Origin of the sequence: Aureimonas sp. Leaf454 (assembly GCF_001424685.1) — a bacterium.
Taxonomy (GTDB): domain Bacteria; phylum Pseudomonadota; class Alphaproteobacteria; order Rhizobiales; family Rhizobiaceae; genus Plantimonas.
In genome coordinates this window covers 167174-222659 of the sequence record NZ_LMQT01000023.1, presented here as the reverse complement: position 1 = coordinate 222659, position 55486 = coordinate 167174, and the positions used below count along the sequence as shown (strand labels likewise).

Below are 55486 nucleotides of genomic sequence, written 5' to 3'. Positions count from 1 at the left end.
GCTCGCACACCTTCTCGCTGTGGAACGACGCCGGCGAGCGCTACTGGGTGAAGTTCCACTTCAAGACCCAGCAGGGCCACAAGTTCCACACGAACGAGGAAGCCGACAAGGTCATCGGCAAGACCCGCGAGAGCTATCAGGAAGCCCTCTACGGCGCGATCGACAAGGGCGAGTTCCCGCGCTGGACCATGCAGGTCCAGATCATGCCGGAAGAGGACGCGCTGAAGACGAGCTACAATCCGTTCGACCTCACCAAGGTGTGGCCGCATTCGGAATATCCGCCGATCGACGTCGGCGTGCTCGAGCTGAACCGCAATCCCGAGAACTACTTCGCCGAGATCGAGAACGCGGCCTATTCGCCGTCCAACATCGTCCCCGGCATCGGCTTCTCCCCGGACAAGATGCTCCAGGCGCGCGTGTTCTCCTATGCGGACGCCCATCGCCACCGCCTCGGAACGCATTACGAGAACATCCCGGTCAACCGGCCGAAGCACGAGATTCATCACTATCATCGCGATGGCCAGATGAACACGTATGGCGGCATCCGCACGGGCAACCCGGACGTCTACTACGAGCCGAACTCCTTCAACGGCCCGGTCGAGCAGCCGAGCGCCAAGGAGCCGCCGCTCCGCATCCACGGCGATGCCGACCGCTACAATCACCGCATCGGCAACGACGATTACGGGCAGGTGACGGCGCTCTTCAACCTCTTCGATGCCGGCGAGAAGCAACGCCTCTTCGCCAACATCGCCGCCGCGATGTCGGGCATTCCCGAGGAGATCGCGGAGCGCCAGCTGATGCATTTCGGCCGCGTCCATCCGGACTACGAGGCCGGCGTCCGCGCCGCGCGCAAGACGATGGAGGGCCGCGAGCCCGCCATCTCGGTAACGCCCGAGACCCCGCAGCAGGCCGCCGAGTAAGCGCGGAGGCCGACGCGGCAAGAACGGAAGGCCGGGAGCGATCCCGGCCTTTTTCGTTTGAGGCCATGCACCTTGTTCCTCGATGCGGCGCAGCCTATTCTTCCAAGCGCGGACCTGGAGGCCGCCTTCATGGGTTCGAATTGGACGCTCAAGGACGCCGAAACGCAGTTTGTCTCGGTTGCTGAGGCTTCACTGCACGGCGAACCGCAGCGCGTGACGATCGACGGTCTGGGCGAGGTCGTCATCTCGGCGGCCGACAAGTTCGATCTGATGTCCAAGCGTCAGAAGACGTTCATCGAGCACATCATGGATTTTCCGAAACTGCCGGAAAACGCGCAGGATCTGTTCGACGATCGCCATCAGTATCCGTCGCAATTCCGTGACATCGATCTCGACTGATGTATCTGATCGATACGATGGTCTTGTCAGAGCTTGGAAAGTCCAGGCCTCAACGCTCAGTCGCAGATGGGATGGAGGCATCGCGCTATCTCGCTGTGTTCATCAGCGTTGTGACGATCGGGGAGATCGAGCGCGGCATCTATGCGTTGGAACGGCTTGAAGGAGGGCCTGCGCGCAGGCATCGCGACTGGCTTCAGCAGTCACTCATCTCCTATGAAGAGCGATGGCTGCCTGTCACGAGCGAGATCGCCCGCCGGTGGGCGCGCCTGACACACGATCTGCGCAACACCAATCCCGGACCTCCTGATCGCCGCCACCGCCCTCGAACACGACCTCACCGTCGTCACCCGCAACGTCAGACATTTCGAGCCGACCGGCGCGAAGCTCCTCGATCCCGACGACCCCTGAACCTTTTCGACCCCCTGAACCCCTGTGACCTGAACCCTTTCGAATCGTGAGACCTTGACCTTACTCCCGTGCCAGCCCTCGTCCTCCCGCAACCGCGCGCCGGGAGCTTTCCCATGCGCCTAGGCGGACGGATCGCCGCCGCCGTCGAGATTCTCGAGGACACGTCCAAGCGCCGCCGCCCCGTTGCGGACGCCCTGAAGGACTGGGGCCTCGCCCACCGCTTCGCGGGCTCGGGCGATCGCGCGGCCATCGGCAACATCGTCTACGACGTCCTGCGCGCCAAGCGCTCGCTCGGCTGGCGCATGGGCGACGACAGCCCGCGCGCGCTGGTGCTCGCCGCCATCATGGACAATCGGAGCCTCGACGGCGCGGGGTTGGCCGCCGCGCTGGAAGGCGACCGCTTCGCGCCGACCTTCCCGAACGAGGCGACGCTGAAGCGCTTCGCGGAAGCGGACCTCTCTTCCGCTCCCGACGCGGTGCGCGCCGACCTGCCGGACTGGCTCGCCGCCGAATTCGCGGAGGCGCTCGGCGAGGACTGGATCGCCGAGGCCGCCGCTCTTTCGGCCCGTCCTCCCCTCGACATCCGCGCGAACGCGCTGGTCGCGACACCCGGCGCGGTCCTCTGCGAGCTGTCGCCCTTCGGCGCCGAGCCCGCCGGGATCGCGCCGGATGGCATCCGCATCCCGCCGATCGCCGGCGACGGCCGCCATCCGAACGTGCAGGTCGAGCCCGGCTTCCTCAAGGGTGCCTTCGAGATCCAGGACGAGGGTTCGCAGATCGCCGCCCGTCTCGTCGAAGCCGCGCCCGGCGAAACCATTCTCGACATCTGCGCCGGCGCCGGCGGCAAGACCCTGGCCCTGGCGGCGGCCATGCGAGGCGAGGGCCGCGTCCACGCCTTCGACAGCGACCGCCAGCGCCTCGCCCCGATCTACGACCGCCTGAAGCGCGCGGAAGCGACCCATGTCGAGGTCCACGGGCCGCGCGACGATCTCTCCGCGCTGAGCGACGCGATGGACCGCGTCGTCGTCGATGCGCCCTGCACCGGCACGGGAACCTTCCGTCGCCGGCCCGATGCCAAATGGCGTCTCGCGCAGAGCGCGGTCGAGAAGCGCATGGGCGAGCAGGACCAGGTGCTCGATAGCGCCGCCCGCTACGTGAAGCGCGGCGGCGTGCTCGCCTACATCACCTGCTCGCTGCTGGCGCGCGAAAACCGCGCGCGGATCGCCGCCTTCCTCGAGCGTCACCCCGACTTCAAGCTCGGCGATGCCGAGGGCGCCTGGGCGCGCGTCCTGCCCGGCGCCGGGCCGCGCTACCGCGCCGAGGCGATGGCAGGCGGATCGGTCCTGACCCTGACGCCCCGCCTGACCGGCACGGACGGCTTCTTCTTCGCGCGGCTTGAGCGCCGATGACCGCGTCTCCCGCCCGGCATTGGGGACTCCTGGTCCTCTTCCTCGTCGGCGTCGTCGGCGCGGGCATGCTGATCGGCGTCAACAACCCGCCGGGCGACTGGTATGCCGGCTTGGAGAAGCCGTGGTTCACGCCGCCCGGCATCCTCTTTCCCATCGCCTGGACGATCCTCTACATCCTGATCGCCATCGCCGGCTGGCGCGTCTTCACGCGCGGCCTCGGTCGCCCGAAGGCACGGTGGGTCGTGCAGATGGCGCTGAACCTCTCGTGGTCGCCGGTCTTCTTCGGCGCCCATCTCATCGGCGCCGGCCTTGCCATCATCCTGGCCCTGCTCGTTGCGATCCTTCTCTTCATCGCGGAGACGTGGCGGGTCGATCGGCCGGCGGCGCTCTGCTTCCTTCCCTATGCCGTCTGGGTCGCCTTCGCCGCGCTTCTCAACGGTTCGATCTTCCTGTCCAACTGATCGGCGAGGCTCGACCGCCGGAGAGATGTCATGCGCAACAGCCGAGAGCCGAGATGAATGTGACGGTGGACGTTCTCGCCGGCCGGCGCGTGCTGTTCGTCATGGCCGCCGAGCCCGAATACGGCCCGCATCTCAGGGCCCGCATCCGACCGCTGATGACGGGCGTCGGCCCGATCGAAGCCGCGCTCAGCCTCGGTGTCGCGCTTCAGGCCCTGACTCAGGCCGGCCCTCTCCCAGACCTCGTCGTCTCGCTCGGCTCGGCCGGGTCGCGCCTCTTGGAGCAGGGGGCGATCTATCAGGCGTCCTCGGTGTCCTGGCGCGACATCGACGCCTCGCCGCTGGGTTTCACCAAGGGCGTGACGCCCTATCTCGACCATCCCGTCCACACGCCTCTGCCGACGCCGATCCCGGGTCTTCCGACGGCGCGTCTGTCCTCGGGTGCCGACATCGTGTCCGGCTCCGCCTATGATGCGATCGACGCCGAGATGGTCGAAATGGAAACCTTCGCGCTGCTTCGCGCCTGCCAGCGTTTCGACCTGCCGCTGATCGGCCTTCGCGGCATTTCCGACGGCGCCGCCGATCTTCATCACTACGACGACTGGACCGCGCTCCTGCCCGTCATCGACGAACGCCTCGCCGACGCGGTCGACCGGCTCGGCGTCGCCATGGAGGCCGGCCTGATCTAGGCCTTGCCTTATTCCCGCCACTTGCCTAAAGCCCCGCGATGACACACCACCCCGACACCGTCCTCATCATCGATTTCGGCTCCCAGGTGACGCAGCTGATCGCGCGTCGCGTGCGCGAGGCCGGGGTCTATTCCGAGATCGTGCCCTTTCAGCTCGCCGAGGAGCAGTTCCACCGGCTGAAGCCCAAAGCGGTGATCCTGTCGGGCTCGCCGGCCTCCACGGGCGATATCGGCAGCCCCCGCGCGCCGCAGGTCGTCTTCGACGCCGGCATTCCCGTGCTCGGCATCTGCTACGGGCAGATGACCATGTGCGTGCAGCTCGGCGGCCGCGCGGAACCCTCGACCCACCGGGAATATGGGCGCGCCTTCCTCGAGGTGCAGAAGAGCTGCGCGCTCTTCTCCGGTCTCTGGCCGGAGGGCACGCGCCATCAGGTCTGGATGAGCCACGGCGACCGCGTCATCGACATGCCGCCCGGCTTCGAGATCTTTGCCAAGTCTCCCGGCGCGCCCTACGCGGTCTTCGGCGACGAGAGCCGGAAGATGTACGGCTTGATGTTCCATCCCGAGGTCGTCCACACGACCGATGGCGCCAAGCTGATCGCGAACTTCGTGCACAAGGTGGCCGGCCTCACCGGCGACTGGACCATGGCCGCCTTCCGCGCGCAGGCGATCGAGGAGATCCGCGCCAAGGTCGGCTCCGGCCGCGTCATCTGCGGCCTGTCCGGCGGCGTCGACAGTTCCGTCGCAGCCGTCCTCATTCACGAGGCGATCGGCGACCAGCTGACCTGCATTTTCGTCGACCACGGCCTGATGCGTCAGAACGAGGCCGAGGAGGTGGTCACGATGTTCCGCGACCACTACAACATCCCGCTCGTCCATGTGGAGGCGCAGGACCTCTTCATCTCCGCGCTGGAAGGCGAGGTCGATCCGGAAACCAAGCGCAAGACGATCGGCCGCCTCTTCATCGAGACCTTCGAGGCCGAGGCCGCCAAGATCGGTGGCGCGGACTTCCTCGCCCAGGGAACGCTCTATCCCGACGTGATCGAGAGCGTTTCATTTTCCGGTGGGCCATCGGTGACGATCAAGTCCCACCACAATGTGGGCGGCCTTCCCGAGCGCATGAACATGAAGCTCGTGGAGCCGCTGCGCGAGCTCTTCAAGGACGAGGTCCGCGTTCTCGGGCGCGAACTCGGCCTGCCCGAGCAATTCGTCGGCCGCCATCCGTTCCCCGGCCCCGGCCTCGCCATCCGCTGTCCCGGCGGCATCACGCGCGAGAAGCTCGAGATCCTGCGCCAGGCCGACGCGATCTATCTCGACGAGATCCGCAAGGCCGGCCTCTACGACGCGATCTGGCAGGCCTTCGCTGTTCTACTGCCGGTCCAGACGGTCGGCGTCATGGGCGACGGGCGCACCTACGAGTTCGTCTGCGCGCTTCGCGCCGTGACCTCCGTGGACGGCATGACGGCCGACTTCTACGCCTACGACATGGAATTCCTCGGCAACACCGCGACCCGCATCATCAACGAGGTCAAGGGCATCAACCGCGTCGTCTACGACATCACGTCGAAACCACCCGGCACGATCGAGTGGGAGTGAGCTCGGCCATCGTCTGAACGGCTGGATCCCCTTTTCGGGAGCGATCGGGCCGGGGCGCTTCGCGCGGGCTGCATGGGGGCCGGAAGGCGTGATCGAGGCCTCATCGAGCCGCGCGCCGCGCGCTGCGCGTTCGATCAACGACGGCGGGGGCGGGGCGGCGTTCGGCGTGCCGCAGGCGGGCCCTGCCTGTCGCTGCGAAGTCGGGCTCGGCTCCCATGCGCGAGCCCGCCTCAGTCCGGCAGGAATTCTCCGGCCGGCGTCGTCGCCGAGACGCCGGCCGGAGCGGTGTCGTCGGGATAGCCTCGGCCGACATCGACATAGGTGAAGCCGCGCGCGCGCACGTCCGCGGCGCGGTAGACGTTGCGAAGATCGATGAGGACCGGCGCCTTCATGACGCGCTTCACCCGGTCGAGGTCGAGCGCGCGGAAGACGTTCCATTCCGTGACGATCACGGCGGCGTCTGCTCCTTCGAGGCAGGCATAGGCACTCGCCGCGTAGTCGACGTCGCGCAGCATGTCCTGCGCCTGCCGTGTGCCTTCGGGATCGTAGGCGCGGATCGCGGCCCCGCCATCCTGGAGCGCCGCGATGATGGACAGGGACGGGGCGTCGCGCATGTCGTCGGTGTTCGGCTTGAAGGTGAGGCCGAGGACCGCGATCGTCTTCCCGCGAACCGAGCCGCCGCAGGCGGCGACGACCCGCCGCGCCATGGAGCGCTTGCGCTGGTCGTTGACCGAGGCGACCGTTTCCACGATCCGCATCGGCGTCGCGTGGTCCTGCGCCGTCTTGATGAGAGCGAGCGTGTCCTTCGGGAAGCAGGAGCCGCCGTAGCCGGGGCCGGCATGCAGGAATTTCGTCCCGATCCGGTTGTCGAGCCCCATGCCGCGGGCGACGTCCTGCACGTTGGCCCCGACCGCCTCGCAGAGATCGGCCATCTCGTTGATGAAGGTGATCTTGGTCGCAAGGAAGGCGTTGGCGGCGTATTTCGTGAGCTCGGCGGTCCGGCGGCTCGTGTAGAGAACGGGCGCGGAGTTCAGATAAAGCGGCCGGTAGACGTCGGCCATGACCTTTCGCCCGCGATCGTCCTCGGCCCCGACGACGATCCGGTCCGGCCGCTTGAAGTCGTCGATCGCCGCGCCTTCGCGCAGGAATTCGGGGTTCGACACCACGGAGACCTCGGCCTCCGGCCGGGTCTCGCGGATGATGCGCTCCACCTCGTCGCCCGTGCCCACCGGCACCGTCGACTTCGTCACGATGACGGTGAAGCCGTCGAGCGCCGCGGCGATCTCGCGCGCGGCCGCATAGACGTAGGAAAGATCGGCAAATCCATCGCCGCGCCGCGAGGGCGTGCCGACCGCGATGAAGACCGCGTCCGCTCCCCGCACGGCGGCGGCGAGATCGCCGGTGAAGAACAGGTGCTCCGCCTTGACGTTGGCCGCCACGAGAGCGTCGAGACCGGGTTCGAAGATCGGGATGCGACCCGACAGGAGCGCTTCGATCTTCGCCGGATCCTTGTCGACGCAGGTCACTTCATGGCCGAAGTCGGCGAGGCAGGCTCCCGATACGAGCCCGACATAGCCGGCTCCGACGACTGCGATCTTCATGGGGTTCTCCGGGCAGGACGCGCGCCGGCGATCCGCGGGGAGGAGGGCGGATGGCGCTTGGGGTCGAAGGCGCCGGCCTTGCCGATGAAGGATCGGACAAGGCCGGCGGGTGTGTCGAGAGCAGCGTGCGAGAGGTCAAACGCCATGAGGCTGGCGGGCTTTCGGTTCAAGGTCGAAGGAACCGGTCTGACAGAACCCGGCAGAATGCGTCTCGTGTCACGCACGATGCTCTAGCAGTCTTCGGCGACGGGGTGGCGACGTTTCCGTTAGTCGAACCGACATGGCCATGCCGACGGAGTGACGAGCCCGGCGGGCAGCTTGGTGTCGCCATCGCCGCAAGCGAGATCGACCTGGGTCTGGACGAGACCGGTGGCCATGGAGAGATCGGCCCCCTCGATGCGGGTCAGGAACAGGTAGGCACCGCGAAAGTCGAGCGGGCCCGACGTCGACACGCCCTTCAGCTTGGCGCGTGCGAGATTGGCATAGGCGAAGACGTTGCCGCCGAGCGTCGCCCCCGTGAAGTCGACGCGTCCGAGTTCGGCCTTCTCGAAGCTCGCGCCGGCCAGTGCGGCCTTGGTGAAGTTCGAGCGCTGGAGTTCGGCGCCGCGAAACGAGGCGCCGTTGGCGAGCACGCCGGAAAAATTCGTTCGGTAGCCTTCGGCCTGGGTGAAGTTGGCGCCGTCCGCGACCGCGCCGGCCAGCGAGGTGCGTCCGAGCTTCGCGCCTTCGAGATTGGCGCCCTTGAGGACCGCTGCGTCGAGATTGCTCAGTCCGAGATCGGTCCCGCGCAGATCGGCCTGTTCGAGATTGGCTCCGTTGATCATGATGTTGCTACGGTTGCAGCCGCTCCAGTCGCGTTGCGGCTCCGGCGTGTCGCGGCAGTCCGCCGCCTGCGCCATGCCGCCGGACGCGGCCAGGGCGAGGCCGGCCAACATCATGCCGAAAGACCTCGGCGCTCTCTTCGGCATCGTTCCGCGATCCGATCGCTGTTGCGCTGTCATCGTGATGCTCCCATCCCTCGCTTCCCGGGCAGGGTCCCGCCTCGTGTCCGCGACGCGGCCGTTCGTCGCCCGTCGAGGTCCTTCCTCGGCCCTGCCTCAAGGGGAGTCTTGCAGACTCGTTGCCTTGTCAAAGCTGGGATATGGCTATGCAACGCTTGAAGCAAAGGACGACCTTTCCAACCTAGCTGGACGTTAGACCGATCCGGCGCATCCAGAGAGGCCGGTGCGGTTCGCAGAAACGCGCCAGCCCGCTCGGCTCGCGGAGATGCAACCGGTGCGTCGCGAACGAAGGAGATCGCGAAGCGCCGGCGTGAACAATGTCGAACCGGGATGTCGCAGGTCGCCATGAATCCGCTCGTTGCCAAGCTGCGCACCTTCGTCGATCTGCCCCCGGAGGACGAGGCCTTTCTCGAAACCGTCTGCCGGACGCGGCGCGCGGTCGCCGCCGGCGAGACCATCATCCGCCAGACCGACGATCCCGACCGCGTCACGCTCGGCTTCAATGGATTCCTCGCGCGCTACAAGACCCTCCCCGACGGCCGGACCCAGATCGTCGGCTACATGGTGCCCGGCGACTTCTCCGACCTGCACGCCTTCACGCCGAAATCGCTCGACGACGATGTGAAGGCGATCGACGACGGCGTCGTCGTCGACCTCGACCGGCGTCGTCTGGCCTCCCTGTTCGAGAGGCCGGCCGTGGCCGAAGGACTCTTTTTCAGCAGCCAGATCGACGAGGCGACGGCACGGGAGTGGATCCTGAATGTCGGGCGCCGCTCTCCCCACGAGCGCGTCGCCCATCTCCTGTGCGAACTGTTCCTGCGCCTGCGCATCGCCGGACGGGCCGAGGAGGACGCCTGTCCCCTACCGATGACCCCCGCCGATCTCGCGGAGACGACGGGCCTTTCCGTCGTTCAGGTCGTGCGCGCGCTCAGCGAGTTCGAGACGGATCGGATCATCCGCCTCGAAGCCGGGCGCCTCACCATCTTCGATCCGGTGCGGCTGCGCTCCACGGCCGGCTTTTCGGCACGCTACCTCCAGATCGACGACGATTGGGGTCGCCGTCACCCCGGTCCGTCCGACAACCCGGATGCGTCGCTCGGTCGCTAGCGCGCGTAACCTTGTCGATCGTCGAACCCCATCTCGTTGCGGGCGGCAGTCTCATCGGTCAAGGCAGCGATCCCGTCAGGTCGCGCTCGCCCGGTCGCGAGGATGGCCGCCGGATCCGGGCCCTCGGAAAAGCCGGGTCAGCCGAAGACCTTCCGTTTCAGTTTCTTGGCGATCCAGTCCTGAGCGTGATCGAGGTCGTCGAAAACCTTGTCCGGCGGATAGGGCAGATGATCGAAGGTCGCCTCCAGATTCCATTTGCCGGCATATCGTTCGCCATGGACCCGCGGCTCCAGACGAACGACGATGGCCACCAGATGCTGCCCGCTGAAGATCAGCATGCCGTCCTCGTCGGTGCTGGTTGTCGCGACTTTGATGGGCTGCAGCCTGAGCATTCCCTGATCCTGAGACTCGAAAGCGATTCGCCTACCTTAAGATAGGCTCCCGCGCCGCGGGAGGAGGGCCGTCCTGCCGAATCTTCAGAACGTCCGGTTCCGTGCGTCGCGCCTGTCGCCCCTTGCCGCATCGGATCTTCGATCCACGTTGACCGCATTGAAACCGGGAGATCGATCCATGCGCTCGTTCGAGCTCGTGACGCGGGCTGCGTTCGGCATTGCCAGTCTCGTCCTCATGCTGCTCGCCTGCGGACTGATCGTCTACGGCGTCTCGGATGTGTGGCGCAGCTACCGCGCTCCGGATCTCGATGTCGGCGTCGCGCTTCTCGGCGCCGTCGGCTACACGGTCATCGCGATCGCGGTCTTCGACGTCGGGAAGTACCTCCTGGAGGAGGAAGCGATCCGCGGCCGCGAGATGCGCCATGCCGGCGAGGCGAGGCGCAGCCTCACGAAATTCGTCTCCACCATCGTCATCGCCGTCCTTCTCGAGGCGGTCGTCACCGTCTTCCAGGCGGGGAAGATGGAGATTCCCCTCATGCTCTACCCGACCTTCCTGCTCCTGGTCGGCGTTCTCCTTCTCGTCGGCCTCGGCGTCTACCAGCGCCTCAGCGTCAGCGCCGAAGGCGATGTGGATCCGAAGGAGGAGACCGAGAGCAATGGTTGAGCGAACGGTTGCCTAGCGCCGTCGGCGTTCCGAGCAACGGACGACGGCGGCCCATCCGCCAAGGACCTGGGGCCGGCTCCCCTGGTCGAGCCGTGCCCCGCGGGGCCGTCCGCCGGGGTGGGGAGGGCGACGCCCGCCGCTCCGGGATGGACGGCTGATGGCCGGAAAGGCGAAGGACCACCGACCGGCCTTCGACCGAACCACCGGATCGAAATCGGCGAAGGCCCGCGCCCTGTCGCGGTGAACGTGAAACGCGTCCCGGTCGGCGGTGGCGCGTTCGGCGCACGAGGGTCGGACGTCCTGCCCGTCCTCGTCCCGCGTCGAAGACATCATCGCCGCGCCGGCGGTTCCGGTTGTTTCATGTGCGCGACGGGCGTGGGACGCCTTGGCGAAGAAGGTGGTCCGGCAGAAAGTCTCCGTCACGGCATTCGGCTGGCGATGGGTGCGTTTCTTTGCAGCAAAGAGTCCTCGCGGCGACCGCGTGAGGCACGTTTCGATCGCTCACCACGGCAGGTTGGATGCGGGCGGCGCTGTCGAACTGCGAGCGTCCCTTCGCTCTCCGGGACCCGCATTGCGCATTACAGGAGGCCGAGCATGGCTCGGCCTCCTGCTTCATCAGGTCATCGTCTTCCTCGAGGCCACGTTGCGGGTTCGTCGGACGCCCTTAGAACTGGTCCCAACCGTCCGGGCTTGCCGCAGCCGGAACGGCGGCTCCGCCGTTTCCGGTGTGCTTCATCTGCGCGACAGGGGTGGCGCCTCGAGAGGCAGCGCGTTTCGGCGGCACCGCGGTCTGAGAACGTGATGCCGGTCGGGCCGATGCGGCGCGCGCTGACGAAGAGCCGACGGTGGTCGTCCTGAAGCGTTCCATCATGTCGGCGAGTTGATCCGTCTCGGTCACAAGGCTCTGCGCGGCGGCCGTGGTTTCTTCCACCATCGCCGCGTTCTGCTGGGTGACCTTGTCCATCTGGTCGGCCGCGACGGCGACCTCCTTCAGGCTGATGGCCTGTTCCTGTGCAGAACTCGCGATCTCAATGATGGTGCAAGACATCTCACCCACCTTGGACACGATCTCCTCCAAGGCCCGGCCCGAGGCGGTCACCAGTTCGACGCCCCGTTCGACCTGGGTCGAGGACGTCGATATGAGGCTCTTGATCTCCTTGGCCGCTTCCGCCGACCGCTGAGCGAGGCCTCGCACCTCCTGCGCGACGACGGCAAACCCGCGTCCGGCCTCGCCCGCACGGGCGGCCTCCACGCCGGCGTTGAGCGCGAGGAGATTGGTCTGGAAGGCGATCTCGTCGATCACCCCGATGATCTTGCCGATCGCATCGGAGGACGTCTCGATCTGGTTCATCGCCTCCACGGCTTGGCCCACGATGGCGCCGCCTTTCTCGGCCGTCGAAAGCGCCGCGGTGGCGGAGCCTCGGGCTACGCCAGCCTTGTCGGCCGTGCCGCCGACGGCGCGCAGGACTTCGCTGAGAGCCGCAACCGTTTCTTCCAGACTGGCGGCCTGCTGTTCCGTCCGCTGGGACAGGTCGCCGGCCGCGACGGTGATCTGGTTGAGGCCGATGCGCATCGAGCCGACGGCGCTGACGACGGAGCCGATGGTTCCTTCGAGGGCGGCCACGCTATCGTTGAACTTCGACCGGATCGGCTCGAATTCGGGTGCTACCTTCTGGTTCATGCGTACCGTCAGATCGCCCGCCGAAAGGCCATCGAAGCCTGCTTCGACGGCGTGGGCGAAGATTTTGAGGTCTTCGGCCTTGGCATTGTCGATCGCCGACTGCCGGTCGCGCTGCGCGGCGGTGGCCGTACGGGCTGCCTCGGCTTCTTGCTCCAGGCGGTTGTTTTCCTTTGCCGCGTTCTTGAACACCTGCACGGTCTTGGCCATCTGCCCGACCTCGTCACTCCGCTCCTGCCCGTCCACCTCGATGTCGAGCCGTCCGCCGGCCAGTTGCTCCATGGCGCCGCGCAGACGATTCAACGGACCCGTGATCGTCCGGCCGGAGATCAGGATCGCCCCGATGAGGGCGAGAAGCCCGGCCACGGCCGTGCCTGCGAGGATCGCGGTCGAAAAGGTCATGGCGGTTGCCGTGAGCGCATGAGTCCGGGCCGCTACTCTTGCGATGATCCCGTCGTTCAGTTTTGCAATGGTTTTCGCGAACGCAAGAATCATCGGGTCGGCCTGCGCCATCAGCGATTTCGCGCGTTCGTTATCGTTCGCAATGCCAGCCGCAGTGGCCTGTTCGGCGATCACGCCGATAGCGGTCAAATCCTTCGATAGGTCATCGATCGCCGGCGCATCGCCGGGAAGCAGATCCTTGGCGGACTTGATGAGGTCCAGCCCGCCGCTAAGAGCGGAGGCGGCAACCTCCTTGCCGTCGCGAGCCTCTTGCGATGCGCCATCATAGGCGATGGTGCGATAGGCCGCATAGCCAAGCTGGTTCGCGTTGCGCCCGGCCCGGGCCAAGAAAAGCGTCGCCTGACTCTCGTGATCGATCAGGTCCGAGTACTCCGTGTCCGAACTCATGATGATGCGGGAGGAGAGGAATGCGACAGCCATGCCGACCATGCTGACTGCAACAACGAGGAAGGCAATCTTTCCTCCGATTTTCAGGTTGGCGAATGACGGCATGGGCGTTCTCCCTCGTAAGTCTAAATGAAATTGATTTTACGAGGAAAAACTTATCGAAATAACGTGTAAAATAACCTAACGACATCAGCCAAACGATGTGTCGAGAAACTGAGAAAATACTGCTTACCCCATTATCATGGGATCGGGCTTTCCTTTATTTCAGAAGGTTTGCTGATCAATCGACGTATGGGGCTGCGCGGATCATCTAGAGGCTACAGGAACGGCGAGCACGGCGATGGCTTGGCCGACGACGCGTGAGCCTCGGGTGCGGCGCGCAGGGCTCTCCGCGAACAGTCTCAACCTGCGATGACGTCGATGATACGCCATCCCCATTGGTCCGGAACACCGAGAGCTTCCATCGCGGCGGCGAGGGCCGACGGGCTGCGCAGTGCAGTGTCGCGGGCGGCCATAACCCTGTCCCGGGGCGTAACGGTGCCCGCGAGCCGGATTGCCCGACATGGGGCTTCCGCTGCCGTCAGGCGGCCGATCGAAATCCAGATCGGAGAGCCCGAAGGTTTCGCGGTGGATGTTCGGGACCCGCAGTTGCAACCGATCGCCGAAGGGGCGCCGGGAACGGTGCGGAGAAGATCCATCTTTGCTGCAGGGCGGGGTACGTCAGCCGTCTGGGCGGTCCGTTCGTCAACGATCCCAACGGGTCAATCTGGCGGAGAGAGCGGGATTCGAACCCGCGTTACGCTTTCACGTAAACACACTTTCCAGGCGTGCGCCTTCAACCACTCGGCCACCTCTCCGTCGCAACGCTCCGGCAGGCCGGAGGATGCACAACCGGTGCGCCGCAGGAGGGCGCTTCGATTGGGTTGGCGTGACCTATCACCGGAGGGCCGTCGACTTCAACCCCGAAACCGCCGGTGCGGCGCGATCCTGTCGAGAGGGCGCAAGTTCGCCCGCGGGCTGCGTCCGGGCGGCGCGTCGCGATGGGTGCGGATCTCGTCGCTGCGGTCTCGATGGGACGACAGCCTCGATGGGCCGATCGCTCCGACGGAGTGGTGTTCGGGACGGGAGGGGGGCGGGACGACGGAAGGGTGGAGAGGTCGGCGGGCGACGTCGCTTCGGCGTCCACCGAACAAATCCGTTGCGGCATTGCATCGAGCCCGGCGCCGTTCCATCTAGGACGGGCGCAAGGGGGCGGGCGCAGGTGATTGTTCAGGCAGGGAAGGAGCCGCGGGTGATCCGGTTTTTCGTGAATGCGATCGGCATCCTGCTCCTGGCTCTCGCGCTCGTCTTCGCCGTCGGCGACATCGCGCGCTCGCTCGCGCAGGATGCGGTGCGGATCACGGAGCTCGGCGATGCCATGGGCTCGATCGGCGTGTCCCTCGCGCCGGCGGGAGAGGTTTCGACGCCGACGGCCGATCTCCTGTCGCTGGTCTCGTCCTGGCCGGCCGCCCCCGTTCTGGGAGCGGCGGCCTTCCTGGTTTTCCTCGTCGGCCAACCGCGCGAAGGCCGCCGCGACCGCGCTCTGCGCTGACGCCGCTCGTCGGGCCAACAAGGCAGGATCGATGTTTCTCCTCGACATGTTTTCCAAGAAGATGAAGCTTCCCGCGCCGGAGGAGGCGCTGCCCGGCCGGGCCGAGCCGCTGAAGACCGCGAACATCCACTTCGTCAGCGGCCATCCCATCCACCCGCCCTTTCCCGAGGGTCTGGAGACGGCGCTCTTCGGGCTCGGCTGCTTCTGGGGCGCCGAGCGCATCTTCTGGAGGACGGACGGCGTCTACGCCACGGCGGTGGGTTTTGCCGGGGGCATCACGCCGAACCCGACCTATCACGAGGTCTGCACGGGTCAGACGGGTCACAACGAGGTCGTGCGCGTCGTCTTCGATCCGCTCGTCGTCTCCTATGGGGCGCTGCTGAAGGCGTTCTTCGAAGGGCACAACCCGACCCAGGGCATGCGCCAGGGCAACGACATGGGCACCCAGTATCGATCGGGCATCTACGTCACTTCCGCCCGGCAGCGCGCGGAGGCCGAGGCCGCCAGGGCCGCCTATCAGGCCGCGCTGGCGAAGGCGGGCCATCGCGGCGAGATCACGACCGAGATCCTGGACGCGCCGATCTTCTACGCCGCCGAGGAATCGCACCAGCAATATCTCGCCAAGAATCCGAGAGGCTACTGCGGCCTCGGCGGCACGGGCATCGCTTGTCCGGTCGGGATCGAACCGGTCGTCTGATCCTGCTCCGCGCCGTCGAGCCGTGCGCCGAATTTTGATGCAAGGTCTGCCGGGCCGTGCCAGTCTCCCGATGGATGCGGCCAGGCTTTCCGACGAGAGGGCCGGCCGACGGGCGCGGCCTTTTCGCCGCACGATTTAAATACGGAGCCGACCTTCATGCGAGCAATCTGGACCGGACTTCTCGGCGCGACGGCGCTGTGCGCGACGGGACTTCTCGGCACGGCGGGAGCCGCCGAGATCAGCCCGGCCGTCGTCTACGACGTCGGCGGCAAGTTCGACAAATCCTTCAACCAGGCCGCCTACGACGGCGCGGAGGCCTACAAGGCCAAGACCGGCACCGCCTACCGCGATTTCGAGGTGCAGCAGGACGCCCAGCGAGAGCAGGCGCTCCGCCGCTTCGCGCGTGACGGCGCCTCGCCGATCGTCGCCATCGGCTTCAGCCAGGCGGCCGCGCTCGAAACGGTCGCCAAGGAGTTTCCGGACACGAAGTTCGCCATCGTCGATTCGGTGGTGGACCTGCCGAACGTGCGCTCGATCCTCTTCTCGGAGGAGCAGGGCTCCTATCTCGTCGGCGTTCTCGCCGCGATGAAGTCCGGGAGCGGCAAGGTTGGCTTCGTCGGCGGCATGGACATTCCGCTGATCCGCAATTTCGCCTGCGGCTACAAGGGGGGCGTCAAGTCGGTGAAGGCGGACGCCACCGTCATCGAGAACATGACGGGCACCACGGGCGCGGCCTGGAACGATCCGGTGCGCGGCGGCGAACTCGCCAAGTCCCAGCTCGACCAGGGCGCGGACGTCGTCTTCCATGCCGCCGGGGGCACCGGCATCGGGGTGCTCCAGGCGGTGGCGGACGCCGGCAAGTTCGGCATCGGCGTCGATTCCAATCAGAACGGCCTCCATCCCGGCCACGTCCTGACCTCGATGGTGAAGCGCGTCGACACGGCCGTGGCGACGGCCTTCGACGATGCCGCGACCGACAAGTGGACCGCCGGCACCCAGGTGCTCGGTCTGGCCGAAGACGGCGTCGGCTATGCCATGGACGACGCCAATGCGAGCCTCGTCACGGCCGAGATGAAGGCGGCGGCCGAAAAGGCCAAGGCCGACATCATCGCGGGGACGGTGAAGGTCCACAACTACAATTCCGACAGCGCCTGCCCCTATTGATCCAGGCTTTCCCGATCGGGTTCCCGGCGCCGCGTCCCGAACGCGATGCCGGGATGTCCGGATCGGGGCGCCGGGTGACGGGTGCGTGGGGCGCCGATCAATAATGCGGCGGTCGGGTGACTTCGGGCCGCGGCTCCATCGTCTCGACACGCTCCTCCATGCCGCGCACGGCCGCCTGCAGCCGGTCGATCGCCAGGCCCTGGCGGCGGATCTCGTCGGAGAGGTCCTCGATCACGCGCCCCTGGTGAGCGAGCAGCATCTGAAGTTCGGCGATCTCGGCTTCGGCGTTCATGATCCTGTCCTCGTGCGCAAGGATCCGCGGCGCAGGGGTCGTCGCGGATCGTCGATGCCGGGCGAAGACCACGAAAGACCGGACCTGTCGAGGCCCCGGCACTGTTCGAGACGGTCTCCGCTGCCCTCTTTGCCGCCAGGCCCGCCGGCTTCCCTTCTCGCGTTCAACTTCTTAAAGTCCCGGGCAGGAACGGCAGGGTGGAGCGTTGATGGCGGCGATCGAGCTGATCGGGATTTCGAAGAGCTTCGGCAGCGTGGCCGCCAACCGCGATATTCATCTGCGCGTGGAAAAGGGCACGATCCACGGCATCGTCGGCGAGAACGGCGCGGGGAAGTCGACCCTCATGTCGATCATCTACGGCTTCTATCAGGCCGATGAAGGCGAGATCCGCGTCGACGAACGGCCGGTCGCCATTCGCGGCACGGGCGAGGCGATCGCCGCCGGGATCGGCATGGTCCACCAGCACTTCATGTTGATCGACAACTTCACGGTCGTCGAGAACGTCATGCTCGGGGCCGAAAAGTCCGCCTTCCTGTCGTCCGGCATCGCACGCGTGCGCGGCGAACTGAAGCGCCTGTCGCGCGAGCACGGGCTCGACGTCGATCCCGACGCGATCGTCGGCGAGCTTCCCGTCGGTCTGCAGCAGCGCGTCGAGATCTTGAAGAGCCTCTACCGCGGCGCCGACATCCTGATCCTCGACGAGCCGACGGGTGTCCTCACGCCCGCCGAGGCCGACCATCTCTTCGCCGTGCTCCGGCAACTCCGGGCGGAAGGCAAGACGATCATCCTCATCACCCACAAGCTGCGCGAGATCCTCGCCGTCACCGACAGCGTCTCCGTCATGCGGCGCGGGGAGATGGTGGCGACGCGGGAGACGGCCAAGACGAACTCCGCCGAACTTGCCGAACTGATGGTCGGCCGGCGCGTGCTTCTCTCCGTCGACAAGACACCGGCCGTCCCGGCCGAAACACGCTTGTCCGTCCGCGGCCTCACCGTTCGCGACGGACGCGGCGTCGCCATGGCGAAGGACGTCTCGCTCGACATCCGCGCCGGGGAGATCGTCGGCATCGCGGGCGTCGCGGGCAACGGACAGTCCGAGCTTCTCGAAGCGATCGCGGGCCTCAGACCCGCCGAGCGCGGCACGATCGAACTCTGCGGCGAACGGCTCGATCCCAGCCGGGAGGGCGATCCCGCAGCGCTTCGCGCGCGAGGTCTCGCCCATGTGCCCGAGGACCGCCATTCCATGGGTCTCGTCCTCTCCTTCGAGGAGAACGAGAACGCCGTCCTCGGCTATCATCGCGAAAAGGGGTTCGCGAAGGGACTGTTTCTCGACCGCGACGCCATGCGGCGCGACGCCCGGGAGAAGATCGAGGCCTACGACATCCGCCCGCCGGACTGCCGGCTGAAGACCGCGAACTTCTCCGGCGGCAACCAGCAGAAGATCGTGCTCGCGCGGGAGATGGAGCGCAGGCCGAAGGTGCTTCTGATCGGCCAGCCAACGCGCGGCGTCGATGTCGGCGCGATCGAGTTCATCCACCGCCGCATCGTGGACATGCGCGATGCCGGCTGCGCCATCCTTCTCGTCTCCGTCGAACTCGACGAGATCCGCGCCCTGTCCGACCGGATCCTCGTCATGTTCGACGGCGAGATCGTCGGGGAGCGCGCCGCCGGAGCCGACGAAGGCGATCTCGGCCTGCTCATGGCGGGCGCCGGCGAAGCGCAGGCCGCGGCATGAAGGACGCGCGCATCAGCCTCGTGACCCTCGGCGTCGCCGATCTCGAACGGTCCGCCGCCTTCTACGAGGCGCTCGGCTGGGAGCGAACGTCGGCCGGCAACGAGAGCGTGGTCTTCCTGCAAGGGGCGGGGCTGGTGCTCTCGCTCTTCGGTCTGGCCGATCTCGCGGCGGATGCGGGCCTCGCGCCGGAGCCGCTGCCGCGGTTCCGCGGCCTGTCGCTCGCGGTCAACCTCGGCGACGATGCCGCGATCGATCGGCTCTTCGAGGCCGCCGTCGCGGCGGGCGCCCATCCGGTGAAGCCGCCGCAGAGGGCTTTCTGGGGCGGCTATTCCGGCTATTTCGCCGATCCCGACGGCCATCTCTGGGAACTCGCCCACAATCCCTTCTTCCCGATGGACGAGCGCGGCCATCTCGATCTCGTCTCGCCCGGATCCACGGGCCCGGAGGCTGCCGTTTGAGCCGTCCCTACGCCAAGCTCCCCGCGATCGTAGACTACGGTCTGATCCCGATCCTCAACGTCGCGGTCGCCTTCCTCGTCGCCGGGCTCGTCGTCCTCATCGTCGGCGAAAGCCCGCTGGAGGCGGCGCGGCTGATGCTGCGCGGCGCCTTCGGCTACGGCGAGGGCATCGGCTTCACGCTCTACTACACGACGAACTTCATCCTGACGGGCCTCGCCGTCGCCGTCGCTTTCCATGCCGGCCTCTTCAACATCGGCGGGGAGGGACAGGCCTATATCGGCGGCCTCGGCGTCGCCCTGGTCTGCCTCGGCCTCGGAAGCCTCTTGCCCTGGTGGCTGACGCTTCCCATCGCCGCGCTCGGCGGGTTCGTCTTCGGCGCGACCTTTGCCTTCGTGCCCGCGATCCTCCAGGCCAGGCGCGGCAGCCACATCGTGATCACCACGATCATGTTCAACTTCATCGCCGCCAGCATCATGGTCTATCTCCTGGTCGGCCCCCTGAAGCCGATGGGATCGATGCAGCCGGAAACGCGGACCTTCGAGGCCGGCGCGCAACTGCCCAAGCTGAAGGGCCTGTTCGAGAGCTTCGGCGCCAATCTCGGCGGCGCGCCGCTGAACGTCACCTTCTTCGTCGCGCTCGCGGCGGCCTTCGCGGTCTGGGTCCTCATCTGGCGCACGCGCCTCGGCTACGAGATCCGCACGCTCGGGGCCTCGCCGAAAGCCGCGCTCTACGCCGGCATGAACCGCACCCGCCTCGTCGTGATCGCCATGTCGATCTCCGGCGGCCTCGCCGGCCTGATGGCGCTGAACCCGGTCATGGGCGACCAGTACCGGCTGCAGATCGACTTTCCCGCGGGCGCCGGCTTCGTCGGCATCGCGGTCGCGCTCATGGGGCGCGGCCATCCCGCCGGCATCCTGCCGGCCGCGCTGCTCTTCGGCGTCCTCTACCAGGGCGGCGCGGAACTCGCCTTCGACATGCCCGCCATCTCGCGCGACATGATCGTCATCATCCAGGGCCTCGTGATCCTCTTCGCCGGCGCGTTGGAGAACATGCTGCGCCCGATGATCGGTGCGGGCTGGCGGCGGATCGCCCTTAGGTCCACGCGCTCGACGCCCGTCGCGGAGATCCGCTGATGGACGCGGCCTTTCTCGTCAACACGCTGGACTCCACGCTCCGCCTGTCGACGCCCCTGATCCTTGCAGCGCTGGCCGGGCTCTATTCCGAGCGCGCCGGGGTCTTCGACATCTCGCTGGAAGGCAAGATGCTGATGGCGGCCTTCTTCTCGGCCGTCCTCGCCTCGCTGTCGGGTTCGGCGCTCGTCGGCCTTCTCGGCGGCATCCTTGCGGCGGTGGTCTTTTCGCTGATCCACGGCCTCGCCTCGATCACCTATCGCGGCAACCAGATCGTCTCCGGCGTCGCGCTGAACTTCGTGGCGGCCGGACTCACCGTTCTCCTCGGTCAGAGCTGGTATGGTCAGGGCGGGCGCACGCCGGCCCTCGTCGGCCCCGAGCGTTTCGGCGAGGTCACGCTACCTTTCGCGACCGAGCTTCGGGGCGTGCCGGTGCTCGGACCCCTCTATTCCGGCATCCTGTCCGGGCAGAACGTCCTCGTCTACGTCGCCTTCGCTCTGGTGCCGATCACCTGGTGGGTGCTCTTTCGCACGCGCTTCGGCCTGCGCCTGCGGGCCGTCGGCGAGAACCCTGCCGCGGTCGACACCGCGGGCATCTCCGTCGCCTGGCTGCGCTATAGCGCCGTGATCGTCTGCGGCGTCCTCACCGGAATCGCCGGCACCTATCTGGCGCTCGCGCAAGGGGCCGGCTTCAACCGCGACATGACGGCGGGCAAGGGCTACATCGCACTCGCAGCCCTCATCTTCGCCAAGTGGAAGCCGCTGCCGGTGCTGGGCGCCTGCCTCCTCTTCGGCCTGCTCGACGCGGTCGCGATCCGCATCCAGGGCGTCAGCCTTCCCCTTGTCGGGGAGGTCTCCGTCCAGTTCGTGCAGGCGCTGCCCTATGTCCTGACGGTGGTGCTTCTTGCCGGCTTCGTCGGCAAGGCGATCCCGCCGAAAGCCGGCGGCGTCCCCTACGTGAAAGAAAGATGAGAATGGCCGACGATCTCTTCGCGCTCGCCCGATCCGCGATGCGCAAGGCCCATGCGCCCTATTCGCAGTTTCCCGTCGGCGCCGCGATCCGCACGATGGACGGGCGGCTCTTCGCCGGCTGCAATGTCGAGGTGGTAAGCTTTCCCGAGGGCTGGTGCGCGGAGGCGACCGCGATCGGCCACATGGTGATGGACGGCGGCGGGCGGATTGCCGAGATCGCCGTCGTCGCGCCGAAGAAGGCGCGCTGCACGCCCTGCGGCGGTTGCCGGCAGCGCATCGCCGAGTTCGCGAGCGCCGATGCCCGCGTCCACCTCTGCGACGAGACCGGCGTCGTCGAGACGCTGCGGCTCGACGCGCTCTTCCCGCGCGGCTTCGAATCCGAAGAGGTTGGCGGAGCCGCGGCATGACCGCCGGCGCCCCGTCCGGCCCCGCCCCGGAGCCCGTCGACGTCGAGGCGCTGCGTGCCCGCCTCGGCGGCCGTTCGCCCCGCATCGCGCTCGTTCTCGGCTCCGGCCTCGGCGCGCTCGCCGCCTCGATCGAGGACGCGATCCGAATTCCCTATGCCGAGATCCCGAACTTCCCGCAAAGCGCCGTCACCGGTCATTCCGGCGAGCTCGTCGCCGGGCGGCTTTCCGGCGTCGAGGTGATCGCCCTGTCCGGCCGCGTCCACTATTACGAGACCGGCGATTCCGCCGCGATGCGCCCGGCGCTGGAGGCGCTGAAGGGGCTCGGCATCCGCGTCCTCGTGCTGACCAACGCCGCGGGTTCGCTGAAGCCGGAGCTTCGTCCCGGCGACGTCATGCTGATCGAGGACCACATCGCCTTTTCCGGCCGCAATCCCCTGATCGGCGAGCCTTCCGACGCACGGTTCACCGGCATGACGGCCGCCTATGACGAGGACCTTCGCGCCGCCATGCTGGCGGCGGCGGAGACGGAGGACGTGAAGCTCCGGTCCGGGGTCTACATGTGGTTCTCGGGACCCTCCTTCGAAACGCCGGCGGAGGTCCGCGTGGCGCGGCTCCTCGGCGCCGACGCCGTCGGCATGTCGACCGTTCCCGAGACGATCCTCGCGAGGTTCCTCGGGCTGAAGGTCGTCGCCGCCTCCGTCGTCACCAATTACGGGGCCGGCATGACCGGCGCCGAACTCAGCCACGAAGAGACCAAGGCCGTCGCCCCCACCGGCGGCGCGACGCTCGCCCGGATCCTGAAGAGCGCCCTTCCGGCGTTCCGCGCCTGATGCGGCTGCCGCAGGAGATCATTCGCGCCAAGCGCGACGGGAACGCGCTCGCGCCCGGGGAAATCGCCGCCTTCGTCGCGGGCGTGACCGATGGGCGCGTTTCCGAGGGCCAGATCGCCGCGCTCGCCATGGCGGTCTTCTTCCAGGGCATGGCGCCTGAGGAAACCGTGGCGCTGACGCTCGCGATGCGCGATTCCGGTGACGTGCTCGACTGGTCGGGTTTCGATCGCCCGATCCTCGACAAGCATTCCACCGGCGGCATCGGCGACAACGTCTCCCTGATGCTCGCACCCATCGTGGCGGCCTGCGGCGGCGCCGTGCCGATGATCTCCGGTCGGGGCCTCGGCCATACCGGGGGCACGCTCGACAAGCTCGAAGCCATTCCCGGCTACCGCGTCGCGCCGGACATCGCAGCGTTTCGAAGGGTGATCGCGGAGGTCGGTTGCGCCATCATCGGGCCGACCGGTCGTCTGGCCCCCGCCGACGGGCGCTTCTACGCCGTCCGGGACGTCACAGCGACGGTGGAATCGATCCCCCTCATCACGGCGTCCATTCTCTCCAAGAAGCTCGCCTCCGGCCTCGACGGCCTCGTTCTCGACGTGAAGACGGGCTCGGGCGCCTTCATGGCGAAGCGCGGGGACGCCGAGGCGCTGGCGCGGAGCATGGTGGAGGTCGCCAAGGGAGCGGGCCTTCCCGCCGTCGCCCTTCTCACCGACATGGACGAGGCGCTGGCGAGCGCGGCCGGCAACGCCGTCGAGGTGGCGAACGCGATCCGGTTCCTGCGCGGCGACCAGCGCGATCTTCGTCTCCTCGATGTGACGCTGGCCCTGGCGGCGGACATGCTGGTTCAGGGAGCGCTCGCCGACGATCCGGCGAGCGGCCGGGCCATGGCCGAAAGCGTGCTGCGGGATGGCTCGGCCGCCGAGACCTTCGGGCGGATGGTGGCGAGCCTCGGTGGTCCCCGCGATATGATCGAGCGGTGGGAGGGCCATCTTCCCAAGGCCGGCATCACGCTGCCCGCCGTCCCGGCATCGGCCGGCTTCGTTCGAACCGTCGATGCCCGGCGGCTCGGCCTTGCCGTCCTGTCTCTCGGCGGTGGCCGGACACGCCCGGAGGATGCCGTCGATTCCGCCGTCGGTCTGACCGGTCTGAAGGCGATCGGCGATCGCGTAGAGCCGGGTGAACCGCTCTGTCTTGTCCATGCCCGCACGGCGGATGACGCGAGAGCGGCCGCCGCCGCGGTCGCCGCGGCCTACACGATCGGCGACGCGCCTCCGATGCCGCGGACGACGATCCTGTCGCGGATCGCGTGAGGCCTACTGGACGAGGTTCAACCTGTCGCCCTCGACGCCGAAGCGTTTGAGCTTCTTGAGAAAGCTCATGCCGAGCAGGGTCACCGGCAGAACGTCGCCGCGCGAGACGAGAACCTCGACGTCGCGCACCTCGACGCGGCCGATCTGGACGCGGTCGAGCATCGCCACCGCGACGCTCGTCTCGCCATTGGCGGTCTGTGCCTTGAAGCGGAAATCCGCCGGCTTCAGCGCGATGCCGAGGCGGCGGGCGATGTCTTCGCTGATCGAGACATAGGTCGCGCCGGTGTCCACGAGCACCGGGATCGCCCGGCCGTTCAGCTTGGCATCCGTCCGGAAGTGCCCGTCCGACTGCGCCGCCAACTGGGTGACGCGCCCGGAATAGTTGACCGTCGGAGCCGTCGTCGCGGCCTGGGTGACGGTCGCGGGCGAAACGATCTCTTCGCGTCCCGCCTCCGCCGCCATCTCCGCCTGATAGCGCTGGAAGACGGACGGGAAGGCGTAGCCGAGAATGGCGACGGCTCCGACGACCGCGAAGAGACCCTTCGACATTCCGCACGTCCTTTGATCGGGGCGCCGTCCGGTCTCGCCGGAGCAGCCTGCCGGACGAAGGTCCGGCGATCGAGGGAGCCTTGCAGGCGCGGGCTTGAAAAAGCCTGAACGGCGGCCGCCCATCGCCGCCCTTGGTGAACGTCCGCTTGCGGGACGCGCGGATGCGAACGAGCCCGCGAATGGACCCGTGCCGCCGGTCTTACTTGGTTCCGTACATCCGGTCGCCCGCGTCGCCGAGGCCGGGCACGATGTAGCCCTTGTCGTTGAGGTGGCTGTCGATCGAAGCGGTGAAGACGGGGATGTCGGGATGGGCGCCGCGAAAGCGTTCGAGGCCTTCCGGCGAGGCGAGCAGGCAGAGGAAGCGGATGTTCCGCGCGCCTCTCGCCTTCAGCATGTCCATGGCCGAGATCACGGAATTGCCGGTGGCCAGCATCGGATCGACCACGATCACGAGGCGGTTCTCCAGATCCTCCGGCGCCTTGAAATAATACTCGACCGCCTGCAGCGTCTCGTGGTCCCGGTAGAGGCCGATATGGGCGACGCGGGCCGCCGGCACGAGATCGAGCATGCCCTCCAGGAGACCGTTCCCGGCCCGCAGGATCGAGGCGAAGACGAGCTTCTTGCCCTCCAGGATCGGGGCGTCCATAGCGGTGATCGGGGTTTCGATCCGCATGGTGGTGAGGTCGAGATTGCGCGTGACCTCGTAGCAGAGCAGCGTGGAGATCTCGCGCAGCAGCCGGCGAAAGCTCGCCGTGGAGGTCTCCTTGTTGCGCATCAGCGTGAGCTTGTGCTGAACGAGGGGATGATTGACGACGGTTACTCCGTCCATTCAGAAGCCTTTCGGTTCGCGTCTGACCGCAACTCTAGCGGGGCCTGTCGCGAGCGCCAAGCAAGCCTGAGCAAGTTCCGTCGAAATCCCCGCCGATCCGAACGGCCCGGGACGGGCTGCGGTCAAAGGAAGCTTCGGCCGTGGCGGCCGGCGGCGAGGCCGAGATGGGCCGCGACGCTTTCTCCGATATCTGCGAAGGTCGGCCTCTGCCCGATGTCGCGCGGCGCGATACCGGGTCCGAAGCCGAGAACGGGGACGATTTCGCGCGTGTGATCGGTGCCGGGATAGCTCGGGTCGCAGCCGTGATCGGCGGTGACGACCGCAAAATCCCCCGGCCGGAGCGCGGCTTCGAGCTCCGGCAGTCGCCGGTCGAAGGCTTCGAGCGCCGCCGCGTAGCCCGCGACATCCCGGCGATGGCCGTAGAGACTGTCGAAATCGATGAAGTTCGCGAAGACGAGATCGCCGTCCCCGGTGTCGCGGAGGGCGCCCAGCATGGCGTCGAAGAGCGCCATGTTGCCGTCGCCCTTGCGAACCTCCGAGACGCCGCGATGGGCGAAGATGTCGCCGATCTTGCCGATGGCGACGACCCGTCGTCCGGCGTCGAGGGCACGATCGAGCAAGGTGTCTTCGGGCGGCGGGACCGCGTAGTCCCGGCGGTTCGCCGTCCGCCGGAAACTGGTAGCATCCGTGCCGGTGAAGGGTCGCGCGATCACGCGCCCGATGTTCAGCGGATCGACATGGCGGCGGGCGGCGAGGCAGAGGGCCTCGAGCCGTTCGAGCCCGAAGGCCTCTTCGTGGGCGGCGATCTGAAGGACGCTGTCGACGGAGGTGTAGAAGATCGGCCGTCCCGACGCGACGCTCTCTTCGCCGAGTTCGGCGATGATCTCGGTGCCGGAGGCATGGCGGTCTCCGAGAATGCCGGGAATGCCGGTCTCGTCGACGATCTGTGCGATCAGCTCGGGCGGAAAGGCGGGCACCGTCTTGGGAAAGTAGCCCCAGTCGAAGAGAACGGGAACACCGGCGATCTCCCAGTGTCCGGACGGGGTGTCCTTGCCGCGCGAGATCTCGCGGGCCGAGCCGTGGAGCCCGGCCGGCTCCGGCGATGTCAGGCCCGCGGCGCGGTGAAGGCCCAGCCTCTCCAGGTTCGGCAGGAGGAGGGGGCCTTGGCGCAGGCCCGGCCGGTCAGCCTCGCCGCGATCGGCTGCCATGCGGATGTGGCCGAACGTATCGGAACCGAGATCGCCGAAATCCGCCGCGTCGGGAGAAGCCCCGATGCCGAAGGAATCCATGACGATGAGGACGGCGCGACCCAAGCTCTGGCTCCGATGGACTTCGACGAACCGCTGATAGCCCTCGCTCGCATCGAGTGCAAACGGTGCCGCTCTTCCAAAGGGCGAGCTGGGGTCTTCCCGCTCCGGTGACCGCGTGGTGGTCCCTAGGTCGCCGCCGTCAGCAGCTCGGGCACTTCACTTCGGATCCGACGCGCGGATTGAGATAGCTGACGCTCCCGATGTCGCGCGGGGCCATGATGGCCGTGCCGGCGATCGGGACGTAACTGTAGCGGGTCCGCACGACGAGAATCTTCCGGCTGCGTTCCTTTGCGAAAGCTGCCGGAAGAAGATAGGTCGAGCCCTTCGCGAGGGCCTGGCTGTTGGCGCTCGCATAGGACCAGTCGACCTTCTGCTTGCCGTTTTCATCGATCGCCACCGACGTCGCCGTGATCCCCAAAGGCCCCACGTCGTAGGGCGTGACGATCGCCCGTGCGACGTTGAAGATCCCCTCGAAATCGGCTTTCTCGAGCTGCGACGACTGGGTCACGAGATCGTTGATCGTGCTGGACGCGTGCTCGACCTTGCGGCTGAGGGTCAGGAACATCGAAAGCTCCGATCCCCCGAGATAGAGGAGGATCAGGAGGGGTGCGACCAGCGCGAACTCGACGGCGCCGACCCCGTCCTGGTCCCGCGCGAAGAGGCGCAGACGGCGTCGAGCGGCCGACGCAGGGCGCATCAGAACGGCTCCGTGCGGAAGGCGGCGACGGAGTAGAGAAGCTGGGTGCCGTCGCCGGACGTCGCGAGGTATTTGCGCATCAGATCCGTATAGATCGGCCAGTTGTAATAGACGCGGAGCGCCGAAATCGTCTCGCCGCCGGCCATGTGCACCCCGAAACCGCTGGAATCGACCGAACCGCTCGGGGAGGGGGCGGGGATCGAGGCGAAATTGGCATAGACGGAGAGATCGATCTTCAGCTTCGGGCAGCTGAGCAGGAAGCTGACCTTGTCGCAGATCGCCTGTTTGAACTGCGCTTCCGTCATCCCCGCCTTCTGCGCCTCGCCCGTTCGAACCGTTCGTGCGACCTGATCGACCGCCTGATCGAGGGTCAGTTCGGCGAGGAAGACCAGCCCCGTCTCCAGGATGGCGAAGATGATCGTGAAGAAGGGGAGGGCAAGCAGCGCGAACTCGATCGCCGCCACACCCTGGCGATCACGGCGGAACCGCGGAAAGAGGCGGAAGCGCTTCTGCCGCGAAGGGGTCGGCGAAGCTCCCTCGCCGGGAACCGGGGCGGCAAGCTCGCGATGGGCCTCGGGATCGAAATGGGTCATGATCGCGATCATAAGGCGAAATGACTTCGGCGATGTTGACGGTCTCGGTTAACGAAGGGTTCGTTGCGCGCTATTGCGCGGCGCCGATGGCCATGGACTGACGCGCCTTGAACTGTTCGGCCGACGCCGTGAAATTCTGGCCGTCGTCGCCGATCGTCACCGTCGGCTCGCATTCCGGCGAGCAGGCATAGGTCACGCGCTGCGCCTGCCGGAACACGCGGACCGTACCGGCCTCGTTGCTGGTGACGATGACCTGCTCGTCGATGATCGGCTTGCCGTCTCCATCCAGCACGACGAGGTTGGTGACGCCGTAGGAGCGTCCGGTGAGAACCAGCGTCTCGGCGTCGTGCACGGTCACGTCCACGATCGCGGGATTGCCGATGATGACGGTTTCCGCGGCGCGGTCGATCTTCACGACTCGCGCCTGATCGGTCGCGACCTTCAGCATGGTGTCGATGTCGGCGGCGTTCGCGAGCGCCGTCGCGGCGAGGGCGAAGCCGAGCGCCAGTCCGGCGATGCGCTGCGAGCCGAGCATGAGCAATCCGATGGAAGGAGGAACATCTGCCAGCACAGGTTAGGAGGGCTTGGTGAACGAACGCTTAAGGCTCGGCTCCGCAGCGACGGCGGATCGGTTCGCCCGTCGTCTCCCGCCCCGCCACCGGCCTCGATCGGTCCTTAACGCGGCGCTGACTCTCCCGGCGCTGTTTCGACGTTAAGGTTGAATTGATGGTGTTTCTTAAACCCGCGGAAATACGGAGGGCCTAGGGTTCTCCCATCCGATCGGTGGGAACAAGCCGACGGCAGCTCTCAACGCGGATCCTAAGGGAAACTGACCATGATCAAGCTCATCAACCGCTTCGCCAAGGATGAGTCCGGCGCCACCGCGATCGAATACGGCCTCATCGCCGGTCTCGTTTCCGTTGCGCTCATCACCGTCCTCGGCACGCTCAAGACCAACCTGGTCGGCACATTCACCAAGATTTCCGGCGCGCTTCCCCAGTAAGAGGCGTTCGGAGTGGAAGATGGCGACATCTTCCACTCCGCCTTGCCGAGGACGGAGTCGATGGACCGGACGTGTCGGGGCAGTCGCGATCGACCGTGAATGAGCCCGCGGCATCGCGGAACTCGCTGCAACGATGTCGGCACTGCTACGCCGGCGCAAAGGACGGGAACCATGCTCCACCTCCTCTCGCGTTTTGCCGATGATTCCAGTGGCGCGACCGCGATCGAATACGGTCTCATCGCCAGCATCGTGTCCGTCGCGCTCGTGTCGATCCTCGGAGCCTTGGGCGGCAATCTCGCAACCCTCTTCACCAAGATTTCGGACGCGCTGGCGACGGTTCAGTGACGGAACGCTGCGACGGGACGATGTGGCCCCGACGCAGGATTCCGGCGTTTTCCACCGCTGAGGCGGCCCTCGCGCATCCAGTCGGCCGGGGCCGGTTCGCGGATCGACAGCCCGGGAGAGCCGAAGCGCTCTTGCGACATCGCCTTGCCGAACGGAGCTCGACGTGACCCTTGCCCTCGTCCTGGTGATCTTCCCCATCTGCATGGCCTATGCGGCCTTCTCCGATCTCGTCTCGATGACGATCGAGAACCGCGTCTCCCTGCTCCTCGTCGCAGGCTATGTCTGCATCGGTGTCCTCGCCGGTTTCCCGATCGAGACGATGGCCGCTCACGCCGGCGTCGGGCTCGCCTGCCTCGTCCTGACCTTCGGCATGTTCGCGGCGGGATGGATGGGCGGGGGCGACGCCAAGCTGATGGCCGCGTCCGCGCTCTGGTTCGGTCCCACGCCGGACCTGATGGCCTATGCGGTGAATGCCTCGCTGCTCGGTGGCGGCCTGACGCTCGGCCTTCTGGCCGCCCGCAGCCAGATCCTGCCGGTGACCGGCATCGACTTCATCGACCATCTGCTCGACCACGAGACCGGCATTCCCTATGGAATCGCGCTCGGTGCGGCCGGCCTCGTGACGTTCAGCAGCGGAGGCTGGATGCGCATGGCGCTGGACCTGGCATCCTGAAGCTTGGCAAGCGGTAAAGACCCCGGGGATCGCGTAGGGTTTCGTTAACTATAAATTGAGGGTTCCTGCCCGATAAGCGTTTCGACGGCCAGCATGGTGTGGGTCCGCGAAGCCGAGGGTGAGGAAATGAAGATCGCGCGGATAGCGGTTCTTTGCGTCGCGCTGCTGGCCGCAGGCGGCGCCGGCCTCGTCGCCCTGACCTTGTCCGCTCCCGAACCGGTCGAGCCCATCATCATCACCGCCGAGCCCGCGGAGCCGCCGATCAAGCTGACGGAGGTCCTCGTCGCAGGCCGCGACATTCCCATGGGCGAGTCGGTCAACGACGCCCTCGCATGGCAGAAATGGCCCGAGGACGGCGTCAGTTCGACCTTCATCCAGAAGAATCACCGCGCCTCGGCCGTCGACGACCTCAAGGGGTCGATCGCGCGTCAGGCGTTCTTCGCCGGTGAGCCGATCCGCGAAGCCAAGCTCATCAAGACGGATCGCGGCTTCATGTCGGCGATCCTGCCGGCCGGCAAGCGGGCGGTCGCCGTCCAGATCTCGGCGGACACCTCGGCCGGCGGCTTCATCCTCCCGAACGACCATGTCGACGTCATCATGACGCGGCGCCGCGTCGCCACGACGAGCGGCGGCGAGGCCAGCACGGATTTCGACACGGAAACGGTCCTGACGAATCTGCGCGTTCTCGCCATCGATCAGACGATCGAGGAACAGAACGGCGCCAAGGTCGTCGTCGGCTCGACGGCGACGCTCGAAGTGGACGGCGCACAGGCCGAAGCCCTGACGGCGGCCCAGCAGATGGCCGAGCGCCTCGTTCTCTCGCTCCGTTCCCTCGCCGACAGCGTCCCCGGCTCCGACGGCTATGCCCAGTTCCTGCTCGAAGGCGACCGCCGTCCGGGCAAGATCCGCATCGTCCGCTATGGCCAGACGACCGACATCACTCCGAAGAAATGACGATGACGATGGTTGAGATCTCCGCCACGCCCCGCCGTTCCCACCGCCTGCGGTTTCATTCGTCCGGCCTGTCCGGCGCATCTGTGCTGTCCTGCCTCATCAGCGCCGCAGTCGCCGTCTCGCCGCTCGCGGCGGCGAAGGCCGAACCCGCCTTCGGCTCCGACATCGTCGCCGTCAGCCAGCCGCGCCAGGAGATCGCGCTCGGCCTCAACAAGTCGAAGGTGATCGACCTCCCGCGCGACGCGCACGACATCCTCGTCTCCAATCCGCGGGTCGCCGATGCCGTGACGCGGACGGCGCGCCGGATCTACATCTTCGGCAAGCAGGTCGGTCAGACCAACATCTTCGTCTTCGACTCCGCCGGCCGCGAGATCGCCGTTCTCGACCTGCGCATCGAGCGCGACGTCGCCGGTCTCGAATCGACCATCCGCAAATACGTGCCGGACGCCGAGGTCCGGGTCGAGATCCTCAACGACAACATCGTCCTCACCGGCTCGGTCCAGACCCCGCAGGACGCCTCGAAGGCCGTCCGCCTCGCCGAGATCTACCTCAAGGGCGGCGAGGCGACGACCGGCCAGTTCCTCCAGGTCGCCTCGGGCGCCGCCGGCGCGGGCGGCGGTGGCGACGTCGCCTTCGGCCAGGAGAACCGCCAGACGAGCCAGATCGTCAATCTTCTTCAGATCCAGGGCGAGGATCAGGTGACGCTGAAGGTCACCGTTGCCGAGGTCCAGCGTTCGGTCATCAAGCAACTGGGCTTCAACGGCGTGGGGTCGACATCGATCGACGGGATCGACATCGCGTCGGTGGGCGACAATCCCTTCGCCCTCGGCAAGGCGGCCAGTTCCTCAATGCTCTCGGCCGTGGGTGGCATCGGTTCGGGTTCGATCGCGGCACAGCTGAACGCGATGGAGCAGGCCGGCGTGATGAAGACGCTCGCCGAACCCAGTCTCACCGCGATCTCCGGCGAGCAGGCCAGTTTCCGGGTCGGCGGTGAGTTCACGCTGCCGACGGGGCAGGAATATGAAAGAGGGGAGGACGCGAAGTCGGAGTTCAAGGGCTTCGACGCGCAAGGCAATCCCGTTTTCGATACGACGCCGGCCAAACCGGCGACGCGCAAGATCGAGCGCGAGCGGATGGATTACGGCATCGGGCTCGATTTTACCCCCGTCGTCCTGTCGCCCGGTCGCATCAGCCTGAAACTTCGCACGGCGGTCTCCGAGCCGACCTTCGAATCGCCGTTCCACATCGCCGGCGGCGGCGATGGCGGCGTCGGCTCCGTGCAGATCCGCAAGCGTCTCGCCGACACCACCGTCGAGCTTCCCTCCGGCGGCTCCCTCGTCATCGCGGGACTCGTGCGCGACGAGACGCGCCAGGTCATGTCCGGCTATCCCGGTCTGTCGAAGATCCCCGTTCTCGGCACCCTGTTCCGCTCGCGCGACTTCCAGCACTACGAGACCGAACTCGTCATCATCGTGACGCCCTACCTCGTGCGCCCGGTCGCCCGTCAGGCTCTCGCGCGACCGGACGACGGCCTCAACTTCTCGTCCGACGGCGCGTCCAACTTCCTCGGTCGCATCAACCGCGTCTACGGCACGATGGAGACCAAACTTCCCCCCGGCCGCTACCACGGCATTGTCGGCTACATCTACAAATGACCGTGGCCCGAGGAGAGACTGACATGGTCCCGGCACCGATCGCGGCCCGCGCGCCGTTCACCCTCGCCCTTCTCGTCGGCGCCGCGCTGCTCGTCGGCTGCGCCGACCGCCATTCGATCGAGGTCGGCTCCATCCCGGACGACTACCGTTCCCGCCATCCGATCGTCGTGGCCGAATCCGAGAAGACGCTCGACATTCCGATCGTCTCCTCCGAAGTCCGCCTGCCGATCGCCTCCCGCGACCGCGTGGCCGACTTCGCGCGGCGCTTCAAGCGCTCGGGCTCGGCCGCCATCCGCGTGCTCCTGCCGAGCGGATCGGCCAATGCGCCCGCCGCCGAAAGCGCGTCCCAGGGAGTCCTCACCGCGTTGAAGCGCGAAGGGGTCGGATCCTCGCGCGTGCTCGTCCAGTCCTATGACGCGACGGGGCTGCAGGGACCCGCGCCGATCCGCCTCTCCTACGCCACGCTGACCGCCCAGACCGAACCCTGCGGCCGCTGGCCGGAGGATCTCGGTTCGACGCACGAGAACAAGAACTACTTCAACTTCGGCTGCGCCTCCCAGCAGAACCTCGCCGCGCAGATCGCTGATCCGCGCGACCTTCTGGGGCCGCGCGGCGAAGGCGAGATCGACGCGGAGCGTCGCACCGTCGTTCTCGACGACTACCGCCAGGGCCGTGTCACCGCCTCCGACCGGCCGCCCTCCGAAATCACTTACGATCCATGAAGGTCTCGGCGATGATCGACAGACATGCCGCCGCCTCGGGCAGCGACCATCCGGGCGAGGAGCTCGGAGAAAGCAGCGCGGCCATGGAGGCCGTGCGGCCCATCCCGCGCATCTCCATCCAGGCCTTCTGCGAAAGCGAGGCGGTCGCCCGCCAGATCGAGCGCGCTTCCGAGGATCGACGCATGGCCAAGGCCCATGTGCGCGTCCACATGGGCGGCATCCGCGCCGCCGTCGACCATTATTCCGGCGCGCCGACGCCCAACCTCGTCGTCCTCGAATCCCGCTTTCCCGCGCGCGAACTCCTCGCCGAGCTGGAAAGCCTCGCCGATGTCTGCGATCCCGGCTCCAAGGTCGTCATCATCGGTCATCACAACGACATCACCCTCTATCGCGAACTGATCCAGAGCGGCATTTCCGAGTATCTCGTCGCACCCATCGGCATGGCCGATCTCATGGCCGTCATCGGCCGGCTCTTCATGGCGCCGGATGCGGCGCCGCTGGGGCGCAGCCTCGCCTTCGTCGGCGCCAAGGGCGGCGTCGGCTCCTCGACCATCGCGCACAACGTCGCCTGGTCGATTTCCAAGCTGTTCGCCTCCGACGTCCTTCTCGCCGATCTCGATCTGCCCTTCGGAACGGCGAACATCAACTTCGATCAGGATCCCGCGCAAGGTATCGCGGAAGCCGTGTTCTCAGCCGACCGGCTGGACGACGTCTTCCTCGATCGTCTCCTGTCGAAATGCGCCGACCATCTCTCCTTGCTCGCCGCGCCCTCGATCCTCGACCGCACCTACGACTTCGCGGCCGATGCCTTCAGCGCGGTCATCGAGACCGCGCAGCGTTCGACGCCGATCGTCGCCCTCGACGTTCCCCATGTGTGGAACGACTGGACGCGCACGGTCCTTTCGCGGGCCGACGACATCGTCGTCACCGCGACGCCCGACCTCGCCAATCTGCGCAACGCCAAGAACCTCATCGACACCTTGAAGCGCGCGCGGCCGAACGACCGGCCGCCCCGCTTGGTCCTGAACCAGCTCGGCATGCCCAAGCGTCCCGAGATCAGCGCCGAGGAATTCGCCGATCCCCTGGAGATCCAGCCGATCGCCCTGATCGCCTTCGATCCCGGCACCTTCGGCGCGGCCGCCAACAACGGGCGGATGATCGCCGAGACCGACGCCAAGCACGCGAGCATCGAGGCCTTCCACCAGATCGCCTACACCCTGACGGGACGCGGCGAGCCTCGACGCCCCAAGAAGGCGACCTCGAGCCTCTTCGGCAAGTTCCGCCGCAAGTAACGCCCGGCGCCTGTAGTCGGCGGTGTCCGACGACGTGAATGTGAGAAAGCGAGCGAGCGATGTTCGGAAAACGAGGCAGTGGCGGAGCCGGGGAGGGCGGCGCGAAGGTCATGGAGCGTGCGGCGCCCGCGCCCGCGCCCGTCCAGGCATCCGCACCGGCGCCCGCGCCGACGACGCCCAGCACGGCGAGCGCCGCTTCCGCGCCCGCCGAGACGTCGCGCAAGTTCTCCACGGCGCCCACGCCGACGCCCGTCGTCGAGGTTCGCGGCACGCGCGAGCGCGGCGCGACCTATTACGAGACCAAGACGCAGGTCTTCGCCGCGCTGATCGACACGATCGACCTCTCCCAGCTCGCCCGTCTCGACAACGAGAGCGCGCGGGAGGAGATCCGCGACATCGTCAACGACATCATCGCGATCAAGAACTTCGCGATGACCATCGCCGAGCAGGAGGATCTGCTCGCCGACATCTGCAACGACGTCCTCGGCTACGGTCCGCTCGAGCCGCTGCTCGCCCGCGACGACATCGCCGACATCATGGTGAACGGCTCCAAGCAAACCTTCATCGAGGTCGACGGCAAGGTCCTGGAAACCAACATCCGGTTCCGCGACAACCAGCAGCTTCTCAACATCTGCCAGCGCATCGTCAGCCAGGTCGGCCGGCGCGTCGACGAGACCTCGCCCATCTGCGACGCGCGCCTGCCCGACGGCAGCCGCGTCAACGTCATCGCGCCGCCGCTCGCCATCGACGGCGCCGTCCTGACCATCCGCAAGTTCAAGAAAGACAAGCTGACCCTCGATCAGCTGGTCAAGTTCGGCGCGATCTCGCCGGAAGGCGCGACGATCCTCCAGATCATCGGGCGCGTGCGCTGCAACATCGTCATTTCCGGCGGCACGGGTTCCGGCAAGACGACGCTGCTCAACTGCCTGACCCATTACATCGACCGCGACGAGCGCATCATCACCTGCGAGGACTCCGCCGAGCTCCAGCTCCAGCAGCCTCATGTGGTGCGTCTCGAGACGCGCCCGCCCAACATCGAGGGCGAGGGCGAAATCACGATGCGCGATCTCGTCAAGAACTGCCTGCGCATGCGGCCTGAACGCATCATCGTCGGCGAAGTGCGCGGCCCCGAAGTGTTCGACCTCCTCCAGGCGATGAACACCGGCCATGACGGCTCGATGGGCACGATCCACTCGAACTCGCCGCGTGAATGCCTGAACCGCATCGAGTCGATGATCGCCATGGGCGGCTTCACCCTGCCGGCGCGAACGGTCAAGGAGATCATCGTCGGCTCCGTCGACGTCATCATCCAGGCCGCGCGCCTGCGTGACGGCTCGCGTCGCATCACGCACATCACCGAGGTGATCGGCCTCGAAGGCGACGTCATCACGACGCAGGATCTCTTCGTCTACGACATTCTGGGCGAGGATGCTGCGGGCAAGCTCGTGGGCAAGCATCGCTCGACCGGTGTCGGCCGTCCCGCCTTCTGGGACCGCGCTCGCTACTTCAACGAGGAGCAGCGCCTCGCACAGGCCATCGACGCGGCGTCCGACGGGCGAACGGGGCTGTAGCGGCGATGTCCGGCGCGCAACTCCTCATCTTCGTCGTGCTGTGCACGCTCGCGGCGGGCGCGCTCGCCTACGTCTTCCTGCAGCCGCGCATCGCGGCCGAACGCAATGCCGAGGCACGCCTCAACCAGTTCAAGAAGGCCGAGACCGACGGCGCGTCGAAGCGCGTCGCGCGCGATCGCCTGCAGGAGGCCGCCAAGCGCCGCAAGACGATCCAGTCGTCGCTGAAGGAGATCGAGGAGAAGCAGAAGGAGCGCTCCAAGCACACGCTGAAGCCGTCCCTGCGACGCCGCATGGAACAGGCCGGCCTGAAGGTCTCCGGTCGGCAGTTCGTCCTGGGCAGCGCCGGCCTCGGTCTGTTCGGTTTCCTCGGAGCCATCTTCTTCGACCAGGGCCTTCTGGTGGCGCTCGGCATCGCGGTCGTCCTCGCCCTCGCCGTGCCGCGCATCGCCGTCAATATCCTGCGCAAGAAGCGCCAGACGCGGTTCATCGACGAATTGCCGAACGCCATCGATCTCATCGTGCGCGGCGTGAAATCCGGTCTTCCCATCAACGACACGATGCGCATGATCGCGTCCGAAGCCGCGGAACCGGTCCGGTCCGAATTCCAGAAGGTGGTGGAGGCCCAGCAGGTGGGTCTGTCCATGTCCGAAGCCGTCGAACGCCTCTATCAGGACGTTCCGCTGCCGGAGGTGAACTTCTTCGCCATCGTGGTCAGCATCCAGGCGCAAGCCGGCGGCAATCTGTCCGAAGCGCTCGGCAATCTCAGCCGCGTCCTGCGCGAGCGCAAGAAGATGAAAGCCAAGATCCAGGCGATGTCCATGGAGGCGAAGGCGTCCGGAACCATCATCGGCTCGCTGCCGATCGTCGTCGGCACCCTCGTCTACCTCACGACGCCGGACTACATCGGCCTCCTCTTCACCGACCCGACCGGCAACTTCCTTCTCGTGGGCTCCGCCTTCTGGATGATGACGGGCGTTTTCGTCATGCGCCAGATGATCAACTTCGACTTCTAAGGCCGGGTCCGGCGCACAGGCTTGCGCGGCCTGCGCGGCCGCCTCCGACCGGACCGCTCGCGAAAGGCTTCGACATGGAACAGGTTCTGGTCTCCTACGGCCTTTCCGGCCACCTCCTCCTCAGCGGGCTGGTCATGATCGCGGTCTTCACCACCGTGATCACCTTCGCGATGCCGCTTCTGTCGGGCGGCGATCTGAAGAATCGCATGAAGGCGGTGGCGCTGGAGCGCGACGAGATGCGGGCGCGCGAGCGCGCTCGCCTGTCGATCGAAAAGGAGCGCTCGCGCCGCGGCCAGGTCCGCCAGGTCGAGTCGAAGGGACTGGCCAGCGCGGTCGTGGACCGCCTGAACCTAAAGACCGCTCTCGTCGACGAGAAGACGATCGCCAAGCTTCGTGTCGCCGGCTTTCGCGGCCAGCGCCCGCTGACCCTTTTCCTGTTCGCGCGCGTCACCGCGCCGCTCGCCTTCTTCTCGCTGGCCTTGATCTGGATCTTCAGCTTCGGCATCCTGCCCGATGCCGGCACCATGCCGCGCATCTTCATCTGCCTCTGCGCGGCCTATCTCGGCTTCTATGCACCGAACATCTACGTGTCCAACAAGGCCAAGACGCGCAAGCTGTCGATCCAGCGGGCCTGGCCGGATGCGCTCGACCTTCTCCTGATCTGCGTGGAATCGGGCAATTCGATCGAGGGCGCCTTTCGCCGCGTGTCGGACGAGATCGGCATCCAGTCCATTCCCCTGGCTGAAGAACTCGTGCTCCTCTGCGCGGAACTCGCCTATCTCACCGAACGCAAGACCGCCTACGACAATCTCAGCGCCCGGACCGACATGGATGGCGTGCGTGCCGTCTGCACCGCGCTGATTCAGGCCGAGCGATACGGAACGCCGCTCGGCACCGCCTTGCGCGTGCTCTCGCAGGAAAGCCGCGACACGCGCATGAACCTGGCGGAAAAGAAGGCCGCGGCCCTGCCGCCGAAGCTGACCGTGCCGATGATCATCTTCTTCCTGCCCGTCCTCTTCGCCGTCATCATCGGTCCCGCCATCATCCAGGTCATGTCGAGATGAGCGCCCGACGAAGAGCATGACAAAACGGGGAGGACCCTTTCGGAGCCTCCCCGTTCTGTCATGCCAGACGGTCGTGGAATGTCGGGTCCCGATCAGGATCTCGGGGCGGCGCCGTGCTTCGGCGTGTCCTTCTCCTTCAGCATCGACCAGGTGTTCTGCTGGGCGAGCATCTTGCGGAGATAGGCGATGTTGGCGGAGGCGTCCTCCGGGCTGAGTTCGGCCGAGGCGATCGTCGCGGCCTCGTCGAAGCGCCCCTGGAGCCCGACGACGAGCGCGAGGTTCTGTCGGACGCGGCTGTCGGCGTCCGGCGCGGCCGCCGCCCGCTTCAGATAGGTCTCGGCCGAGGCGAGGTCGTTGCCCAAAACGTAGGACATGCCGAGATTGGACAGGATGCTCGGCTCGTTCGGCGCGATGTCGAGCGCCTTTCGATAGAGGGCTCGCGCCGGCTCCTGCCGGCCGAGCTGGTCGAGGATCGCTCCTTCCGCCGACAGAAGCCGCCAATCCGGATTGTCCGGCGTCTGCGCCCGCTGCACGGTTTCCAGGGCCTTCTCCAACTCGCCCGCAGCCGCGAGCGCCTTGCCGTAGGAGGACAGGACGTCCCGATCCCGGGGATGGGCGATGGCCACCTGCTGCATCACGGCCAGCGACTGGTCGTTGCGCCCGGTCATCTGCAGGGCGGAGGCGAAGGCGAGCCCGGTCGCCTTGTCCTTGGGGTCGCGATCGTAGGCCGCGCCGTAGGTGCGCACGGCACCGGCGAGCTCGCTCGTCGTCATCCGGTCGAGCGAGCGCGTCGCCGCGGGCCGGGCGATCGAGCCCGTCGTCATCTTCGACGTCTGCGCGCAGCCGGACAGGCCGAGGACCGCGCCGGCGGCGGCGAAGAGGAATCCGGCTCGCAACCCTACCGAGACTCCGCGGACCGTGATGGACATGCCGGTTCCTTCCCAGGACGCTGGTCGCGCGAACAAAGGGGACCGCGCGGTGTCTTGACCGAGGCCGACAATATTTCGTTAACCCTAACGAGCGGTTAATGACCGCCCGTCCGCCACCTGCCGAAAGCCGCGACCCATGAGCTCTGCTTCCATCGACGCCACCGACACCGCGATCCGCCCGATCTGGGCGACGGGCCGGGATGGACTGGACGCGCTGCCCGAGCCCGCGCGGAGCTGGGCAGCCGCGACCCGGTTCAAGGCGGCGGCGGGCGAGGTCCTGCTTGTGCCGGGCAACGGCGGAGCACTGGCCGGCGCCGTCCTTGGCCTCGGCGCGGAGGCCGACACGCCGGCGCGCGCGCTTCTGTCCGGCGCCCTCGGCCGAACGCTTCCCGACGGTGACTGGCGTTTCGAGGGGCCGGTGACGCTCGATCCCGAACTGTCCGCGCTCGCCGTCCGTCTCGGCGCCTATCGCTTCGACCGCTATCGATCGAAGCCGGACGCCGCCGCGATGCTTCGCGTCCTCACCGACGCTGCCGCAGATGCGCGTGCCGAGCGTCTCGCCGCCGCCGTGTTCCTGACGCGCGATCTCATCAACACGCCCGCCAACGACATGGGCCCCGACGCGATCGAGGAGGCGGTCCGCCGCCTCGGCGCCGAATTCGCCGCGACCGTCACGTCCGTCGTCGGCGACGATCTTCTCTCCGGGAATTTCCCGATGATCCATGCGGTCGGCCGTGCCAGCGCCGTGGCGCCGCGCCTCGTCGAGCTGATCTGGGGCCGCGAGGACGCGCCGCGCGTGACGCTGGTCGGCAAGGGCGTCGCCTTCGACACGGGCGGCCTCGACATCAAGCCCTCGTCCGGCATGCTCCTCATGAAGAAGGACATGGGCGGTGCGGCGAACGTTCTCGGCCTCGCCCGCGCCATCATGGCCTCGGGCCTCCACCTGCGCCTTCGCGTCCTTGTGCCGGCGGTGGAGAACGCCATCTCCGGCAATGCCTTCCGCCCGAGCGACATCCTGAGGAGCCGGAGCGGCAGGACGGTGGAGATCGGCAACACCGACGCGGAGGGGCGCCTGATCCTCGCCGATGCCCTGACGCTGGCCGACGAGGAAGCCCCCGAACTCCTCATCGACATGGCGACGCTGACGGGCGCGGCGCGCGTGGCGCTCGGTCCGGAGCTTCCCCCCTTCTTCACCGACGACGAGCGCTTCGCGCAGGATCTCGCGGAGGCCGCCGTTCGGACGGCCGATCCGCTCTGGCGCCTCCCGCTCCACAAGCCCTACGCGCGCGGTCTCGCCTCCAAGATCGCCGACGTCAACAACGTCACGCCGGACGGCTTCGCCGGCGCGGTGACGGCGGCGCTCTTCCTCCAGGGCTTCGTGGAGAAGGCGGCGAGCTGGACCCATCTCGACGTCTATGGCTGGCGCCCGCAGCCCGCGCCGATCGGTCCCGTCGGCGGGGAGGCGCAAGGCATCCGCGCGCTCTTCTCCGTCATCGAGGCGCGCTATGCGCCGATGGGGTGAAACTTCTCCGTCGCTCGGCTATGGATGGAAACGGGTCCGTAATGACGGCGGTTTCACATGGGTATCGAGCTCCGGCCCGCGCAGGCGCTCCGGCTACTTCACCAGACGGCGCTGCTGCAGGCGCGGGACGACGAGCATGATCTCACCGTGCGCCAGACGGCGATCCTCCTCACCATCTATCTCGAGGCGCCGCCCCACACCGTGCGCGGTCTCGCCGCGCGTCTCAACGTGACCAAGCCCGTGATCACCCGCGCGCTGGACACGATGGGCGGGCTCGAACTCCTGGAGCGCCGCCGCGATCCCGCCGACAAGCGCAACGTCCTCGTGCGCCGCACCGTGAAGGGCAGCCTGCACGTCTCGCGAATGGCCGACCGCTTGGTCGAGCAGGCCGGAGCCCTACAGCCATGACCGTGCCACTCGACAAGCGCCTGAACGCATTTCGCCCCGATCTCGCCGATGCGCGGCTGAAGGGTCAGGTCGAGGCCGATCGCTTCGTGGAGGGGCGACTGGAAGCCGTGGTCGAGCCGATCGCTCCCCTGCGTCGCCAGCCGCGCCCCGATGCGCCGCTCGAGACCGAGGCGCTGTTCGGCGAGACGGTGCGGGTCTTCGAGACGGACGAGGAGGGCTGGTCCTACGTCCAGCTCCAGTCGGACCGCTATGTCGGCTACATGCCGACGACGGCGCTCGGACCCCTGCCGGGAGCGCCGACGCACCGGGTCCGCGTGCCGCGAACGCTTCTCTTTCCGGGCCCCGACATCAAGCTGCCGCCGCTCGCGGGACTGCCCATGGGCGCGCGGATCGTGGCCTTCGGGACGGCGGCGGATCGCAATGCCCGCTATGTCGTGACGCATCCGGCCGGCGCGATCGTCGAGCAGCATCTGGCCGGTCTCGGCGAGACCGAAGCGGACTTCGTCGCGGTCGCCGAACGCTTTCTCGGCACGCCCTATCTCTGGGGCGGCAAGTCGACGCTCGGCGTGGACTGCTCCGGCCTCGTCCAGGTCGCCCTCGCCATGGCCGGCATCGCCGCGCCCCGCGACACCGACCTTCAGGAGCAGGGTCTCGGCACGCGGCTGGCCGACATCGAGCCCCTGGCGCGCGGCGACCTCGTCTTCTGGAAGGGCCATGTCGGCATCATGCGGGACGGCGCGACCCTTCTCCATGCCAACGCCCACCACATGATGACGGCGGTGGAGCCTCTGGCCGACGCCGTCGCGCGGGCAGAGGCGAAAGGCTCGGCGGTGACGAGCGTCCGACGGCTGAAGCGCTGATCGACGTCGCCGTCGCCGGTCCATAGATCGCTGCCGGAGCCGCAGGAGCATATCTCCGGCGCCTTCGCCCTCGTCGTCCGCGATGTCGGCTGCTCCGGCGCGGCCATCCGGTTCGGGTGCTCGTCCGGATCAGGCCGGCTCTGTCTCGATCCCGGCCGCCGACAGATCCTTGAACCCGCCGATATTGTAGACCGAGTCGTAGCCGAGGGCCTTCAGCGTCTGGCCCGCACTGGCGGCTCGTGCGCCGGCGGCGCAATGGACGAGGATCGTCTTCGCCGGGGAGAAGACGGGATCATGCTCGGCGCTCCGGGGGTCCGCGCGGTCGGCCAGCCTCGATTTCGGGATGTTCAACGCGGCCTTCAGCTTGCCGGTCTGCAGGAGTTCGGCCGGTTCGCGCACGTCCAGCACGAGGACGTCGCCTTCGGCGATGCGGGCGCGGGCTTCGCTCGGCGAAAGCTTCGGCACTACGATCTCTGCGGTCATGACGATCCTCTCGACACAGGTTTCAGCGGCTCGGCTCGGCGCTTCGGCGCGCCGTGGGGGATATCGGACGCGGGGGCTGCCGGGGCCTCGGGTTCGAGGTCGCAGGCATCGGACCGAACGGATCCGGCAGGACGCATCCGATACCCCGGCACGACGCTTCAGTATCCCGCCCGACGGTCCACCAGATGTTGCAGCGGCTCTCCCCGCTCGCAAGCCTCGATCTGACGCGCGATGAGCGGAACGAGCGCATCCGGGTCGGAACTCGCGGCGGCATGGGGCGTGACGAAGACGCGGGGATGACGCCAGAGGGGGCTCGATGCCGGGAGGGGCTCCGTCTCGAAGACGTCCAGCGAAGCCTCCAGCAGCGTGCCGCTTTCCAGCGCGGCGAGAATGTCCGCCTCCACCTGCAGCGCGCCGCGCCCGGCATTGATGAGGACGGGGCCCCCGAGCGGCGACGTGCGCTTCAGCCGGGCGAGGAGACCGGCATCGAGAATGCCGGTCGTTGCCGGCGTGTTCGGGAGAAGGACGACGAGGATGTCGGTCATGCCGAGGAAATCCGTCAGTTCCTCGTCTCCGGCCAAGCAGACGACGCCGGGAAGTTCCTTTCTCGTTCGCGACCATCCCGCGAGCTTGAAGCCGAAGAATTTCAGCTTTTCCGCGGCGTCGCGTCCGAGTTCGCCGAGGCCCATGATGCCGACGGTGAGCGCGGAGGCGGCCGGCTGAACCCGCTCGTTCCACTGGCCGAGCGCCTGCTGCGCGCGATAGGCGAAGCCGCGGCGCAGATGGTCGAGCACGCGCCAGACGACATATTCGCTCATTCGACCGGTCAGATCCTCGGCGACGATGCGCGCGATCGGAACGTCCGGCAGAGTCTGGTCGCGCAGGATGTGATCGACGCCCGCTCCGATGGAGAAGATCGCCTGGAGGTTCGGCAGGCTCGCCAGGAGTCCCTCCGGCTGCTTCCAGACGACGGCATAGCGGATTTCGCCGTCCTTGGCGCTCGCGGGCTCCGTGACGATCCGCCGGTCCGGCAGGGCGCTTTGGAGCGCGTCCAGCCAAGCGGTGGAGGAATAGCCCGAGATCGAGAGAAGAACGCTCAAAGCGCGCGCTCCACCGCGATGTCGGCGCGAAGCGACGCGGCGTGCGCCCGGCCCAGTCGGGCGAACCAGTGCGTGCAGGCGATGAGGAAGCCGTTCTCGCAGCGGCCCGCATCGACGGCTTCGATCAGCGCATCGACGGGCGCGAGGATCGGTCTGATGTCCTCGTGCTCGTCGGCGAGCCCAGCCCGATCGGCGAGATCGGAGGCATCGACGAGCGCGAGGAAGACGATCGCGTATTCGTCGGTGAGACCGGGCGATGCCATCATGGTGAAGCAGCGCTCGATCGCCAGCGCTTCCAGTCCCGTCTCCTCCTTCAGTTCGCGCGCAGCCCCGGCATCGGCCGGCTCGCCCTCGTCGATCAACCCGGCCGGGAGTTCGATGGCGGCGGCGTTCGGCGTCTTCAAAGCGGCGCCGATGCGGAACTGCCGGAGCACCACGATCGCGTCCAGCACGGGATCGTAGGGCACGACGATCGCGACCGAGCCGGTCGACAGGATCTCGCGGGACAGAGGGCCGACCTCGCGCGTGCCGTCGATCGAGCGATGGGTGAGCGTCATCCGCTCGAAGGGACGGAAGCCGTCGTGCAGCCGCTCGCGCCGGATCGGCCCGAGGTCGAGCGGCTGGTCGGCGAGGGCGTCGCGGTAATGGCTGTCTCTCATTGCGATACGATTCCCGCCGGCGCTGTCTCGATGTTGAAGGCGGCGGCCATCAGCGCCTTCGTGTAGTCGGTCTTCGGCCGCTCGAAGATCTCGGTGGACGGCCCGCGTTCGACCACCTGCCCGTTGCGCATCACGATGACCTCGTTGGCCAGAGCGCGCACCACGCGCAGATCGTGGCTGATGAAGAGATAGGCGAGGTCGTGCTTCTTCTGCAGATCGCGCAGGAGGTCGACGACCTGCGCCTGCACGCTCATGTCCAGCGCGGAGGTCGGCTCGTCCAGCATGACGAAGCGCGGGTTGAGAACCATGGCGCGGGCGATGGCGACGCGCTGTCGCTGGCCGCCGGAGAATTCGTGCGGATAGCGGAACCGTGTCTGCGGATCGAGCCCGACCTCGCCGAGCGCGGAGACCACTCTTTCGTCGCGCGCATCCGCGGAGAGCTTGGGCTCGTGCACCGCGAGGCCCTCGCCGATGATGTCGGCGATCGACATGCGCGGCGAGAGGGAGCCGAACGGGTCCTGGAACACGATCTGGATTCGTTTGCGAAGGGGCCGCATCGCCTTGAACGAGAGCTGGTCGATCCGTTCGCCCTCGAACGTGATCGCGCCCTTCGAGGAGATCATGCGGCACAGCGCGAGGCCGAGCGTGGTCTTGCCCGAGCCGGATTCGCCGACGACGCCGACCGTCTGGCCGGCGCGAAGCTCCAGATCGACGCCGTCGACCGCTTTCACATGGTCGCTCACCTTCCGGAAGAGACCGCTGCGGATCGGAAACCAGACCTTCACGTCCTTCGCTTCCATGACCAGCGGCGCATTGACGTTGGCCGGCGGCGGTGCGCCGCGAGGCTCGGCGGCGAGGAGATGGCGCGTGTAGTGATGCTGCGGATTCTGGAAGATCTCCTCGGTCGATCCGGTCTCGACGATCTCGCCGCGATACATGACGCAGACGCGGTCCGCGATCTTGCGCACGATGCCGAGGTCGTGGGTGATGAAGAGCAGCGCCATGCCGCGCTTCTGCTGCTGGACCTTCAGAAGCTCGAGGATCTGGGCCTGGACCGTCACGTCGAGCGCGGTCGTCGGTTCGTCGGCGATCAGGAGATCGGGCTCGTTGGCGAGCGCCATCGCGATCATCACGCGCTGGCGCTGGCCGCCGGAGAGCTGGTGCGGATAGGCGCCCAGGCGCTTTTCCGGATCGCGGATGCCGACCTGATGCAGGAGTTCCAGCGTGCGCCGCCGCGCTTCGTCCGTGGACACGCCGCGATGGAGCTTCAAGACCTCTCCGACCTGCCGCTCGATCGTGTGCAGCGGATTGAGCGACGACATCGGCTCCTGGAAGATCATCGAGATCTTGTTGCCGCGCACCCGGCGAAGATCCCGCTCGTCGTCGTCGATGAGGTTCTCGCCGCGATAGTAGACCGCGCCGCCGGGATGGCTGGCGGCGGGATAGGGCAGGAGCTTCAGGATCGACAGCGCCGAGACGGACTTGCCCGATCCGGACTCGCCGACCAGCGCGACCGTCTCGCCGGCGCCGACCGTGAAGGAGACGCCCTTGACGGCGACGGTCGTCCGGCCGCCCTGCGTGAAGGCGACCTGCAGACCCTCGACCGACAGGAGCGGGCGATCGGAAGAGGCGGAGGGCGTGGATGCGAGCGCGCTCAAGCGGGAACTCCGTCGGATGGGCGCGGCGTCGCGCGGCTTCGGGCATGTGCGTGGCCCCGATCATCGGCGCCGTGCCGATGGTCGCCAGGACCCGGTTCATGCCCATGGTCGTGTCCGTGGGCTTGGCCGTGTCCATGACGATGGTGATCGCCGGCGGCATGGCCGTGACCATGTTCCATCGGGTCGAGACCGAGATCGGCGCAGGTCTCCCACTCGGCTTCCACCGTGGCGTGCTCGATGGAGAAGCGTGCCGCGAGCAGGCGCTTCACCGCCGTCACGGTCTCATGGCTGTCGGCCTGCGGCGACAGCCGGACGTGAAGCGTCGCCGCGCGTCGCTTCGAGGTGAGGGCCCAGCAATGGACGTGGTGGACGTCCTCGACGCCGGCCACCTCTGCCGCAAGGGTCGCCGCGATGGTCGTCCCCTCGACGCCCGTGGGCGTACCTTCGAGCAGGATATGGGCGGAGTCGCGCACGAGACGGCCGGCATTGCCGAGGATCAATACGGCGACGAGGACCGAGAGGATCGGGTCGATCGGCATCCAGCCCGTCCACAGGATCACGAGCGACGCCGCGATGGCCGCGACCGAGCCGAGGAGATCGCCCATGACGTGAAGGAGCGCGCCGCGCAGGTTGAGGTCGTCCTTGTCGCCGCCGTGCAGGACGAAGAAGCTCGCGATGTTGACGACCAGTCCGCCCACGGCGACGACGAGCATGGGGCCGCCCATCACCTCGACCGGCGCCGCGATGCGCCGGATCGCCTCGTAGAGGATGATGCCGGCCACGCCGAAGAGGACGAGCCCGTTGGAATAGGCGACGAGGATCTGGAAGCGGCCGTAGCCATAGCTCCGCCGCGCATCCGCCGGTCGCCGCGACAGCCGGATCGCGAAGACCGCGAGGGCCAGCCCCGCGAAATCGATGAACATGTGCCCGGCATCGGCAAGCAGCGCCAGCGAGCCCGAGAACAGCCCGCCCGCGATCTCCGCCAGCATGAACGTGCCGGTCAGCACCGCCGCGAAGAGGATGCGCCTCTCGCTGGCATGGCCGGCATGGTCGTGGTCGTGGCCGCCGGGGCCATGGTCGTGGGAGTGTCCGGCGTGATCGTGAGTGGTCATGACCATTCACCCCGTTTGTCGACAGCCTCGATATCGATGCGCCGCAATTCTGCAGGCATTCGCCGTCGTCTGTCGGATGAGAGGATCGCGATGCCGCCGGAGAGAAGGGCTGTCGCGATATGGATGGCGTCAGGCAACTTGCCCCCGAACGTCGCCTTGATCTGCGCGCTTTTCCGCGGGACCGACCGATCGATGGGAACGGTCTGAATCATGATCGGGTCTGCGAGCAGCGTTTCGCAGACCTGCAGCAGCCGGGTCGATTGCGCCTGCAGCGGACCGACCAGAACTTCCGCCGGCGTCAGTTCGCTCGTCACCAACCGCGAGGCTTCGTCGCGACCGCCTGCAAAGAGCTCTCTCAGCCCTGCATGTCCTTCTTCCACAAGACGAATGACTGCGTTCGTGTCGACGTAGACCGAAGCCATCAGTCCCACTCGTCTCGCAAGGCTCGAATGCGGTCGACCGACTCGCCGTCCGCGATCGGTTTGAAATCCGGAGAGGCGTGATAGGCTTTGATCATCTCCATGACGCTGGCCCAGCGGGTTTGCCGATCTCCATCGAGAGAAATCGGACCAGGGAGCGCGGCAAGGTCTGCTGCCGAATGATTATCGGCTTGGCTTTGGGGCGAGTCGGATCGGCGGTTGCTCATGATCCCACCCTACCGGAAACTCTTCCTCGGATCGAACGCATCTCGCACCGCTTCCCCGACGAAGACCAGGAGCGACAGCATCAGCGACAGCACCACGAAGCCCGATATGCCGAGCCAGGGCGCCTGAAGGTTGTTCTTGCCCTGCTGAAGAAGCTCGCCGAGGGACGGGCTGCCGGGCGGCAGGCCGAAGCCGAGAAAGTCGAGCGAGGTGAGCGTCGTGATCGAGCCGTTGAGAATGAAAGGCAGGAAGGTCAGCGTCGCGACCATCGCGTTCGGCAGGAGATGGCGGACCATGATCGTCCAGTCGCCGACGCCGAGCGAGCGCGCGGCGTTGACATATTCGAAGTTGCGCGCCCGCAGGAATTCGGCGCGCACCACGCCGACGAAGGCGACCCAGGAAAAGAGGAGCATGATCCCGAGCAGGATCCAGAAGCCCGGCGGCAGGATCGCGGCGATGATGAGGAGAAGGTAGAGCACCGGGATCGAGGACCAGATCTCGATGAAGCGCTGGAAGAGAAGATCCACCCACCCGCCGAAATAGCCCTGCACCGCGCCCGCGAAGACGCCGATGACGGCGGAGAGGCCCGTCAGGATCAACCCGAACAGGACCGAGATCCGGAATCCGTAGATCAGCCGCGCGAGCACGTCGCGCGCCTGGTCGTCCGTGCCGAGCCAGTTGTAGTTGCCGTAGGTGCAGTTGGGATCGGCGACCCCTTGGGGATAGCGGACGCAAAGCTCCTCCTTGGTGAAGGTCCAGGAGGGCGCGGAGGGCGCGGGCGTCGGAATCTCGTTGTTGACGGTGCGATAAGAATAGCGGATCGGCGGCCAGATCATCCAGCCGTTCGCGGTGATCTCCTCCTGCACGAACGGATCGCGGTAGTTCGTCACCGGCAGGAAGCCCCCGAAGACCTCTTCCGGGTAGTCGACGAAGAGCGGAGCGTAATACTCGCCCTTGTAGGACACGATCAGCGGCCTGTCGTTGGCGACGACCTCAGCGAACATCGTGACCACGAAGAGAACGAGGAAGATCCAGAAGGACCAGAGCCCCCGCCGGTTGGCCTTGAAGTTCTGGAGGCGTCGCTGGTTGATCGGCGACAGGCGCGAGCGCACGACCTGTGCCGCCGGCGCCATCTGCGCGATGCCGGACGTATCGGCGCGGGCATCCTGCCGGGCTTCGGCCGCTTCGGGCACGCGCTCCTTCGGCGCGCTCGCGTCCAGGGCGTGCGGATCGCGTGTGCCGTCCATCAGACGTCCCTCCGCTCGAAGTCGATGCGCGGATCGATCCAGGTGTAGGTGAGGTCGGAGAGCAGCGTCGTCACGAGTCCGAGCAGCGAGAAGATGTAGAGCGTCGCGAACACGACGGGATAGTCGCGCTTGTAGATGCTCTCGAAGCCGAGGAGACCGAGGCCGTCCAGCGAGAAGATCGTCTCGATCAGGAGCGAGCCCGCGAAGAAGGCGGAGATGAAGGCGCCGGGAAAGCCCGCCACGATGATCAGCATCGCGTTGCGGAAGACGTGCCCGTAGAGCACGCGGTTTTCGGTCAGTCCCTTGGCGCGTGCCGTGGTCACGTACTGCTTGCGGATCTCGTCGAGGAAGGAGTTCTTCGTGAGCAGCGTCGTCGTCGCGAAGGCCGAGAGCGAGAGAGCGATGAGCGGCAGCGTCAAATGCCAGAAATAGTCGGCGATCTTCTGCGGCCAGGACATCTCGGCAAAATTGTCCGAGGTGAGGCCGCGCAGCGGGAACAGGTCGTAGAACGAGCCGCCCGCGAAGAGGACAATGAGAAGGATCGCGAATAGAAAGCCCGGAATCGCATAGGCGACGATGATGATGCCCGACGTCCAGGTGTCGAAGGTCGATCCGTCCTTCAGGGCCTTGCGGATGCCGAGCGGGATCGAGATGCCGTAGGAGAGGAGCGTGATCCAGAGCCCGAGCGAGATCGAGACCGGCATCTTTTCCAGGATGAGGTCGATCACCGAGACCGAGCGGAAATAGCTCTCGCCGAAGTCGAAGCGGATGTAGTTCCACATCATCAGGCCGAAGCGCTCGAGCGGCGGCTTGTCGAAGCCGAACTGCTTCTCCAGCCGCTCGATGAAGGCGGGATCCAGCCCCTGCGCGCCGCGATAGCCGGTGGATTCGCCCCCTTGCGCCCCCGCCGCGAAATCCGACGAGCCGCCGCCGACCCGGTCCGCGCCCGAGCCGCCTTGCCCCTGCAGGTTCGCGATGACCTGTTCCACCGGACCGCCCGGCGCGAACTGGATGACGGCAAAGGAGATCGCCATGATGCCGATCAGCGTCGGGATCATCAGGAGCAATCTTCGGAGGATATAGGCGCCCATGGGCCTCCCGTCGTCGTCGCATCGTATCACCGCCCGGCGGGCGGCACGGGATCAGGCCCGGCCGATCGCCTTGGCCCGTGCCTCGTCGTACCACCAGAGTGATTCGACGGGGAAGCCATAGTCGGGTTTCGGCTCCTTGAAGCCGAAGAGGTCCCAATAGGCAACGCGGTGCATGTCCGCATTGATGTTCGGGATCCAGTCGAGCCGGGCGCGCAGCACCCGGTCGAGGCAGAGAATGGCGGTGGTCAGGTCCGCGCGCGTCGTGGCCTCTCCGACCTTGGCGATGATGGCATCCACGGCGGGATCGGCGATGCCGGGGAAGTTGTAGGACCCCGGCACGTTCCGGGCGCGGCTGCCGAAGAACAGGCCGAGTCCCTCGCGCGTCGGCGTCGCGCCGAGCGAGAAGGCGGCGAGAATCATGTCGTAGTCGAAGCGCTGCTGCCGGTCCTGATACTGCGCCTCGTCCACCAGCCGGAAGCTCGCATCGACTCCGATCCGCCGCAGCGTGTCGAAGAACTTGCCGTAGACGCGCTGCTGCTCGGCGCCGTTGATCATGTATTCCAGCCGGAACGGCTCGCCCTTGCCATTGACGAGACCCGAGCCCTGCCGCGTCCATCCCGCCTCGTCGAAGAGCTTCACGGCCTCGCGCAGGAGCCTGCGGTCGTTGCCGGTCCCGTCCGAGACCGGCTGGACCCAGACGTCCCCGAAGACCCCCTCGGGCACCTGCCCGCGCAGGGGTTCGAGGATCGCGAGTTCCGCCTCGGACGGCCGGCCCGCCGCCTTGTAGGGCGAGCCCTCGAAGGGCGAATCCGAATGGGTGCGCAGTCCGAAGAGAATGTTCTGGTTCGTCCATTCGAAGTCGAAGCAGAGATTGATCGCACGGCGCACGCGCGGATCGGCGAAGCGCTCCCGACGCTGGTTCAGCGCCCAGCACTGGAACTTCGGCCGCGTTTCCACCGGGAATTCGCGCTTGATCACGTGGCCGGCCGCGACGGCGGGAAAATCGTACTCGACGGCCCAGGACCGCGTGGTGAACTCCTCGCGGAAGGTGATCTCGCCCTTCTTGAAGGCCTCGAGCGCGGGTTGGCGGTCGCGAAAGAAGTCGATGCGGATGGTTTGGAAATGATCGAGCCCGCGCGCGAACGCCAGGTCCTTCGCCCAGTAGTCCTCGCGCTTCTCGTATTCGATGAAGCGTCCGACCTCCATGCGCCCGATCCGCCGCCCGCCGCTGCCGGGAATGACGTCGAGGCCTGTGCGCTCGAAGGGACGATCGGCGAAGAACGCTTCCGGCACGACGGGAAGTCCGAAGGCCTCCAGCGTCTCCTGATAGGTCTGCTTCCCCGAAAAGGTCAGCCGAAAGGTCTGCGCATCGACGGCGACCGCTTCGGTCATTTCCCGCAGCGAGACGGCGATGGAGGGATGCCCCTTCTCCTTCAGCGTCCGGTAGGTGAAGGCGACGTCCCCGGCCGTTACCGGCGCGCCGTCCGAAAATCTGGCCTCCGGCCGCAGCGCGAAGGTGAAGACGTTGCGGTCGGCGGAGATCTCGACCGTCGAGGCGAGCGCGCCGTAGAGACTGTCCGGCTCGTCCAGCGAGGAGACCATGAGCCCGTCATAGAGGCTTTCGATCCGGGGCGGCGCATTGCCTTGGAGGATGAAGGTGTTCAGCGTGTCGAAGGTCTGCGGCGACTGGTTCAGAATCCAGTTCGGCACGGAATAGTTCATCCGTCCGCCCTGCGGCGCCTCCGGCGTCGCATAGTCGAAGGCCTGGAAGTTCGCGGGATATTTCAGGTCGCCGAAGGCCGAGAGCCCGTGCAGCGGCGTGTCGGTCGCAACGTCCGCGAAGGCCCGGAGGGGCAGGGCCGATGCGAGGCCGGCCGCGCCGAGCCCCTGGAGAAGTCGCCGGCGGGTGAGGCGGGAAAGAGCCGTGCTCATTGCTGCGCCGGCACCTTCGCCGCCTTGGCTTCGTCCCACCACCAGATCGTCGGCCAGCCGTCCGAAAACTCCGGAAGCTCGGGGTGCGAGAAGCGGTCCCAGTAGGCGACGCGCTCGTCCTTGGGAACATAGGACGGTATGATGTACTGGTTCGCCATGAGAACGCGGTCGAGCGCCCGCGTGGCGGCGACGAGCGTGTCGCGGTCCTTGGCCTGCACCACCTGGCGCACCAGTTCGTCGACGGCGGGATCCTTGATCCCGGCGTAGTTCTGGGAGGCCGGCTTGTCCGCCGCGGCGGAACCGAAATAGTCGTATTGCTCGTTGCCCGGCGAGAGCGACTGGGCGAGGCCGCTGTAGATCATGTCGTAGTCGCGTGCCCGGATGCGGTTGATGTATTGCGAGGGATCGACCGGCCGGATGCGCATCTCGACGCCGATGCGCTTCAGGCTCTCCTGATACTGCGCGACGACGCCCGACAGCCCGTCGCCGTTGAGGAGGATTTCGAAGGACAGGGGCTCGCCCGTCGCGGCGTTCACCATGCGCCCGCCGCGCTGCTCGTAGCCTGCCTGCTTCAGAAGCCTCACGGCCTCGCGCAGATTGTCGCGGATCCGGGCATTGTCGCCGCTGACCGGGTTGACGGCCGGTCCGGCGAAGGCGGTCTCCGGGATCTGCCCGCGCAACGGCTCCAGGATGGCGAGCTCAACCGGGGAGGGCGTTCCGGTCGCGGCGAGTTCGGTGTTGAAGAACCAGGAGTTCGGGCGGACATACTCGCCGAAGAACAGCGTACGCTGCATCGTCTCGAAATCGAGCGCGAAGTTCAACGCGCGGCGAAGGTCGGCATTCTGGAAGAGCGGGCGGCGCAGGTTCGGCACGAAGCCGACCATCAGGCCCGAGGAACGATAGCTGTTCTCGAAGCGCGCCTGCTTCACCCAGCCGTTGCGCACGGCCGGAAAGTCGTAGCCCGTCGCCCAGCGCGACGCCTTGTTCTCGCTCCAGAAGTCGAACTGGTTCGCCTTGAAGGCCTCGAAGGCGACCGTGTCGTCACGGAAGTAGATGTAATCGATCCGGTCGAAATTGTACTGGCCGATGTTGATCGGCAGGTCCGCGCCCCACCAGTCCTTCACGCGCTCGTAGGAGATGCCGCGTCCCGTCGAGGAGGAGGCGATTGTGTAGGGACCGGAGCCGAGCGGCGCTTCCAGCGTCGTCTCCGCGATGTCGCGCTGTCGCCCGTTCGAATCCTTGCCGGTCCACCAGTGCTTCGGCAGCACGAGAAGCTGGCCGACGATGTTGGGAAGCTCGCGATTGTTCTTCTCGTCGAAGGTGAAGGTCACCTCGTTCTCGGCCGTCGCCGCGGCCTCGACGACGTGGCGGTAATAGAAACCTTGGCTCGCATTGACCTCCTTCAGCGACCGGAAGCTCCAGATCACGTCGTCGGGCGTGATCGGTTGTCCGTCGTGCCAGCGCGCCTTGGGGTTGATGCGATAGGTCACGGACGAGAAGTCGGGCGGAAACGAGACGGCATCGGCGATCCGCCCGTAATTCGTCGAGGTCTCGTCCATGGTGGGCGAAGCCAGCGTCTCGTAGATGAGCCCGAGCCCTTCCACGACGTCGCCCTTGGAGACGATGGGATTGAAGCTGTCGAAGCTCCCGATGGCGTCCAGTCGGATCCGTCCACCCTTCGGCGCCTGCGGGTTGACATAGTCGAGATGCGGAAAGCCCTCGCGGTATTTCAGCTCTCCGAGAAGCGACGAGCCGATCCGCCAGTCCCGCGTGGCGGCGGTCGCCGGCGCCGCCGGTGCGATCGGGACGGGCGCGGTCGCTGACGCTGACGCCGGCTCGCTCCCTGGAGGCGCGGGCGGGGTCGCGGCGGGAGCCCCCTGGACCGTGGTCGCCGTCTGGCTGTCCTGCGCCGTGGCCGGCAGAGCCGAGACGCCCGCCATCAAGATGGCGAGGGCGGGAACGAGGCGGCGCGCGATGGGCGTCAAGGAGAACCTCCGATGCGGTGGACGTCGATATCCACGCTTTGTTCGAGACTGTGGCCTTCGTTCGGCGCAGGAACGAGCATGACGAAGTCTTAACCGCCGCAGCACCCATGTCCAACGGTGGAACCGGACCGGCCTATCACGATCCCGAAGGTCCGTGAGCACGCGGTCGACGGGACCCGGATGCGAAAAGGGCTCCGGCCTTGCGGCGGAGCCCTCGTCGTTTCAGCCTGGATCGTCCGCTTACTGCGGTCCGCCTGCGCCCGTCTCGTCGTAGCTGCGCAGGAACGCGATGACGTTGGCGATGTCCTCGGGCTTCTTCAGGCCGGGGAAAGCCATCTTGGTGCCGGGCACTTCGGCCTTGGGGTTGGCAAGCCAAGCGGTCAGCGTGGCGTCGTCCCAGGTCGGATGGGCGCCGGCATAGGCCTTGAGGGCCGGGGAGAAGGCGTAGCCTTCCACCGAGGCGACGGCCTCGCCGTAGATTCCATTCAACTCGGGGCCGATCTTGTTGGCGGCGTTCGGGCCGACGGCATGGCAGGCCTGGCACTTCTTGAAGACCTGAGCGCCGGCCTTGGCGTCCCCGGCGCTGGCGACCTCCGTCGCGGCGGGAGCGGCGGGCGTCACCGCGCCCTGCTGCTGCGGAGCGGCGGGAGCCGGCGCAGCCGGAGCGGGTGCTGCAGCCGGTGCGGCGGGTGCGGGTGCTGCAGCCGGAGCCGCCGGGGCAGGAGCCGCCGGGGCCGGCGCGGCGGGTGCTGCCGCAGGAGCCGCCGGAGCCGCGCCTTCGGCCGCCGCTGCGGCGGGAGCCGGCGTGGCGGGCGTGTTCGCCGGCGTCGGGCCGGAACCTTCGGTCGTGGTCTCCGCGCCCGAAGCCGGTGCGGCCGGGGCGTCGGCCGGCGCGGTCGCGGCCGGTGCGGCGTCGGCGCTCGCGGCAGCCGGCTCGGCGGCCGCCGTCGGCTCTGGCAGCGGCGGCGGGCTGTCCGAAAGCGTGCGCAGATAGGCGAGAAGATCGGCGCGGCCCTGCGGGTCCTTGATGCCGGCAAAGCCCATGGCGGTGCCCGCGACATACTGCTTGGGCGCCTTCAGGAAGCCGTAGAGGTGGTCGTAGTCCCACTTCGTCTCGCCGCCCTTGGCGAATTCCTTCATGCCCGCCGAATAGGAAAATCCTTCGTGGACCGCGACCGGGCGGTTGACGATGTCCCAGAGATCGGGGCCGACCTTGTTCGGTCCGCCCTTCTCGCCGGAATGGCAGGCCTGGCACTTCTTGAACTCGTTGGCGCCCGTCTCGGCATTGGCCGAGACCATGAGCGTGGCGATCGCAGGATCCTCCGCCGCGGCGGGTGCGCCGCCGCCGTCGGCCGGTGCTTCGGCTGCGACGATCGCGTAGCCGGGCTGCTCCGGCGCTTCGGAATGGAACAAGCCGTCCGCGAGCAGGCTGCCGCCGAACACGACGAAGACCGTGCCGAGCACGGCTCCGAAGATCTTGTTGGCCTCTAAGGAATCCATGAGAACGGCGGCTCCTGACATGCCGGCCGCCATTGCGGCCCTTCGAACGTGATACGAAACGCGCGGACGCTAGGTCCTTTGCGGTTAACAGACAACACCTGTAAGAGGCGTTCTAAACGACCTTTTGACACCTCGGAGCGCGGCGTTCAATCGCCCCCGGCGCTTCTTTCTTCACGAAGGCCCTCCTTCCCCCGATGTCCGTCCTCATCCTCGTTCCCTCGCGCCTCGCTTCGACGCGTCTTCCCGGCAAGCCGCTGGCCGATATCGGCGGCCTCCCGATGATCGTCCGCGTCGCCGAGCGCGCTGCGGCATCGCGCCTCGGCCGCGT

The 55486-nt window shown here is 67.1% G+C and carries 56 protein-coding genes and 1 tRNA gene (2 of these 57 cut by a window edge); 32 read left to right on the top strand and 25 right to left on the bottom strand.

Annotation, left to right across the window (positions count from 1 at the left end; all coding sequences use genetic code 11):
• From katA to guaA, 6 genes are all read left to right on the top strand, one after another.
• On the top strand, positions 1–920 hold the 3' portion of the coding sequence (gene katA / locus ASG43_RS18765; RefSeq protein WP_056508420.1) for a catalase KatA. Its footprint begins 583 nt before the window's first position; the window shows 920 of its 1503 coding nt (coding positions 584–1503); its start codon lies off the left edge, out of view; its stop codon occupies positions 918–920.
• 72 nt (positions 921–992) lie between these two features.
• Entirely contained in the window at positions 993–1319 is a 327-nt protein-coding gene (locus tag ASG43_RS18760) for a hypothetical protein (RefSeq protein ID WP_056508204.1), read from the top strand.
• A gap of 521 nt (positions 1320–1840) precedes the next feature.
• Positions 1841–3136, top strand: a complete 1296-nt coding sequence (locus ASG43_RS18750) for an RsmB/NOP family class I SAM-dependent RNA methyltransferase (RefSeq protein ID WP_056508202.1) — start codon at positions 1841–1843, stop codon at positions 3134–3136.
• The gene (locus ASG43_RS18745; RefSeq protein WP_056508201.1) at positions 3133–3597 is read left to right on the top strand and encodes a TspO/MBR family protein; all 465 of its coding nucleotides are present in this window, start codon (positions 3133–3135) and stop codon (positions 3595–3597) included. Before ASG43_RS18750 ends, ASG43_RS18745 begins: the two co-directional genes overlap by 4 nt.
• 53 nt (positions 3598–3650) lie before the next feature.
• Positions 3651–4283 carry a 5'-methylthioadenosine/S-adenosylhomocysteine nucleosidase gene (locus ASG43_RS18740; protein WP_056508200.1) on the top strand — a complete coding sequence of 211 codons (633 nt, stop codon included), beginning with the start codon at positions 3651–3653 and terminating at the stop codon, positions 4281–4283.
• A gap of 38 nt (positions 4284–4321) precedes the next feature.
• Entirely contained in the window at positions 4322–5878 is a 1557-nt protein-coding gene (guaA, locus tag ASG43_RS18735) for a glutamine-hydrolyzing GMP synthase (protein WP_056508199.1), read from the top strand.
• A 230-nt stretch (positions 5879–6108) separates the two neighbouring features.
• On the opposite strand, the gene ASG43_RS18730 is transcribed toward guaA, so the two are convergent.
• Positions 6109–7479, bottom strand: a complete 1371-nt coding sequence (locus ASG43_RS18730) for a UDP-glucose/GDP-mannose dehydrogenase family protein (RefSeq protein ID WP_056508198.1) — start codon at positions 7477–7479, stop codon at positions 6109–6111.
• A gap of 266 nt (positions 7480–7745) precedes the next feature.
• Complete coding sequence (locus tag ASG43_RS18725; RefSeq protein ID WP_156386780.1) at positions 7746–8417, bottom strand: pentapeptide repeat-containing protein; 672 nt, start codon at positions 8415–8417, stop codon at positions 7746–7748.
• A 408-nt stretch (positions 8418–8825) separates the two neighbouring features.
• Here ASG43_RS18725 and ASG43_RS18720 point away from each other — a divergent pair, with 408 nt between their 5' ends.
• Positions 8826–9587: a Crp/Fnr family transcriptional regulator gene (locus ASG43_RS18720; RefSeq protein WP_162244745.1), complete on the top strand. Its 762-nt coding sequence runs from the start codon at positions 8826–8828 to the stop codon at positions 9585–9587.
• A gap of 137 nt (positions 9588–9724) precedes the next feature.
• On the opposite strand, the gene ASG43_RS18715 is transcribed toward ASG43_RS18720, so the two are convergent.
• Positions 9725–9979 (bottom strand): hypothetical protein, encoded by a 255-nt coding sequence (locus ASG43_RS18715; protein ID WP_056508195.1) that lies wholly within the window; start codon positions 9977–9979, stop codon positions 9725–9727.
• Between the two features lie 178 nt (positions 9980–10157).
• On the opposite strand from ASG43_RS18715, the gene ASG43_RS18710 reads away from it, so the two are divergent.
• Positions 10158–10643 carry a hypothetical protein gene (locus tag ASG43_RS18710; RefSeq protein ID WP_056508194.1) on the top strand — a complete coding sequence of 162 codons (486 nt, stop codon included), beginning with the start codon at positions 10158–10160 and terminating at the stop codon, positions 10641–10643.
• A gap of 664 nt (positions 10644–11307) precedes the next feature.
• On the opposite strand, the gene ASG43_RS18705 is transcribed toward ASG43_RS18710, so the two are convergent.
• Complete coding sequence (locus ASG43_RS18705; protein ID WP_244488160.1) at positions 11308–13275, bottom strand: HAMP domain-containing methyl-accepting chemotaxis protein; 1968 nt, start codon at positions 13273–13275, stop codon at positions 11308–11310.
• Between the two features lie 662 nt (positions 13276–13937).
• Positions 13938–14027: transfer RNA gene (locus tag ASG43_RS18700), tRNA-Ser, on the bottom strand.
• Between the two features lie 434 nt (positions 14028–14461).
• Between ASG43_RS18700 and ASG43_RS18695 the strand changes: the two genes are divergently transcribed.
• From ASG43_RS18695 to ASG43_RS18685, 3 genes are all read left to right on the top strand, one after another.
• Positions 14462–14761 carry a hypothetical protein gene (locus ASG43_RS18695; RefSeq protein ID WP_056508192.1) on the top strand — a complete coding sequence of 100 codons (300 nt, stop codon included), beginning with the start codon at positions 14462–14464 and terminating at the stop codon, positions 14759–14761.
• A 31-nt stretch (positions 14762–14792) separates the two neighbouring features.
• Positions 14793–15458: a peptide-methionine (S)-S-oxide reductase MsrA gene (gene msrA / locus ASG43_RS18690; RefSeq protein WP_056508191.1), complete on the top strand. Its 666-nt coding sequence runs from the start codon at positions 14793–14795 to the stop codon at positions 15456–15458.
• A 156-nt stretch (positions 15459–15614) separates the two neighbouring features.
• Entirely contained in the window at positions 15615–16622 is a 1008-nt protein-coding gene (locus ASG43_RS18685; protein WP_056508190.1) for a BMP family ABC transporter substrate-binding protein, read from the top strand.
• Positions 16623–16719: 97 nt separating this feature from the next.
• Here the strand turns inward: ASG43_RS18685 and ASG43_RS18680 are convergent, their stop codons facing one another.
• Positions 16720–16914 (bottom strand): SlyX family protein, encoded by a 195-nt coding sequence (locus ASG43_RS18680; protein WP_156386779.1) that lies wholly within the window; start codon positions 16912–16914, stop codon positions 16720–16722.
• 208 nt (positions 16915–17122) lie between these two features.
• On the opposite strand from ASG43_RS18680, the gene ASG43_RS18675 reads away from it, so the two are divergent.
• From ASG43_RS18675 to deoA, 7 genes are read left to right on the top strand one after another with little or no spacing between them, the layout of a single operon-like run.
• Complete coding sequence (locus tag ASG43_RS18675; RefSeq protein WP_056508188.1) at positions 17123–18649, top strand: ABC transporter ATP-binding protein; 1527 nt, start codon at positions 17123–17125, stop codon at positions 18647–18649.
• On the top strand, positions 18646–19107 hold the full coding sequence (locus tag ASG43_RS18670; RefSeq protein WP_056508187.1) for a VOC family protein: 462 nt from the start codon (positions 18646–18648) through the stop codon (positions 19105–19107). The genes ASG43_RS18675 and ASG43_RS18670 overlap by 4 nt, the downstream gene beginning before the upstream one ends.
• Positions 19104–20240 (top strand): ABC transporter permease, encoded by a 1137-nt coding sequence (locus tag ASG43_RS18665; protein ID WP_056508186.1) that lies wholly within the window; start codon positions 19104–19106, stop codon positions 20238–20240. The genes ASG43_RS18670 and ASG43_RS18665 overlap by 4 nt, the downstream gene beginning before the upstream one ends.
• On the top strand, positions 20240–21208 hold the full coding sequence (locus ASG43_RS18660; RefSeq protein WP_056508185.1) for an ABC transporter permease: 969 nt from the start codon (positions 20240–20242) through the stop codon (positions 21206–21208). The genes ASG43_RS18665 and ASG43_RS18660 overlap by 1 nt, the downstream gene beginning before the upstream one ends.
• Positions 21209–21210: 2 nt before the next feature.
• A complete protein-coding gene (locus ASG43_RS18655) occupies positions 21211–21615 on the top strand; it encodes a cytidine deaminase (RefSeq protein WP_056508184.1) in 405 nt (134 codons plus the stop codon).
• The gene (locus tag ASG43_RS18650; protein ID WP_056508183.1) at positions 21612–22445 is read left to right on the top strand and encodes a purine-nucleoside phosphorylase; all 834 of its coding nucleotides are present in this window, start codon (positions 21612–21614) and stop codon (positions 22443–22445) included. Before ASG43_RS18655 ends, ASG43_RS18650 begins: the two co-directional genes overlap by 4 nt.
• Positions 22445–23758 (top strand): thymidine phosphorylase, encoded by a 1314-nt coding sequence (gene deoA, locus ASG43_RS18645; protein WP_056508182.1) that lies wholly within the window; start codon positions 22445–22447, stop codon positions 23756–23758. Before ASG43_RS18650 ends, deoA begins: the two co-directional genes overlap by 1 nt.
• Positions 23759–23761: 3 nt before the next feature.
• On the opposite strand, the gene ASG43_RS18640 is transcribed toward deoA, so the two are convergent.
• The 6 genes from ASG43_RS18640 to ASG43_RS18615 all read right to left on the bottom strand — a co-directional run bounded on the left by ASG43_RS18640 (position 23762) and on the right by ASG43_RS18615 (position 28271).
• A complete protein-coding gene (locus ASG43_RS18640; protein WP_056508181.1) occupies positions 23762–24307 on the bottom strand; it encodes a TIGR02281 family clan AA aspartic protease in 546 nt (181 codons plus the stop codon).
• Positions 24308–24506: 199 nt separating this feature from the next.
• On the bottom strand, positions 24507–25136 hold the full coding sequence (gene upp, locus ASG43_RS18635; protein WP_056508180.1) for a uracil phosphoribosyltransferase: 630 nt from the start codon (positions 25134–25136) through the stop codon (positions 24507–24509).
• Between the two features lie 122 nt (positions 25137–25258).
• Entirely contained in the window at positions 25259–26449 is a 1191-nt protein-coding gene (locus ASG43_RS18630) for a phosphopentomutase (RefSeq protein ID WP_056508179.1), read from the bottom strand.
• Positions 26450–26585: 136 nt separating this feature from the next.
• On the bottom strand, positions 26586–27143 hold the full coding sequence (locus ASG43_RS18625) for a TadE/TadG family type IV pilus assembly protein (RefSeq protein WP_056508178.1): 558 nt from the start codon (positions 27141–27143) through the stop codon (positions 26586–26588).
• Entirely contained in the window at positions 27143–27736 is a 594-nt protein-coding gene (locus ASG43_RS18620) for a TadE/TadG family type IV pilus assembly protein (RefSeq protein ID WP_162244744.1), read from the bottom strand. Before ASG43_RS18620 ends, ASG43_RS18625 begins: the two co-directional genes overlap by 1 nt.
• Positions 27737–27806: 70 nt before the next feature.
• Positions 27807–28271: a pilus assembly protein N-terminal domain-containing protein gene (locus ASG43_RS18615; RefSeq protein WP_056508176.1), complete on the bottom strand. Its 465-nt coding sequence runs from the start codon at positions 28269–28271 to the stop codon at positions 27807–27809.
• Between the two features lie 300 nt (positions 28272–28571).
• On the opposite strand from ASG43_RS18615, the gene ASG43_RS22355 reads away from it, so the two are divergent.
• The 10 genes from ASG43_RS22355 (at position 28572) to ASG43_RS18575 (ending at position 38028) form a co-directional block, all read left to right on the top strand.
• Entirely contained in the window at positions 28572–28739 is a 168-nt protein-coding gene (locus ASG43_RS22355; RefSeq protein ID WP_082491046.1) for a Flp family type IVb pilin, read from the top strand.
• A 171-nt stretch (positions 28740–28910) separates the two neighbouring features.
• Positions 28911–29084, top strand: a complete 174-nt coding sequence (locus tag ASG43_RS22350; protein WP_082491045.1) for a Flp family type IVb pilin — start codon at positions 28911–28913, stop codon at positions 29082–29084.
• 163 nt (positions 29085–29247) lie between these two features.
• Positions 29248–29757 carry a prepilin peptidase gene (locus ASG43_RS18610; RefSeq protein ID WP_056508175.1) on the top strand — a complete coding sequence of 170 codons (510 nt, stop codon included), beginning with the start codon at positions 29248–29250 and terminating at the stop codon, positions 29755–29757.
• Positions 29758–29883: 126 nt separating this feature from the next.
• Complete coding sequence (gene cpaB, locus ASG43_RS18605; RefSeq protein WP_056508418.1) at positions 29884–30711, top strand: Flp pilus assembly protein CpaB; 828 nt, start codon at positions 29884–29886, stop codon at positions 30709–30711.
• Positions 30708–32366, top strand: a complete 1659-nt coding sequence (locus tag ASG43_RS18600) for a type II and III secretion system protein family protein (RefSeq protein ID WP_082491044.1) — start codon at positions 30708–30710, stop codon at positions 32364–32366. The genes cpaB and ASG43_RS18600 overlap by 4 nt, the downstream gene beginning before the upstream one ends.
• Before the next feature lie 23 nt (positions 32367–32389).
• Complete coding sequence (locus tag ASG43_RS18595) at positions 32390–33088, top strand: CpaD family pilus assembly protein (protein ID WP_056508174.1); 699 nt, start codon at positions 32390–32392, stop codon at positions 33086–33088.
• An 11-nt stretch (positions 33089–33099) separates the two neighbouring features.
• The gene (locus ASG43_RS18590; RefSeq protein WP_056508414.1) at positions 33100–34380 is read left to right on the top strand and encodes a CpaE family protein; all 1281 of its coding nucleotides are present in this window, start codon (positions 33100–33102) and stop codon (positions 34378–34380) included.
• 59 nt (positions 34381–34439) lie between these two features.
• Complete coding sequence (locus ASG43_RS18585) at positions 34440–35951, top strand: CpaF family protein (protein ID WP_056508173.1); 1512 nt, start codon at positions 34440–34442, stop codon at positions 35949–35951.
• Between the two features lie 5 nt (positions 35952–35956).
• Positions 35957–36964, top strand: coding sequence for a type II secretion system F family protein (locus ASG43_RS18580; RefSeq protein ID WP_056508172.1), 1008 nt, complete (start codon positions 35957–35959; stop codon positions 36962–36964).
• Positions 36965–37038: 74 nt separating this feature from the next.
• Positions 37039–38028 carry a type II secretion system F family protein gene (locus ASG43_RS18575; RefSeq protein WP_056508171.1) on the top strand — a complete coding sequence of 330 codons (990 nt, stop codon included), beginning with the start codon at positions 37039–37041 and terminating at the stop codon, positions 38026–38028.
• Between the two features lie 92 nt (positions 38029–38120).
• On the opposite strand, the gene ASG43_RS18570 is transcribed toward ASG43_RS18575, so the two are convergent.
• Positions 38121–38852, bottom strand: coding sequence for a tetratricopeptide repeat protein (locus tag ASG43_RS18570; protein ID WP_244488165.1), 732 nt, complete (start codon positions 38850–38852; stop codon positions 38121–38123).
• Between the two features lie 241 nt (positions 38853–39093).
• Here ASG43_RS18570 and ASG43_RS18565 point away from each other — a divergent pair, with 241 nt between their 5' ends.
• From ASG43_RS18565 to ASG43_RS18555, 3 genes are read left to right on the top strand one after another with little or no spacing between them, the layout of a single operon-like run.
• The gene (locus ASG43_RS18565) at positions 39094–40479 is read left to right on the top strand and encodes a leucyl aminopeptidase family protein (protein WP_056508169.1); all 1386 of its coding nucleotides are present in this window, start codon (positions 39094–39096) and stop codon (positions 40477–40479) included.
• A 57-nt stretch (positions 40480–40536) separates the two neighbouring features.
• Positions 40537–40887 (top strand): MarR family transcriptional regulator, encoded by a 351-nt coding sequence (locus tag ASG43_RS18560; RefSeq protein ID WP_056508168.1) that lies wholly within the window; start codon positions 40537–40539, stop codon positions 40885–40887.
• A complete protein-coding gene (locus ASG43_RS18555; RefSeq protein ID WP_056508167.1) occupies positions 40884–41747 on the top strand; it encodes a C40 family peptidase in 864 nt (287 codons plus the stop codon). The genes ASG43_RS18560 and ASG43_RS18555 overlap by 4 nt, the downstream gene beginning before the upstream one ends.
• Before the next feature lie 129 nt (positions 41748–41876).
• On the opposite strand, the gene ASG43_RS18550 is transcribed toward ASG43_RS18555, so the two are convergent.
• The 12 genes from ASG43_RS18550 to ASG43_RS23810 all read right to left on the bottom strand — a co-directional run bounded on the left by ASG43_RS18550 (position 41877) and on the right by ASG43_RS23810 (position 55158).
• A complete protein-coding gene (locus ASG43_RS18550; RefSeq protein WP_056508166.1) occupies positions 41877–42230 on the bottom strand; it encodes a rhodanese-like domain-containing protein in 354 nt (117 codons plus the stop codon).
• Between the two features lie 158 nt (positions 42231–42388).
• Positions 42389–43330, bottom strand: a complete 942-nt coding sequence (locus ASG43_RS18545; protein ID WP_056508165.1) for a glyoxylate/hydroxypyruvate reductase A — start codon at positions 43328–43330, stop codon at positions 42389–42391.
• Entirely contained in the window at positions 43327–43989 is a 663-nt protein-coding gene (locus ASG43_RS18540) for an NUDIX hydrolase (protein WP_056508164.1), read from the bottom strand. Before ASG43_RS18540 ends, ASG43_RS18545 begins: the two co-directional genes overlap by 4 nt.
• On the bottom strand, positions 43986–45647 hold the full coding sequence (locus ASG43_RS18535) for an ABC transporter ATP-binding protein (protein WP_056508163.1): 1662 nt from the start codon (positions 45645–45647) through the stop codon (positions 43986–43988). The genes ASG43_RS18540 and ASG43_RS18535 overlap by 4 nt, the downstream gene beginning before the upstream one ends.
• Complete coding sequence (locus ASG43_RS18530; protein ID WP_348271091.1) at positions 45644–46759, bottom strand: cation diffusion facilitator family transporter; 1116 nt, start codon at positions 46757–46759, stop codon at positions 45644–45646. Before ASG43_RS18530 ends, ASG43_RS18535 begins: the two co-directional genes overlap by 4 nt.
• Positions 46756–47181: a PIN domain-containing protein gene (locus ASG43_RS18525; RefSeq protein ID WP_056508162.1), complete on the bottom strand. Its 426-nt coding sequence runs from the start codon at positions 47179–47181 to the stop codon at positions 46756–46758. Before ASG43_RS18525 ends, ASG43_RS18530 begins: the two co-directional genes overlap by 4 nt.
• Positions 47181–47405 (bottom strand): hypothetical protein, encoded by a 225-nt coding sequence (locus ASG43_RS22965; protein WP_156386777.1) that lies wholly within the window; start codon positions 47403–47405, stop codon positions 47181–47183. Before ASG43_RS22965 ends, ASG43_RS18525 begins: the two co-directional genes overlap by 1 nt.
• Before the next feature lie 9 nt (positions 47406–47414).
• Positions 47415–48536, bottom strand: a complete 1122-nt coding sequence (locus tag ASG43_RS18520; RefSeq protein ID WP_056508412.1) for an ABC transporter permease — start codon at positions 48534–48536, stop codon at positions 47415–47417.
• Between the two features lie 113 nt (positions 48537–48649).
• A complete protein-coding gene (locus ASG43_RS18515) occupies positions 48650–49741 on the bottom strand; it encodes a microcin C ABC transporter permease YejB (protein ID WP_056508161.1) in 1092 nt (363 codons plus the stop codon).
• 51 nt (positions 49742–49792) lie between these two features.
• Positions 49793–51673: an extracellular solute-binding protein gene (locus tag ASG43_RS18510; RefSeq protein WP_056508160.1), complete on the bottom strand. Its 1881-nt coding sequence runs from the start codon at positions 51671–51673 to the stop codon at positions 49793–49795.
• Positions 51670–53658 carry an extracellular solute-binding protein gene (locus ASG43_RS18505; RefSeq protein ID WP_244488159.1) on the bottom strand — a complete coding sequence of 663 codons (1989 nt, stop codon included), beginning with the start codon at positions 53656–53658 and terminating at the stop codon, positions 51670–51672. Before ASG43_RS18505 ends, ASG43_RS18510 begins: the two co-directional genes overlap by 4 nt.
• Positions 53659–53898: 240 nt before the next feature.
• Positions 53899–55158 (bottom strand): cytochrome c family protein, encoded by a 1260-nt coding sequence (locus ASG43_RS23810; protein ID WP_156386776.1) that lies wholly within the window; start codon positions 55156–55158, stop codon positions 53899–53901.
• 194 nt (positions 55159–55352) lie between these two features.
• On the opposite strand from ASG43_RS23810, the gene ASG43_RS18495 reads away from it, so the two are divergent.
• A protein-coding gene (locus tag ASG43_RS18495) for a 3-deoxy-manno-octulosonate cytidylyltransferase (RefSeq protein WP_056508159.1) crosses the window boundary here: on the top strand, positions 55353–55486 show its beginning. It continues 607 nt past the right edge of the window; the window shows 134 of its 741 coding nt (coding positions 1–134); its start codon is at positions 55353–55355; its stop codon lies off the right edge, out of view.

Coding starts and splice junctions, on each gene's coding strand:
- ASG43_RS18750 (WP_056508202.1), top strand. CDS start 1,841: ATGCGCCTAGGCGGACGGATCGCCGCCGCCGTCGAGATTCTCGAGGAC.
- ASG43_RS18745 (WP_056508201.1), top strand. CDS start 3,133: ATGACCGCGTCTCCCGCCCGGCATTGGGGACTCCTGGTCCTCTTCCTC.
- ASG43_RS18740 (WP_056508200.1), top strand. CDS start 3,651: ATGAATGTGACGGTGGACGTTCTCGCCGGCCGGCGCGTGCTGTTCGTC.
- guaA (WP_056508199.1), top strand. CDS start 4,322: ATGACACACCACCCCGACACCGTCCTCATCATCGATTTCGGCTCCCAG.
- ASG43_RS18730 (WP_056508198.1), bottom strand. CDS start 7,479: ATGAAGATCGCAGTCGTCGGAGCCGGCTATGTCGGGCTCGTATCGGGA.
- ASG43_RS18725 (WP_156386780.1), bottom strand. CDS start 8,417: ATGATGTTGGCCGGCCTCGCCCTGGCCGCGTCCGGCGGCATGGCGCAG.
- ASG43_RS18720 (WP_162244745.1), top strand. CDS start 8,826: ATGAATCCGCTCGTTGCCAAGCTGCGCACCTTCGTCGATCTGCCCCCG.
- ASG43_RS18715 (WP_056508195.1), bottom strand. CDS start 9,979: ATGCTCAGGCTGCAGCCCATCAAAGTCGCGACAACCAGCACCGACGAG.
- ASG43_RS18710 (WP_056508194.1), top strand. CDS start 10,158: ATGCGCTCGTTCGAGCTCGTGACGCGGGCTGCGTTCGGCATTGCCAGT.
- ASG43_RS18705 (WP_244488160.1), bottom strand. CDS start 13,275: ATGCCGTCATTCGCCAACCTGAAAATCGGAGGAAAGATTGCCTTCCTC.
- msrA (WP_056508191.1), top strand. CDS start 14,793: ATGTTTCTCCTCGACATGTTTTCCAAGAAGATGAAGCTTCCCGCGCCG.
- ASG43_RS18685 (WP_056508190.1), top strand. CDS start 15,615: ATGCGAGCAATCTGGACCGGACTTCTCGGCGCGACGGCGCTGTGCGCG.
- ASG43_RS18680 (WP_156386779.1), bottom strand. CDS start 16,914: ATGAACGCCGAAGCCGAGATCGCCGAACTTCAGATGCTGCTCGCTCAC.
- ASG43_RS18675 (WP_056508188.1), top strand. CDS start 17,123: ATGGCGGCGATCGAGCTGATCGGGATTTCGAAGAGCTTCGGCAGCGTG.
- ASG43_RS18670 (WP_056508187.1), top strand. CDS start 18,646: ATGAAGGACGCGCGCATCAGCCTCGTGACCCTCGGCGTCGCCGATCTC.
- ASG43_RS18660 (WP_056508185.1), top strand. CDS start 20,240: ATGGACGCGGCCTTTCTCGTCAACACGCTGGACTCCACGCTCCGCCTG.
- ASG43_RS18655 (WP_056508184.1), top strand. CDS start 21,211: ATGGCCGACGATCTCTTCGCGCTCGCCCGATCCGCGATGCGCAAGGCC.
- ASG43_RS18650 (WP_056508183.1), top strand. CDS start 21,612: ATGACCGCCGGCGCCCCGTCCGGCCCCGCCCCGGAGCCCGTCGACGTC.
- deoA (WP_056508182.1), top strand. CDS start 22,445: ATGCGGCTGCCGCAGGAGATCATTCGCGCCAAGCGCGACGGGAACGCG.
- ASG43_RS18640 (WP_056508181.1), bottom strand. CDS start 24,307: ATGTCGAAGGGTCTCTTCGCGGTCGTCGGAGCCGTCGCCATTCTCGGC.
- upp (WP_056508180.1), bottom strand. CDS start 25,136: ATGGACGGAGTAACCGTCGTCAATCATCCCCTCGTTCAGCACAAGCTC.
- ASG43_RS18625 (WP_056508178.1), bottom strand. CDS start 27,143: ATGCGCCCTGCGTCGGCCGCTCGACGCCGTCTGCGCCTCTTCGCGCGG.
- ASG43_RS18620 (WP_162244744.1), bottom strand. CDS start 27,736: ATGACCCATTTCGATCCCGAGGCCCATCGCGAGCTTGCCGCCCCGGTT.
- ASG43_RS18615 (WP_056508176.1), bottom strand. CDS start 28,271: ATGCTCGGCTCGCAGCGCATCGCCGGACTGGCGCTCGGCTTCGCCCTC.
- ASG43_RS22355 (WP_082491046.1), top strand. CDS start 28,572: ATGATCAAGCTCATCAACCGCTTCGCCAAGGATGAGTCCGGCGCCACC.
- ASG43_RS22350 (WP_082491045.1), top strand. CDS start 28,911: ATGCTCCACCTCCTCTCGCGTTTTGCCGATGATTCCAGTGGCGCGACC.
- cpaB (WP_056508418.1), top strand. CDS start 29,884: ATGAAGATCGCGCGGATAGCGGTTCTTTGCGTCGCGCTGCTGGCCGCA.
- ASG43_RS18600 (WP_082491044.1), top strand. CDS start 30,708: ATGACGATGACGATGGTTGAGATCTCCGCCACGCCCCGCCGTTCCCAC.
- ASG43_RS18595 (WP_056508174.1), top strand. CDS start 32,390: ATGGTCCCGGCACCGATCGCGGCCCGCGCGCCGTTCACCCTCGCCCTT.
- ASG43_RS18590 (WP_056508414.1), top strand. CDS start 33,100: ATGATCGACAGACATGCCGCCGCCTCGGGCAGCGACCATCCGGGCGAG.
- ASG43_RS18585 (WP_056508173.1), top strand. CDS start 34,440: ATGTTCGGAAAACGAGGCAGTGGCGGAGCCGGGGAGGGCGGCGCGAAG.
- ASG43_RS18580 (WP_056508172.1), top strand. CDS start 35,957: ATGTCCGGCGCGCAACTCCTCATCTTCGTCGTGCTGTGCACGCTCGCG.
- ASG43_RS18575 (WP_056508171.1), top strand. CDS start 37,039: ATGGAACAGGTTCTGGTCTCCTACGGCCTTTCCGGCCACCTCCTCCTC.
- ASG43_RS18570 (WP_244488165.1), bottom strand. CDS start 38,852: ATGACGACGGGCTCGATCGCCCGGCCCGCGGCGACGCGCTCGCTCGAC.
- ASG43_RS18565 (WP_056508169.1), top strand. CDS start 39,094: ATGAGCTCTGCTTCCATCGACGCCACCGACACCGCGATCCGCCCGATC.
- ASG43_RS18560 (WP_056508168.1), top strand. CDS start 40,537: ATGGGTATCGAGCTCCGGCCCGCGCAGGCGCTCCGGCTACTTCACCAG.
- ASG43_RS18555 (WP_056508167.1), top strand. CDS start 40,884: ATGACCGTGCCACTCGACAAGCGCCTGAACGCATTTCGCCCCGATCTC.
- ASG43_RS18550 (WP_056508166.1), bottom strand. CDS start 42,230: ATGACCGCAGAGATCGTAGTGCCGAAGCTTTCGCCGAGCGAAGCCCGC.
- ASG43_RS18540 (WP_056508164.1), bottom strand. CDS start 43,989: ATGAGAGACAGCCATTACCGCGACGCCCTCGCCGACCAGCCGCTCGAC.
- ASG43_RS18530 (WP_348271091.1), bottom strand. CDS start 46,759: ATGACCACTCACGATCACGCCGGACACTCCCACGACCATGGCCCCGGC.
- ASG43_RS18525 (WP_056508162.1), bottom strand. CDS start 47,181: ATGGCTTCGGTCTACGTCGACACGAACGCAGTCATTCGTCTTGTGGAA.
- ASG43_RS22965 (WP_156386777.1), bottom strand. CDS start 47,405: ATGAGCAACCGCCGATCCGACTCGCCCCAAAGCCAAGCCGATAATCAT.
- ASG43_RS18520 (WP_056508412.1), bottom strand. CDS start 48,536: ATGGCGCCGGCGGCACAGGTCGTGCGCTCGCGCCTGTCGCCGATCAAC.
- ASG43_RS18515 (WP_056508161.1), bottom strand. CDS start 49,741: ATGGGCGCCTATATCCTCCGAAGATTGCTCCTGATGATCCCGACGCTG.
- ASG43_RS18510 (WP_056508160.1), bottom strand. CDS start 51,673: ATGAGCACGGCTCTTTCCCGCCTCACCCGCCGGCGACTTCTCCAGGGG.
- ASG43_RS23810 (WP_156386776.1), bottom strand. CDS start 55,158: ATGGATTCCTTAGAGGCCAACAAGATCTTCGGAGCCGTGCTCGGCACG.